45 protein-coding genes (2 of these 45 running past the window's edge) are annotated in these 57,671 nt (G+C 47.0%); 17 read left to right on the forward strand and 28 right to left on the reverse strand.

Features of this window, described 5'->3' with window-relative positions:
• The 3 genes in view from A9237_RS25035 to A9237_RS25045 are tightly spaced (at most 9 nt apart) and all read right to left on the reverse strand, a layout consistent with a single transcriptional unit that may run on beyond the window.
• Positions 1–494 carry the start of a M20 family metallopeptidase gene (locus A9237_RS25035; RefSeq protein ID WP_078610022.1) on the reverse strand. 631 nt of this gene lie to the left of the window's left edge, so only the first 494 of its 1,125 coding nucleotides appear in the window; it begins with the start codon at positions 492–494; its stop codon lies off the left edge, out of view.
• 9 nt (positions 495–503) lie between these two features.
• Complete coding sequence (locus A9237_RS25040) at positions 504–971, reverse strand: YjiG family protein (RefSeq protein ID WP_005374849.1); 468 nt, start codon at positions 969–971, stop codon at positions 504–506.
• Positions 971–1,711 carry a nucleoside recognition domain-containing protein gene (locus tag A9237_RS25045; protein WP_005437881.1) on the reverse strand — a complete coding sequence of 247 codons (741 nt, stop codon included), beginning with the start codon at positions 1,709–1,711 and terminating at the stop codon, positions 971–973. The genes A9237_RS25040 and A9237_RS25045 overlap by 1 nt, the downstream gene beginning before the upstream one ends.
• Before the next feature lie 422 nt (positions 1,712–2,133).
• Here A9237_RS25045 and A9237_RS25050 point away from each other — a divergent pair, with 422 nt between their 5' ends.
• On the forward strand, positions 2,134–2,457 hold the full coding sequence (locus tag A9237_RS25050; protein ID WP_078610023.1) for a hypothetical protein: 324 nt from the start codon (positions 2,134–2,136) through the stop codon (positions 2,455–2,457).
• Positions 2,458–2,549: 92 nt separating this feature from the next.
• Entirely contained in the window at positions 2,550–3,266 is a 717-nt protein-coding gene (locus A9237_RS25055; protein WP_020195400.1) for a DsbA family protein, read from the forward strand.
• A 113-nt stretch (positions 3,267–3,379) separates the two neighbouring features.
• Here the strand turns inward: A9237_RS25055 and A9237_RS25060 are convergent, their stop codons facing one another.
• The 5 genes from A9237_RS25060 to A9237_RS25080 all read right to left on the reverse strand — a co-directional run bounded on the left by A9237_RS25060 (position 3,380) and on the right by A9237_RS25080 (position 13,668).
• Positions 3,380–5,440 (reverse strand): alpha-amylase, encoded by a 2,061-nt coding sequence (locus A9237_RS25060; RefSeq protein WP_078610024.1) that lies wholly within the window; start codon positions 5,438–5,440, stop codon positions 3,380–3,382.
• Between the two features lie 180 nt (positions 5,441–5,620).
• Complete coding sequence (gene mtgA / locus A9237_RS25065) at positions 5,621–6,235, reverse strand: monofunctional biosynthetic peptidoglycan transglycosylase (RefSeq protein WP_237358469.1); 615 nt, start codon at positions 6,233–6,235, stop codon at positions 5,621–5,623.
• Between the two features lie 226 nt (positions 6,236–6,461).
• Complete coding sequence (gene glgB / locus A9237_RS25070) at positions 6,462–8,690, reverse strand: 1,4-alpha-glucan branching protein GlgB (RefSeq protein ID WP_078610026.1); 2,229 nt, start codon at positions 8,688–8,690, stop codon at positions 6,462–6,464.
• Between the two features lie 226 nt (positions 8,691–8,916).
• Positions 8,917–11,097, reverse strand: coding sequence for a 4-alpha-glucanotransferase (gene malQ, locus A9237_RS25075; protein WP_009706504.1), 2,181 nt, complete (start codon positions 11,095–11,097; stop codon positions 8,917–8,919).
• Between the two features lie 117 nt (positions 11,098–11,214).
• Positions 11,215–13,668, reverse strand: coding sequence for a glycogen/starch/alpha-glucan phosphorylase (locus A9237_RS25080; protein WP_009706505.1), 2,454 nt, complete (start codon positions 13,666–13,668; stop codon positions 11,215–11,217).
• Between the two features lie 568 nt (positions 13,669–14,236).
• Between A9237_RS25080 and malT the strand changes: the two genes are divergently transcribed.
• From malT to sstT, 8 genes are all read left to right on the forward strand, one after another.
• Positions 14,237–16,945: an HTH-type transcriptional regulator MalT gene (malT, locus tag A9237_RS25090; RefSeq protein WP_009706506.1), complete on the forward strand. Its 2,709-nt coding sequence runs from the start codon at positions 14,237–14,239 to the stop codon at positions 16,943–16,945.
• A 650-nt stretch (positions 16,946–17,595) separates the two neighbouring features.
• Positions 17,596–18,513, forward strand: a complete 918-nt coding sequence (locus A9237_RS25095; RefSeq protein WP_045484091.1) for a polyprenyl-phosphate transporter — start codon at positions 17,596–17,598, stop codon at positions 18,511–18,513.
• 184 nt (positions 18,514–18,697) lie between these two features.
• Positions 18,698–19,123 (forward strand): hypothetical protein, encoded by a 426-nt coding sequence (locus A9237_RS25100; RefSeq protein ID WP_005437869.1) that lies wholly within the window; start codon positions 18,698–18,700, stop codon positions 19,121–19,123.
• A gap of 9 nt (positions 19,124–19,132) precedes the next feature.
• Positions 19,133–19,744 (forward strand): SCO family protein, encoded by a 612-nt coding sequence (locus A9237_RS25105; RefSeq protein ID WP_009706507.1) that lies wholly within the window; start codon positions 19,133–19,135, stop codon positions 19,742–19,744.
• Positions 19,734–20,201 (forward strand): copper chaperone PCu(A)C, encoded by a 468-nt coding sequence (locus tag A9237_RS25110; RefSeq protein WP_005447418.1) that lies wholly within the window; start codon positions 19,734–19,736, stop codon positions 20,199–20,201. The genes A9237_RS25105 and A9237_RS25110 overlap by 11 nt, the downstream gene beginning before the upstream one ends.
• 178 nt (positions 20,202–20,379) lie before the next feature.
• Complete coding sequence (locus A9237_RS25115) at positions 20,380–20,682, forward strand: PTS sugar transporter subunit IIB (RefSeq protein ID WP_078610027.1); 303 nt, start codon at positions 20,380–20,382, stop codon at positions 20,680–20,682.
• A gap of 255 nt (positions 20,683–20,937) precedes the next feature.
• Positions 20,938–22,014: a ribosome small subunit-dependent GTPase A gene (rsgA, locus tag A9237_RS25120; RefSeq protein ID WP_078610028.1), complete on the forward strand. Its 1,077-nt coding sequence runs from the start codon at positions 20,938–20,940 to the stop codon at positions 22,012–22,014.
• Between the two features lie 363 nt (positions 22,015–22,377).
• Positions 22,378–23,595, forward strand: a complete 1,218-nt coding sequence (gene sstT / locus A9237_RS25125) for a serine/threonine transporter SstT (RefSeq protein ID WP_078610248.1) — start codon at positions 22,378–22,380, stop codon at positions 23,593–23,595.
• Positions 23,596–23,689: 94 nt separating this feature from the next.
• On the opposite strand, the gene iolG is transcribed toward sstT, so the two are convergent.
• The 9 genes from iolG to iolE form a co-directional block, all read right to left on the reverse strand.
• Positions 23,690–24,676: an inositol 2-dehydrogenase gene (iolG, locus tag A9237_RS25130; protein WP_078610029.1), complete on the reverse strand. Its 987-nt coding sequence runs from the start codon at positions 24,674–24,676 to the stop codon at positions 23,690–23,692.
• Positions 24,677–24,697: 21 nt separating this feature from the next.
• The gene (locus A9237_RS25135; RefSeq protein ID WP_005437845.1) at positions 24,698–25,525 is read right to left on the reverse strand and encodes a sugar phosphate isomerase/epimerase family protein; all 828 of its coding nucleotides are present in this window, start codon (positions 25,523–25,525) and stop codon (positions 24,698–24,700) included.
• 185 nt (positions 25,526–25,710) lie between these two features.
• Complete coding sequence (locus A9237_RS25140; RefSeq protein WP_005437844.1) at positions 25,711–26,544, reverse strand: MurR/RpiR family transcriptional regulator; 834 nt, start codon at positions 26,542–26,544, stop codon at positions 25,711–25,713.
• Positions 26,545–26,616: 72 nt separating this feature from the next.
• Complete coding sequence (locus A9237_RS25145; RefSeq protein ID WP_005437843.1) at positions 26,617–27,444, reverse strand: class II fructose-bisphosphate aldolase; 828 nt, start codon at positions 27,442–27,444, stop codon at positions 26,617–26,619.
• A 10-nt stretch (positions 27,445–27,454) separates the two neighbouring features.
• Positions 27,455–28,324, reverse strand: coding sequence for a 5-deoxy-glucuronate isomerase (locus A9237_RS25150; RefSeq protein WP_047514349.1), 870 nt, complete (start codon positions 28,322–28,324; stop codon positions 27,455–27,457).
• 180 nt (positions 28,325–28,504) lie between these two features.
• Complete coding sequence (gene iolC / locus A9237_RS25155; RefSeq protein ID WP_005437838.1) at positions 28,505–29,491, reverse strand: 5-dehydro-2-deoxygluconokinase; 987 nt, start codon at positions 29,489–29,491, stop codon at positions 28,505–28,507.
• A gap of 12 nt (positions 29,492–29,503) precedes the next feature.
• On the reverse strand, positions 29,504–30,679 hold the full coding sequence (locus A9237_RS25160; RefSeq protein ID WP_005437837.1) for a Gfo/Idh/MocA family protein: 1,176 nt from the start codon (positions 30,677–30,679) through the stop codon (positions 29,504–29,506).
• Positions 30,680–30,777: 98 nt separating this feature from the next.
• Entirely contained in the window at positions 30,778–32,649 is a 1,872-nt protein-coding gene (gene iolD / locus A9237_RS25165) for a 3D-(3,5/4)-trihydroxycyclohexane-1,2-dione acylhydrolase (decyclizing) (RefSeq protein WP_078610030.1), read from the reverse strand.
• Between the two features lie 93 nt (positions 32,650–32,742).
• Complete coding sequence (gene iolE, locus A9237_RS25170) at positions 32,743–33,636, reverse strand: myo-inosose-2 dehydratase (RefSeq protein ID WP_005437833.1); 894 nt, start codon at positions 33,634–33,636, stop codon at positions 32,743–32,745.
• A 538-nt stretch (positions 33,637–34,174) separates the two neighbouring features.
• On the opposite strand from iolE, the gene A9237_RS25175 reads away from it, so the two are divergent.
• Both A9237_RS25175 and A9237_RS25180 read left to right on the forward strand, forming a co-directional pair.
• The gene (locus A9237_RS25175; protein WP_041056231.1) at positions 34,175–35,617 is read left to right on the forward strand and encodes a sugar porter family MFS transporter; all 1,443 of its coding nucleotides are present in this window, start codon (positions 34,175–34,177) and stop codon (positions 35,615–35,617) included.
• A gap of 70 nt (positions 35,618–35,687) precedes the next feature.
• On the forward strand, positions 35,688–36,578 hold the full coding sequence (locus tag A9237_RS25180) for a LysR family transcriptional regulator (RefSeq protein WP_078610031.1): 891 nt from the start codon (positions 35,688–35,690) through the stop codon (positions 36,576–36,578).
• A 12-nt stretch (positions 36,579–36,590) separates the two neighbouring features.
• On the opposite strand, the gene A9237_RS25185 is transcribed toward A9237_RS25180, so the two are convergent.
• Both A9237_RS25185 and A9237_RS25190 read right to left on the reverse strand, forming a co-directional pair.
• On the reverse strand, positions 36,591–37,340 hold the full coding sequence (locus A9237_RS25185) for a sulfite exporter TauE/SafE family protein (RefSeq protein WP_078610032.1): 750 nt from the start codon (positions 37,338–37,340) through the stop codon (positions 36,591–36,593).
• Positions 37,341–37,371: 31 nt separating this feature from the next.
• A complete protein-coding gene (locus tag A9237_RS25190; RefSeq protein WP_078610033.1) occupies positions 37,372–38,259 on the reverse strand; it encodes a TIM barrel protein in 888 nt (295 codons plus the stop codon).
• Positions 38,260–38,439: 180 nt separating this feature from the next.
• Between A9237_RS25190 and A9237_RS25195 the strand changes: the two genes are divergently transcribed.
• The 4 genes from A9237_RS25195 (at position 38,440) to A9237_RS25210 (ending at position 41,667) form a co-directional block, all read left to right on the forward strand.
• Positions 38,440–39,645 (forward strand): acetyl-CoA C-acetyltransferase, encoded by a 1,206-nt coding sequence (locus tag A9237_RS25195; RefSeq protein ID WP_078610034.1) that lies wholly within the window; start codon positions 38,440–38,442, stop codon positions 39,643–39,645.
• A 27-nt stretch (positions 39,646–39,672) separates the two neighbouring features.
• Complete coding sequence (locus tag A9237_RS25200) at positions 39,673–40,326, forward strand: CoA transferase subunit A (protein ID WP_078610249.1); 654 nt, start codon at positions 39,673–39,675, stop codon at positions 40,324–40,326.
• Entirely contained in the window at positions 40,326–41,003 is a 678-nt protein-coding gene (locus tag A9237_RS25205; protein WP_078610035.1) for a 3-oxoacid CoA-transferase subunit B, read from the forward strand. The genes A9237_RS25200 and A9237_RS25205 overlap by 1 nt, the downstream gene beginning before the upstream one ends.
• A 169-nt stretch (positions 41,004–41,172) precedes the next feature.
• Complete coding sequence (locus A9237_RS25210; protein ID WP_033005659.1) at positions 41,173–41,667, forward strand: hypothetical protein; 495 nt, start codon at positions 41,173–41,175, stop codon at positions 41,665–41,667.
• An 83-nt stretch (positions 41,668–41,750) separates the two neighbouring features.
• Here A9237_RS25210 and pdxY read toward each other — a convergent pair whose 3' ends face one another.
• From pdxY to A9237_RS25240, 6 genes are all read right to left on the reverse strand, one after another.
• The gene (gene pdxY / locus A9237_RS25215) at positions 41,751–42,620 is read right to left on the reverse strand and encodes a pyridoxal kinase PdxY (protein ID WP_078610036.1); all 870 of its coding nucleotides are present in this window, start codon (positions 42,618–42,620) and stop codon (positions 41,751–41,753) included.
• Between the two features lie 107 nt (positions 42,621–42,727).
• Positions 42,728–42,910: an AbrB/MazE/SpoVT family DNA-binding domain-containing protein gene (locus tag A9237_RS25220; protein WP_020195607.1), complete on the reverse strand. Its 183-nt coding sequence runs from the start codon at positions 42,908–42,910 to the stop codon at positions 42,728–42,730.
• 126 nt (positions 42,911–43,036) lie between these two features.
• On the reverse strand, positions 43,037–44,347 hold the full coding sequence (gene potE, locus A9237_RS25225; RefSeq protein ID WP_005437812.1) for a putrescine-ornithine antiporter: 1,311 nt from the start codon (positions 44,345–44,347) through the stop codon (positions 43,037–43,039).
• A gap of 65 nt (positions 44,348–44,412) precedes the next feature.
• Complete coding sequence (speF, locus tag A9237_RS25230) at positions 44,413–46,593, reverse strand: ornithine decarboxylase SpeF (RefSeq protein ID WP_005429232.1); 2,181 nt, start codon at positions 46,591–46,593, stop codon at positions 44,413–44,415.
• A gap of 457 nt (positions 46,594–47,050) precedes the next feature.
• Positions 47,051–47,497, reverse strand: coding sequence for a helix-turn-helix domain-containing protein (locus A9237_RS25235; protein ID WP_078610037.1), 447 nt, complete (start codon positions 47,495–47,497; stop codon positions 47,051–47,053).
• A 473-nt stretch (positions 47,498–47,970) separates the two neighbouring features.
• Entirely contained in the window at positions 47,971–49,176 is a 1,206-nt protein-coding gene (locus tag A9237_RS25240; protein ID WP_020195606.1) for a tetratricopeptide repeat protein, read from the reverse strand.
• A gap of 516 nt (positions 49,177–49,692) precedes the next feature.
• Between A9237_RS25240 and pulA the strand changes: the two genes are divergently transcribed.
• Entirely contained in the window at positions 49,693–53,682 is a 3,990-nt protein-coding gene (gene pulA, locus A9237_RS25245) for a pullulanase-type alpha-1,6-glucosidase (RefSeq protein WP_078610038.1), read from the forward strand.
• A gap of 141 nt (positions 53,683–53,823) precedes the next feature.
• On the opposite strand, the gene A9237_RS25250 is transcribed toward pulA, so the two are convergent.
• The 3 genes from A9237_RS25250 to A9237_RS25265 all read right to left on the reverse strand — a co-directional run.
• A complete protein-coding gene (locus A9237_RS25250) occupies positions 53,824–55,443 on the reverse strand; it encodes an endonuclease (protein WP_078610039.1) in 1,620 nt (539 codons plus the stop codon).
• A 344-nt stretch (positions 55,444–55,787) separates the two neighbouring features.
• On the reverse strand, positions 55,788–57,410 hold the full coding sequence (locus A9237_RS25260) for an alpha-amylase family glycosyl hydrolase (protein WP_078610040.1): 1,623 nt from the start codon (positions 57,408–57,410) through the stop codon (positions 55,788–55,790).
• A gap of 89 nt (positions 57,411–57,499) precedes the next feature.
• Positions 57,500–57,671 carry the 3' end of a hypothetical protein gene (locus A9237_RS25265; RefSeq protein WP_020195601.1) on the reverse strand. The gene runs 335 nt beyond the window's last position, so 172 of the gene's 507 nt are visible here — the last part of the coding sequence; its start codon lies beyond the right edge, outside the window; it ends in the stop codon at positions 57,500–57,502.

Here is a 57,671-nt window from a genome sequence, read left to right on the forward strand (position 1 = left end):
GCTTCTGCAACCAGTACATTCTTAGCGTTTTTCGCAACTGATTGAATCCAATCCACAGAGTCCAGAGAACCCGTTTCTTCATCTGGGTTCATGCAGATAGCGATAGACAGCTTATCCAACACCGCTTGGTCTAGATTGCGCATCGCGTATACGATGTTCAGCAAGCCAGATTTCATGTCCGAGACGCCCGGACCGTAAGCTTTCTCTGCATCTTGAGACATTGGACGAAGCTCAGCAGTACCCACAGGGAACACGGTATCCATGTGACCAATCAGCATCACGTCGATTTGCTCAGCTTCCGGCTTATTTCGAACTTCAAGACCAACACCCGCTCTACCACAGTCGATGCGTTTTACGCTCCAACCTGACATCGCTTGGTACTTCTCTTCAAATTGAGAAGCGATGAACTCGATACCATCAGTGGTGTAAGTGCCACAATCCACATTGATTAGCGGACGTAGCTCTTCTAGATATTCATTTAGAGAGAATTGCATGACTCACTCCTAGACAAACAGATTCATCACCAGCATTGCGCCAAACGCGTTCAATACTGAGATTGCAATCATAACTGGGATGTAACGACCTTCAGTACCGATTGGACCCATGATACGACCCATGTACTGAACTTGAGAGCCCATTAGGTAGATAGCTGGCGCTAGAATCGCAATGTGCGTGCCGTTCAGGATACCTTGGTCAAACAGCGTGATAACCACACCCACTGCGCCACCCATCGACATCCAAGCGCCGATAAGAACAGCAGCCGCTTCACCCGGAAGGCCAAACACCGCCATGATTGGAGAGAACACCGTGCCCATCAGATCCAACGCGCCTGTGATTTGCAGCGCTTTGATGATAACGAACGCCATCAATACGTTAGGAACCGTAGAGGTAGTCGCAATTACCCAGCCTTTCTTAGCGCCTTCGACGAAGATATCCGTCACCATCGGTTTTTTCGCTTTAACGTCACCCATTATGCCGTCTCCTCTTTTAGGTTCTCTGATTTGTTTTGGTCTTGCTTGTCTTCTTTACCTTCCGTCATGTTTAGGTAGATACGGAATAGATTTGCACCGATGATCTTGAATGCGAACATCACCACAACCGCCAAACCAATAGAAGACGTTACCGCTAGAGAGCCGTCAGCCATCGTCAGCGTGAACAGCACAGCACCTGATGAGAAGAAGTTCACGATGGTTGCACCCGCAGTGAACTGGAACATGGTGAATACGTCCGTTTCACGCTTAGTTAGGTGACCTTCATCTTTTAGCTGACGCGTCATTGCCGCACCAGCATCGGTACTTTGTAGAGAAGCAATCAAAGCCAGACCAGAGTTACCAGGGATGCCCATTAGAGGACGTAGAAGAGGAGTAAGAAGCTTACGAGCGGCTTCAAGTGCACCGTAGTGCTCAAGTACGTTGATCATACCCAATGCGAACATAACGGTTGGAATCAAAGTAAGTGCGAAAATGAAACCGTCACGAGCACCGCTACCACCAGTACCGCGGAAAGAGGTAGTCGCAGCTTGTACCGCGCCATCCGCACCTTCCGTTACGCCGTAAGCCACTTTACCGAAAGAGCCATTAAGTGTTGTAAAGTCGAATACACCGTACCATTCGTTGGATTGCATCAGACCAGAAAAGAACACAACCGCAAACGCGAGTGCAATGTAACACCCGATCGTCACCTTACGTTCAGCATGAACAGGGCTTGTCATAAATTCACCTATGTATGTGGAACAGAACGCATAGATGATCCCTTGAACGACGTGCTAGAGAGATGATCAAAATCAATCCATTTACCGAACAATCATGCCACTCAATTATGAAGTTTTATTTTATGATTTAAATCACATTTAAAAGATAATAAATATTTATGACCAAGATAAGGTAGATTTATCTAACTATCAGCGAATCTCATCCATTAACAAAACAAACCAAAATTATGAACAAGTTTGTCATTAGCCACACCTTCGACGTGCTTCATGGTTTGTTGCTTATTTGAGATTTCTTGACCAAAAATTAACAAAAGTTCTGTGTAATTTATTTTAGGGTGGTTCGGTCATTACTTAGAGACTTACTCAGGGTTTGCCTTTTGCTTCGATCACAATCCTACATCGCTCGATGGACACTTGCCCTTGTGGCTTGGGTTATCGTGATCTGTTTAAGTAAAAATGCAGGCTTCTACCAATCTTGCCCTCTGATTGGCGCGCAAGTGACATCTGAGCACGCCACTGCGCAGCAACAAAAGAGCGAGAAAGGGCTGACTAAGCAGTGTGAACTGTCTGAAAAGCTGATTCAGGTTTCACAAAACCATCTCGACAGCTTCATTGTGCCCTTATTCCTATTTGCGTTCGTCTTGCTATCTATCACTAGCACCGAGCGTAATGCTTTCCGCCACCATACCGAGCCGATACCCGACAAATATCGGGTGCACCTCAAGCTATGTGTGTTTAGAGAATAAAACCCGATTGCTATTCATCCCCAAATCAATTGTTTTATTTTTTAATCACTTCGCGACAAAAACCGCGAAGAAAGAGAGTTTTAGGAAATATCATGAAATTCACACGCACACTATTAACTGTGGCTATCGCGCTGGTACCTCTATTTTCACACGCAGCAGAAAAAACATCAGAAGAGAAGTTGCAAGAAATTACTCAACTGCTGAAAGAAAACCCGCAGATCCTCGATTCACTGCACCAAAACCTGCAAGACTACGTCGCTTATCAAAAGACGTTTAACGCGACTTTGGATGAAGCGCGCGCCTATCTTAACGACGGCAAGCACTCTTACTTCGGTGCAGAGAACCCAGAACTGACGATCATCAACGTGACTGATTACAGCTGTCCTTTCTGTAAGCGTCTTGAAGGTGAGCTAGTGAAGGTAGAGAAAGAATACCCGCAAGTGAAAGTGCTGAACATGACGGTGTCGTTCAAAGAACAGTACGAGAAGAACGGTTACAACTCGGCAAGTTACGCATTGAACGTATGGCAGAACCAACATGACAAGTACAAAGAAGTGCACGACTTGTTGGTTAAGAAGCCGGGTCCACACGATGCAAGTTCACTACAAAAAATCGCTAAGAAGACAGGCACAGAAGCACAGCTTGTCGACGACAAAGAGACCAAAGCGTTGTTGGATAAAAACTACGAGTACTTCACTCGCTTAGGTCTACGAGGCACACCAGCGATCATCATTAATGACCAAGTCATTCCGGGTTATGTACCTTTCGAGGAGCTTGAGAAAGTTATCGACCAAGAGCTAAAGAAATAACTATCGAAATAGTTAGTTATTGAAATAGATAAGTAACCATCAAAAACAACAAAGCCCTTCCCTGAGAACTCAAGGAAGGGCTTTTTCTATCTAGGCTTAAAAAGAAACTCTAACTACTTGTCGCGCCCCACAAACGCCACAACGACTTTGTCATTGCCAAACGAACGAGAGAACACGTACGCATCTTCTTGTTCAATCACTTGATGCTCACCCGCACCAATCGCTGGGTGCGCTTTACGGAACTGACCAAGGGTTTGCCAATGTTTGAGCAGCGCTTGCTTCTCATCCGATAGCTTCCATACCATGTCAGAGCGTGTGCCTTGGTGGAAATCGTCCGCGTAAGGGCCAATGTTACGACCAACTTCATCACCATAGTAAACCTGAACAGCACCAGGGCTTAGAAGCAGTGCATTCGCGGCATTACGCTGCATGCCGTAATCTTTGAAGCGAGAGAAGAACAGCTCGGTATCGTGAGAGGACATGTAGCTCACTGGGTTGAAGTCTTTCTCATTGGCGATAGTGTCTGCGTAACTTTGGTAGGTGTCTGCCATTTGGCTGAAACACGCCGCGCCTTTGTCTAACTTCTTCTGCATGTCGAAGTTAATCAACGCATCAAAGCCGTCGTCGAAGTAAGGGCTTCGATATGCGGTATGTCCCCATACTTCACCCATCATCCAGAATGGCTGACCTGACTTGCCGTTCTCTTTACGCCACTGCTCAAGACTGCTTGATGCCTCTTCTTTCAAGCGTTTCCACACATCGCCTTCAACGTGCTTCACCGTATCAACACGGTAACCATCAATACCAAAGCGTCTCACCCAATCAGTTTGCCACTCAATCAAGTAATCCGAGACGGTGTAATTGTCACGCGCCTCAACGCGAGTGCCAGGGTTATCCAATAGCCATTGCGCTGGCTTCACGGCTTTGTCTGATTCGGTGATAAAGTCAGGCAAACCCGCCAATGACATAGTGATATCGCTGCTGCCCGGAGCTGGGTAGCCCGGTAGACCTGTTCTTACCCAATCACCGCCCCACCATTTCGACCAATTTGGACTCTGGTAATCAATATTCTGGTGGTAGCTATGCCAGTTTTCACCTTCTTTTGGTTGCCAGTCCCCCCACTTCTTAGGTAGGTCAGCGTTTGGTTTTAACACCTCAATACCGTCAAATTGCAAATCGGCTAACGTTGAGTAGCCAGTGTGGTTGATTACTGCGTCCATCAAGACTTTAAGGCCACGTTTGTGTGCCTCTTCCACCAGCTTTTTAAGATCAGCTTCGTTACCGAAGTTCTCATCAATCTTGGTAAAGTCACGCGTCCAGTAACCGTGGTAGGCGTAGAATGGGAATGAGCCGCTATCGCCGCCACCCACAAAGCCGTGTACTTGCTCAACGATTGGCGATAACCAAATCGCATCTGTACCTAGGCTCTTGATGTAATCTAGCTTTTCGATCACGCCTTTTAGGTCACCACCGTGGAAGGTACCGATCTCTTCTTTACCGTCTTTCTTGCGACCATAGCTGTTGTCATTGCTGGTATCGGCGTTGTTGAAACGGTCGACCATCACGAAGTAAATGTTGGCATTACGGTAATCAAACGGCACTGCTTCTTTGGTTTTCTTCACTGGCTCTAGTAGCACCAAACCGCCGGAGTCTTTGCTTGGCGTCAGCGATACTTGCTGATCTTTTACTTCGACCATTTGCCCAGAATAAGCATCACGCAACTTGGTGCCATCTGGGAAACTGTCACCTAACGCGATGGTGACTTCGCCACCTTGGTAAACCTCACATTGCACTTGTGGGATTGGGCGTTTGAATTCTGTCTTGGCAGCTTTCTTAGGTTCACGCTTGAAGCGCAGTGTTTTTGCTTCCGCATCAAAAGCGAAAGAGTAATCGCCAGTAAAACGGATTTTTAACGGCAATTCCGTTGGCTTTCCACAATTCAGCGCGATCGGTTTGTTGAATTTAACTTTCTGACCATCGGGCGCAACGCAATCGCCTTCAACGCCAGTGATTTTAAGCGTATAGCCGTCTTTGGTTAATGGCACAACCAAAGGCTGCTCTGCACTTAAAGGAAAGTCACGGCTGTTGGTCGTGGTAGATATGGTGATGTTTGGCTCGGCGATGGCACTTGCCGATGCAAGCAATAAGGTAGTCGTAATCAGATTCAGTTTCATCGTTCAGTCCATTGGTTGCGCATAGACGCAGTATTCGTGTTGTAGTTTTATTCACACTAATAGTAAATGGATGAAAAACTGAGCACATCATTCTATAAGGCTACGCCCTAAAGCTTGTGACGCTTCACATTTTGCTTTTATTGGGGCGTAGTTCTATTTATGAGCAGGATAAAAGGGAGTTTAAAGCTGAACGCTACCAAGGTTGCGCATTTGTCTCATCGCCCAATTGACGCGGCTGATGGTGTAAGAAGTCTGAGGGTAGACTTTGATGCGATACGGATTTGGCAGCACCACCGCAAGCCTTGCTGCTTGGCGTGTTGAAAGTTGTTTAGCTGGAATACCAAAGTAGTTTTGCGCAGCGGCTTCTGCCCCATAAATACCTGGGCCAAACTCCACCACATTCAAATACACTTCGAGAATGCGTTCTTTACTCCACATTGCTTCCATCAGCAGAGCAAAATAAAGTTCATACGCTTTGCGCGCATAAGAGTGTGAAGGAAACAGAAACACGTTCTTTGCAGTTTGCTGAGTAATCGTGCTCGCACCGCGAGAAGGGCCGTTCTCGCCAGACTCTGAGATCACTTTAAACAAGGAATCAAAATCCACTCCGTAATGGGTCGGGAACTTTTGATCTTCTGTCGCAATCACGGCCAATTGAATGTGCTTAGAAATGTCACTCAAAGGCACCCATTCATTTTGACTCTCTTCAGGGAATCCCTCTGGAGGAGAAATCATGCGGCTGATCTTCCATCCCCAAATTGGTGGATCGACGTATTTCACTATGCCAACGAGCATCACTGGTAAAAGCAAAAGCACCAATAAGATATTGAACAGAAGGGATTTAATCTTTCTCAAAGTCCGACCTAGCTTGATTTCATAAAACAATATGATGCAAGTATAGAGTATGCAGTCTGTTTATCGTTAGTGAAAACTTGGTCAAAAAAAGCCCGATTTACATTGTAAAGCGGGCTTGGTATTGATTATGTGTTTTGGCTAGTTAAGTTTGTTTTACGAACTCAACTTACTTTGCCAGTTTGTAGAATACGGTTGATAGTGGCGGTAGACGCAGCTCAAGAGACTGAGGCAGCGATTCGCTTTCTACTTCTTCTGTGTCTACGCTGGTTAGCGCTTCAAAATCGCTGCCATCGTATTTCACATCATCAGTATTCAACAGAAGCTCGTATTTACCTTCCATTGGAACACCTAAACGGAAACGCTCATGCGGCACTGGTGTGAAGTTACTGATAACTAATACGCGCTCGCCGTTTTGGCTAATACGTTCATGTGCAAGAATGCTCGAATCGGCTTCATCTTGCAGACGCCATTCAAAGCCAGCAGGCACACAATCTTGATCGTGCATCGCCGCTTCGTTGCGGTACAAGTGGTTTAAGTCACGAATCAATGCTTGCACGCCTTGGTGACGACCAAACTCCAGTAAGAACCATTGCAACTGATCGTCGTGGTTCCATTCTGCGGTCTGACCAAGTTCTGCGCCCATGAAGTTTAGCTTCTTACCCGGTTGACCGTACATGTAACCGAAGTAAGCACGTAGGTTCGCCGTTTGTTGCCACTCATCACCCGGCATCTTGTTGTGGATAGAGCCTTTGCCGTAGACCACTTCATCATGAGAAAGCGACAATACGTAGTTTTCGCTGTGTGCGTAAACAAGCGGGAACGTGATGGTATTGTGGTGGTATTTGCGGTGAATTGGGTCTTCTTGGATGTAAGAAAGACTGTCGTGCATCCAACCCATGTTCCATTTAAAGCCGAAGCCTAAACCGCCCATAAAGGTCGGCGCGGATACACCCGGGAATGCGGTCGATTCTTCTGCAATGGTCATTGCGTTCGGGAAGTGTTTGTATACTTCTTCGTTCATCCATTTCAGTGTTGCGATCGCATCGTAGTTCTCGTTGCCACCATCTGCGTTCGGGATCCACTGATCGTGGCTGCGTGAGTAATCTAGGTAAAGCATCGACGCAACAGCATCAACGCGGATACCATCAATATGGAATTGCTCGAACCAGTACAGCGCGTTAGACACTAGGAAACGACGTACATGCTCGCGACCGAGATCGTAGATGTAAGAATTCCAATCTTGGTGCCAACCACGGCGAGGATCTGGATCGTGGAACAGAGGCGTACCATCAAAATTCGCTAAGCCATGATCATCCGATGGGAAGTGCGCAGGTACCCAATCCAGTACCACGCCCAAGCCAGCTTGGTGACACGCGTCAACGAAGAACTTGAAATCATCCGGAGAGCCGTAACGACTCGTCGGTGCAAACAAGCCAACAGGTTGGTAACCCCAAGAGCCAAAGAACGGATGTTCAGAAACTGGCATCAGCTCAACGTGGGTGTAGCCCATGTCTACAAGGTAAGGTACTAATTCAGCGGCCAGTTCACGGTAGTTTAGGAAGTCGCCCTCTTCGTTGCGTTTCCAAGAGCCCGCGTGCAGTTCGTAGAAAGACAACGCTTCATCACGTTTCTGCGTCACTGGACGGTTTTGCCATTTTGCGTCTTGCCATTGGTAACGGTTGTGATCATAAGTGATCGATGCAAATGACGGGTATTGCTCAGAGTAGAAGCCCCAAGGGTCTTGTTTATGAGGAAGCCCTTCCCCATTCGGACCTTTGAGTTCAAATTTGTATTGTACGCCCTCTTCCAAACCAGGAATGAAAAGGCCCCAGATACCGTAGTCTAGGCGTTGCATTGGATGACGACGGCCATCCCACTGGTTAAAGCTACCCACTAGGCTGATAGCTGATGCATGAGGTGCGTAAACAAGGAAACGAACGCCTGAGATGTTTTCGCCACCGCGCTCGATGGTCACAAATTGTGAACCCATGTAGCGGTACATGTCTTTTGGTGTATGCAGATGTTCGTATTCTTGGTAGATGTTGTGGTATTGGTAAGGGTCGTCAATAAGCTGTTCTACACCATTCCAGTCTACTGCGAGTTGGTAATGCGTTAGATGCAAGTCGCGCTTGTCTTTTAAGATGAAGCCGCTTTCATCTTCACGCTCTAGCTCAATTCGAGGTTCGCCGCTGATAACCAATTCAACTTTGTCTGCACCCGGCATCCAAACACGTAACGATCCTTCGCCGTCAGCAATGAATGGACCAAGTGACGCAAACGGGTCTGAGTAAGCCGCCTCAGCTAGTAATTCGTAGGCGCGTTCGTATTTTTTCTTTACCTTGGTTTTCAAATCTTTCTCCCTAGCACCGATATTCTCCTTATGGTTTTTGAACATCGGATTTCCTCAGCCAAACGTTGTGAATTCACACAATTATAAAAGACCCAATCCTATTCAAACATTGAATAAAACGGCGTCAAAAAACAAAAATGCCCGCTATTGTTGCGGGCATAATAACGGTACTTCATCCTAACGGATTGTGCCGATTTAATGAGTGACCTAGGCTGTACTTTCGTACCTTGGCGCAATTAAATTCGCGAATTCCTACATCACTCATTCCACCTTATTTGCTCGCTTTCGCGCGCACTTCAGTGAGGCGCTTAGAAATACGGTTTACGTCTTCGCGGCTGAAGATTTCATCTAGGTTCATCGACAGTTTACGACGCCAGTTTGGATACTCATCTACCGTGCCAGGAATGTTGACCGGTTGGTCCATTTCTAGCCAATCTTCAAGCTGAACACTCAGTAGTGCAGAGTCACCCGCAGCAACGTGCAATTGAAGCGCCTCGCTTAGGTGGCAATCCATTGGAACGTACTGTGCATCATGGCCGATGCCTTCTGGTAGGTAACCGTGCCAACGAACGCTGTCTAGGATGCCTTGCTTACACTTCAGGCGGTCATCAAACAGACCTTCTAATTGTTGCTCGTCTGGGTACAGACCGATCTCACGACCCATCTTCAAGTCATCACAGTGCCAGAAGCCACGTAGTGTTGGCATATCGTGCGTACACAGTGCCGCCATAGACTGCTCAGCGTAGTGCTTCGGAGAAATAAAGCCGCCGTCGTCTTTTGATGTTTCGAAGAAGAACACTTTGTATGAGTGAACACCTGCGTCACGTAGGATATCTACGATTTCATCAGGCACAGTACCCAAGTCTTCACCGATTACAGAACACTGATGACGATGAGATTCTAGCGCTAGGATTGCTAGCATGTCTTCAACTGGGTAGTACAGGTAAGCACCTTCTGTCGCTTTCTCGCCTTTTGGAATCCACCATAGACGAAGTAGACCAAGAACGTGGTCAATACGCAGTGCGCCACAGTGTTTCATGTTTGCACGCAGTAGCTTGATGTACGCATCGTAACCTGTTGCTTCCAACACTTGTGGGTTTAGTGGTGGTAGACCCCAGTTTTGGCCTAGTGGACCAAGCACATCTGGTGGCGCACCGATGCTTGCATCCAATACTAGCGCACCGTCATCAGCCCAAGTCTCGCTGCCTGAATCTGCAACACCTACAGCAAGGTCGCGATACAGACCAACTGTCATGCCTTTTTCTTCAGCTAGCGCTTGCGCTTCTTTAATTTGGTCGTCTGCAATCCACTGCAGGTACATGTACAGGTGAACACGGTCTGCGTTGTCTTTGATGTACTTCTGAGTCGCTGCTGCATCGAACGTGCGGAACTTCTCAGGGAATACCGGCCAGCCCCAGACGCTTGAATCTTCAGCGTGCAATTCACCATGTAGCGCATCAAATGCCGCTTGATGAAGTAGGCTTTCCCCGCCAATTTCTACGAACTCTAGGAACGCACGAGCACGGTCTGTGTTCTTGTCTAGATGACGCGCTTTAAACTCGCTAAATAGCAGTGGAAGAATGCTCATCTTAAGCTCAGACACTTCGGTGTAGTTTACCCAGTGTGATTCACGTGCTTTCTGTAGACGTTGCTGGAATTCAGCGCTGCCAACACGTTGCTGTGCTTCTGCACTTAGTGCGAACTCAGGCACAGAGCTTACGTCGATGTACATGATGTTCAACCAACGACGAGAAGACGGGCTGTATGGGCTCGCACCTTCTGGGTTAGCTGGGAACAATGAGTGAATCGGGTTCAAACCAATGAAGTCACCGCCACGAGATGCGATGTCACTCACCAACTGCTTCAGGTCACCGAAGTCACCAATACCCCAGTTGTGCTGAGTACGCAGTGTGTAAAGCTGGATGCTTGGGCCCCATAGCTTTTTGTGTTGGTTTAGGTCTTCTTGTTTGAAACACGCTTTAGGTGTGATGATCAGCGACATTTCGTAAGGGGTCTTGCGACGCTTACGGCTGATGATCAGTTTGTGGTAACCCCATGCCAAGTTCTTTGGCAATGCAAACACTAGAGGGCCACCCTCAGCTCGTTCATCACGAACAATTTGCGACTGAAGATAGCCTTCAAGTACCTCTCCTTGTTCTGTTTCTAAACGCCAGCTAAATTCGCTCTCGCGAGCACTCGTACCTAGGTTTAGTTCCACTTCGACTGGTTCGCCGTCGCGTAAAACAAGAACAGGGGCTAGTACGTCTTTCTTATGTTTTTTCTCAGCAGAAGCCAATAGCTTCTCATCGCTGCTAGTATCGTAGCCAAGTGAAGTGAGCAAGCGGCGCAGTGTTTCTTCAGAAACTTTTGCCTCGTCTCCCCACGCGCTGACGTAGCTATCAGCTAATCGCGCCATGTCTGCGACTTTCTTTAGTGCTGTTTGTTCTTTCATCGCTTTCTCCGAAGGTAATACCAACACCTTCCATGTAGGGTTTTATTGTTATCAATAACTAATCTTTGAAAATGACCAAAGGTAGCGCTCGGCTACCTTGGTCTTAACTGGGTTCTATTAGCGTTTCACCGCTTCAAGTTTCCAGATGTTGTTCACGTAGTCGCGGATAGAGCGGTCTGATGTGAACTTACCAACTAGGGCAGTGTTAAGAATTGCTTTCTTAGCCCAGCCTGCTTGGTCTTTGTATTGTTTGCCCATTTCTTCATGCGCTTTCACATAAGATGCGAAGTCAGCAAGACATAGGTATGGGTCACCGCCATCTAGTAGGCTATCGAATGTAGCGCGTAGTAGGCCTGGTTGACCTGGCGTAAACTCTTCACCTGTTAGTAGGTCTAGAGACGCTTTCAGTAGGTGATCTGCGTTGTAGTAGTCGTAAGGGTTGTAGCCAGCTGCTTTAACCGCTTTCACACCTTCAACATCAAGACCGAAGATGTAGATGTTCTCGTCGCCCACTTCTTCACGAATCTCAACGTTAGCACCATCCATCGTACCGATAGTTAGGGCACCGTTAAGAGCCATCTTCATGTTACCTGTACCAGATGCTTCTTTACCCGCTAGCGAGATTTGTTGTGAAACGTCTGCCGCAGGGATGATGATCTCAGCCATGCTCACGCGGTAGTCAGGGATGAATACCACTTTCAGTTTGTTACCGATGCGAGGATCGTTGTTGATCTTCTCTGCAACCTTGTTCACTGCGAACATAATTTCTTTCGCTAGGTGGTAGCCCGGTGCTGCTTTTGCTGCGAAGAAACATACGCGTGGCTCACACTCGAAACCAGGTTCGTTCAGGATGCGGTGGTATAGAGATAGAATGTGTAGCAGATCTAGGTGCTGACGCTTGTACTCGTGTAGACGCTTGATTTGAACGTCGAAGATAGCGTTAGTATCTAGCTCGATACCCATGTTATCTAGAACCCAATCAGCAAGACGCTGTTTGTTTTCTTTCTTAACAGCCATGAATTCTTTTTGGAATTTCGCGTCTGTTGCGTATTTAGCGATGCCTTCTAGCTGCTCTAGTTTCGCAGGCCATTCTGGACCCACTTTCTCAGTGATTAGCTTAGATAGACCTGGGTTACAGAACTTCAACCAACGACGAGGAGTGATACCGTTCGTTACGTTGTGTAGACGAGTTGGGTACATCTCGTGGAACTCTGGGAATAGGTCTTTCTTAACCAATTCAGAGTGAAGTGCTGCTACACCGTTTACTGCGTAAGAACCGATTACACATAGGTTAGCCATGCGAACCATGCGGTTGAAACCTTCTTGGATGATAGAAAGCTTCGCTTGCTTCTCACCGTCACCAGGCCACATCTTACGAACTTCTTGTAGGAAGCGGTGGTTGATTTCAAAAATGATTTCCATGTGACGTGGAAGTAGACGCTGGATTAGCGACTCTGGCCATGTCTCTAGTGCTTCTGGAAGTAGCGTGTGGTTAGTGTACGCGAATGTCTGAGAACTGATTTCCCATGCTGCTTCCCAAGTAAGACCTTTTTCGTCCACTAGGATGCGCATTAGCTCAGGGATAGCAATTGTTGGGTGCGTATCGTTAAGCTGAATAGTCTCTTGCTTCGGTAGATCCGCTAGCGAGTAACCTGCTGCTTCGTGGCGACGTAGGATGTCACGTACAGATGCTGCTGAGTGGAAGTACTGTTGCATTAGACGCAGTGTTTTACCTTTCTCGTGGTTATCGTTCGGGTAAAGCACTTTAGTGATGTTGCCTGCGTCGATCAGCGCGTGCTGAGCTTCGAAGTAGTCACCGTTGTTAAAGCTTTCTAGTGAGAATGGTGCGATTGCCTGACATTCCCAAAGACGTAGAGGGTAAACCGTGTCTGATTCGTAACCTACGATAGGCAGATCCCAAGGCATTGCTTTTACAGACATGCCAGGAACCCATTTACGAACTTCTTTACCGTTCTCGTTTACCACTTCAACGTGACCGTAGAAGCCGATTTCTTGCGCAAGCTCAGGGCGAGCCACTTCCCAAGGGTAACCTTCAACACCACGCCATGCGTCTGGTGCTTCTTGTTGACGGCCGTCTTTGAACGACTGCTTAAATAGACCGTATTCGTAATGCAGGCCGTAACCTACAGTTGGGAATTCTTGAGCCGCACATGAATCCATGAAACATGCTGCTAGACGACCTAGACCACCGTTACCCAATGATGGGTCGCGTTCTTCTTCTAGAAGGTCTGTTAGGTTGTGACCTAGCTCAGCCATAGCTTCAGTGATCTCTTCGTAAAGACCCATGCTGATTAGGTTGTTACCAGTCAAACGACCGATAAGGAATTCTAGTGAAAGGTAGTTAACGCTTTTCGCTTCTTGGATGCGAGCGTCTGCTTCAGTAGCAAGCAAATCACAAGTCGTAAACTCAGCCAATGCACGACCCATTGCTAGGTACCATGCGCGGCTATCTGCATTTTCAACCGTGTGAGCGTAAGTCACAGATAGATGTTTCTTTACGCTTTCTTGGAACGACTTCTTGTCAAATTGTTTCTGTTGAGTAGGTTTCATTAAGAAATTCTCACGTCTTTTAGTAATTCATCTGCCATACATCGTGCATTTCCCTCTGTGAATAAACATCCTCCCATTTATCCTCCCTACAAGGAGGAGGGGGTAGGGCGTAGAGGGCGTAAGGTTGCAAACTTAGTGATCCAAATCGCAACACAGCAGCCTATAACCCTATTCTTAGTGATTCGGATCACAGCCAACTTTGAGAAAGGTTAAATTTTGTTCATGACGTTTTTTATTCGACAACTCTCATCTGATGTAAAAACTGTCTTAGTGATCACATTAAGCCTTTTAACATCGATAAGTTTTCCGTAATAGATGTGCAACTCTTTCTACATGGAATCAATACCACCGGCTTTTAAGTGACCAAAATCACAAATACAGGGCGTAGTTGGTGGCATTTGCAGCAACCCTTGAGAATTAGGAAGTGGATCAAAGTAACAACCGATTCTGTTGTCGTAACATCGCAAACGACTCACTAGCCTGTACACTTTTTACACAAACTAGAATTTAGTGGTGTGAGTCAGTTTCTAGTTTCGCTAGCTCAAAAAATTTAAGGACAGAATTAATAATGTGGATTCCATCTAAACTTACTCGCCCTGGCCGCTTGCATAATGCGATCGTCCGTCCGCGAGTGTTGGACTTACTACAACAAGCGCCTTACTACAAATTGGTATTGTTCCGCTCGCCTGCTGGTTACGGAAAAACCACCATGGCAGCACAATGGTTGTCAGATAAACCCAACGTAGGTTGGTACAGCATTGATGACAGTGATAACGACGGTTTTCGCTTCGTTAACTATTTGCTGCAAGCTCTAAATAAAGCCACCAACTACAACTGCTCTAACGCTCAGAAATTGGCTGAGAAACGTCAGTTCTCTTCTTTACGCTCTTTATTCAGCGAAGTCTTCGCTGAGATGGCGGATTTTCAGCACGAGTGTTACGTCGTATTAGATGATTATCACCTGATCACTAACGACGAAATCCATGAATCGATGCGCTTCTTCTTAAAGCACATGCCAGACAACCTAACTGTTGTTGTCACAAGCCGTGCAGCTCCGCCGCTGGGGACGGCGAACCTGCGTGTACGTGATTTGATGATCGAAATTGGCAATGAAATGTTGGCATTCGATACTGAAGAAACCACGCGCTTCTTCAATCAACGCATTGCCGACGGCATCGATGAAGACATGGCAAACAACCTACGCACCTATGTGGAAGGTTGGCCATCAGCGCTGCAGCTTATTGCGCTGCAAGCTCAGCATCAAAACCGCACATTGGCGCAGACCGTAGAATCTGTTTCTCAATTCAATCACGCTCACCTTTGGGATTACTTGGTCGAAGAAGTCTTTGATCTCTTGGATAAAGAGACACGTCACTTCTTGATGCAGGTGTCGGTACTTGACCATTTCAATGATGAGTTAGTTTTTGCACTGACCCAGCGTGAAGACGCACTGGGCATGATTGAATCACTCAACCGCTACGGCTTGTTCATCTACCCACTGGAAGGTGAGCAAAACTGGTTCCGTTTCCACAACTTGTTTGGCGAGTTCTTGTCGCATGAGCGTCAGGCGCGTATTCCTCAACAAGAAAAAGACCTTCACCGCAATGCCGCGGTTGCTTGGCTAAAGCAGAAAGCACCACATCAGGCTATCCACCACGCTCAAAAATCTAACGACACCGATTTGATCGTTGAAATTTTGAATGAGTTCGGTTGGAAGATGTTCAACCAAGGCGAGTTAACAACGCTAGAGTCTGCCATCAACCAACTTGATAAAGATCTGCTGTTCAGCCATCCGAAATTATCGATGCTACGAGCTTGGTTAGCGCAGAGCCAACACCGCTACAACCAAGTTGGTAAGCTACTAGCAGAAGCAGAAGAAGAGCATAAAAAGCGTAATATCGAACTCGATACGGGCTACCAAGGTCAAGCCAATGCCCTACTCGCTCAGGTCGCGATCAACAGCAACCAACCAGAGCATGCATTAGAACTTGCCGAGCTTGCGCTTAGCCAACTTGACCCAACCGTATACCGCAGCCGTATCGTGGCGACATCGGTCGTTGGTGAAGTTAACCACGTATTAGGTAAGCTCGATCGGGCATTGCCAATGATGCAACAAACCGAAAAGCTGGCTCGCCAGTATCAGGTTTACCACCAAGCGTTGTGGGCCATCTTGCAGCAAAGCGAAATCATGATTGCGCAAGGTTACGTTCAAGCCGCATTTGAACTGCAAGATTCAGGCTTCCGTCTGATCGAAGACCAGCAGCTTCAGCACGTACCTCTTCATGAATTTTTGCTGCGTATTCGCGCTCAAGTTTTGTGGTGCTGGAACCGTTTGGATGAAGCTGAAGAATGCGCGTACAAAGGTCTGCAGATTCTGGAAAACCACTCGCCGAGCAAGCACTTACATAGCTACTCAATGTTGGCTCGTATTGCGATTGGTCGCGGTGAACTGGATAAAGCAGGTAAATTCATCGAACACATCCAGCATTTGATGAAGCAATCGACTTACCACGTTGATTGGACAGCCAATGCGTCACTTTCTCTGATCTTGTTCTGGCAAGCACGTGGGAACACAGAAGCGATTCAAGAATGGTTGAATACCGCCGTTCGTCCTGAATCAGCATGTAACCACTTCCAGCAACTGCAATGGCGTAACATTGCTCGTGCTCATATCAATCTTGGTCAATACGACGAAGCACGCCAAGCTTTGGACTTCCTACAAAGCGAAGCGCGACGTACGAACCTAGTGACAGACACAAACCGCAACTTAGTCGTAGAAGCAGTATTTGCTGCGCGTCAGAAAGACGAAGAGCAAGCCAAAGCATTGCTAAAAGAAGCACTAGTGATGACTAACCAAACCGGTATGGTTGGTAACTTCCTTATCGATGGTGCAACCATTGGCGGGTTGTTAGAGAAGCTAAGCCTTCGTCACGAACTGGGGGATTTGGAACGTCACCGTGCTCAGCAGTTAATGAAAGACATTTCATCTAACCAACGAAGTCGTTCTATTCACTTCGATGAGGATTTTATCGAGAAGCTAGTCAATCACCCGAATGTGCCTGAGCTGGTTCGTACTAGCCCACTGACTCAACGTGAATGGCAAGTGCTTGGTCTGATCTACTCTGGCTTTAGTAACGAGCAAATCGCACAAGAGCTGGATGTGGCAGGCACAACGATCAAGACTCACATTCGTAACTTGTACCAAAAGCTCAACATTGCCAACCGTAAGGAAGCAATCGTGACAGCAGAGAACTTGTTGCAGCTGATGGGTTACTGATCAGGCTAAATAAATTAGTGCTAAATACGAGGGTTGGCGTTATGCGTCAGCCCTTTTTTATTGCTAATTAAGCGTTGAGAAGTGCAAATTGCAAAGCACGTAGGAAACGTTGTACATATATTACAAACAAAAAAATAGCCAACCGCAATTAAGGCGATTGGCTTATGTATGATGTGAACAATGTGTATTCACTAACAACGTCAGTTGGCTAGGTGACCCTCGGCTTAAGAAGGGTCGAAAAGAATTATGCATTAATCATGCCAATTTGAAAAGCATTATTTTTGGGCACAAGATCTCATATCAAATCTTGTTACAGCCTTAATTTTTGCATTATGCAAAGCCAGAATGCAAAACGCAGTTGCAAGACGCAATCTAGTCACATAAGTGATAAATAAATCATCAATTAGCTAGATTCACGAGATTTATTGTTTAATTAGGTTAATTTAGACAGTGTTGAGCGATTTATATTTCCCCATATTCACCCTGCCAAATCTCGTTTATCGCCCTGTTTTTATTTGTACAAAATCACTAAAGACCTTCTGTTTCTCTGATAAGCAATCATTTCGATATCTTCCGAAACACTATTTCATACTTTTTTGACATCAATGTTTGTATACTCACTGCCATCAACATGACTTAGTACTTGAGAAATGAACTATCTAATCACCTACTTTAAAGGAATGGCCATGGGTGCAGCCGATGTTGTCCCTGGCGTATCAGGCGGCACCATTGCATTCATTACCGGCATTTACGACACGTTGCTAGAAAGCATTCGACGTATTAACCCATCACTTTTCTCGATTTGGAAAAAAGATGGCTTCAAAGCCGCATTTAACCATATTAACGGCTTCTTCCTGATTTCACTGTTTGCGGGTATTTTCACCAGCATCGCAACGCTAGCAAAACTGATCAGTTGGCTATTAGAAACTCACCCGATTCCAATTTGGTCTTTCTTCTTCGGCCTGATTTTGGTGTCGGTCTACCACATCATTCGCCAAGTAGAGAAACGCGATGCGATTCGCTTTGTGGCCCTCTTGATTGGTATTGGCTTTGCCTACAGCATCACGGTACTCAAACCACTTCACATGGAACCAACTGCAATCAACACCATTCTTGCAGGTGCGATTGCGATTTGTGCAATGATTCTACCGGGCATCTCAGGCAGCTTTATTTTGCTATTGATCGGTATGTACGCTCCAGTGCTGGGCGCAGTGAAAGGGTTCCAAATTGATATCCTCGCCTTGTTCCTTGTTGGTTGTGTGGCTGGTCTATTGTCTTTCTCTCACCTGTTATCTTGGTTACTGCGTAAATTCCGCGATTTAACGTTGATGTTCCTAACAGGCTTGATGATCGGTACGCTACCAAAGATCTGGCCTTGGAAAGAGACGCTAACATGGCGCACGAACTCGAAAGGCGAGCAAGTACCATTACTAGAGCAAAACCTGTCACCGTTTGAGTTTGAGCACATCACGTCTCAACCATCGCAACTGGTGTTAGCTGTGATCATGATGCTAGCTGCTATCGTACTGGTACTTGGTTTAGAAAAGTTTGCGGATTCAAACAAGTAAACCTGAACCACAATTCCATCATTTAAGAAGCGGAGCCATTGGCTCCGCTTTTTTTATTTACGCTTTACAAACAATAGGTTTCAAATAGGTGGGGATAGCGCACAATTTGTTGAAGTTACGAGTTTTCGTACATTCCATCTGTGCTAGGATGCAGACAATGTTAAGTGATAAATACTGAATCTTAATGAAAGTGTTACAAATCGCAGGGATAGCCGTTGCACTGGTTGCTGGCTTTTACGCGCCTACCCTGATCAAAAACTTCTCTTCAGCGCCCGAGCCTAAGTCGCTCGATGAATACTGTTTCCTCTCTACTGAACCTTGCATCCAACATGATGTTGCGATGACGCTTAGCGTCGATACTGCTCAACCTCTGATCCCCGCTCAGCTCGAAGTCGAATGGCAAGACAGCGAAGCCGATCAGCTTGTATTAAGTTTGGTTGGTCGAGAAATGGAAATGGGCGAGCCAAAATTCATGCTGAAGAAAGTGGCGCCGGGTAAATTCGTGGGCGATGTGACATTGCCCGTTTGTACACAAGATTCGATGACGTGGGTTGGTGAGCTTTCCGACGGTAAAGACACCATCTACCCAGCCCTCAAAATGCAAAGATAAGGAATTGATATGAGCCGTAATTGGTCTCTCTTTCTCGTGGTTGCTTTTGTCCTCGGCTTTGGTACCAAAACGTATCTAGATGGACAAAAAGACGTAGAGAAAAAACAGCAAGTCGCGACCGAACAAAGCGTGTTGTTCGGCGAAGGTGATAAACCTGTCGATATCTTCGATACCAGCGATGATCGCATTCGCATTGTTTACTTTGGCTTTACGCGTTGCCCAGACGTGTGTCCGACCTCATTAGCCATGCTAGCGGGCGCACTCAATCAAATCGACGATGCCCAAAAAGCACAGTTGCGCCCGATGTTCATCTCGCTTGATCCAGAACGCGACGAAGCTGATGCATCCGCCAAATATGCGCACTACTTCCACCCGATGATTGAAGGTCTATCAGCGCCACTTGATGTGACTACCCCACTTGCTCACAAGTACGGTGTTATTTTCCGTAAAACGGAACTAGAAGGCTCAGAGCTGAAATACACACTCGACCACAGCTCTTACTTTTACTTCTTGAAGCCTGACGGCACACTCATCACTAAAGTGCCACATACCTTAACGCCTGCGCCAATTGTCGAGGCGATAACCAAACTGACTGCAGAAGGAAAAACCAATGAAAGCTAAGCATGCAATCAAAACGTTAGCCCTCTCCGCCCTACTTCTAAGCCCTTTGGCACAAGCAAACCTCAATGTAATGCCACATGAGCCGTATGCACGAGCCATGGCGCCAGGTGCTGTGACAAGCGCTGTGTTTGTAACCTTTGCTAACCGAAGCCAAGAAGACATCAATATCGTTGCAGCAGAAACCCCTGCGGCAGGTAAAGTCGAGCTGCACGATGTGATTAAAGAAGGCGATGTGATGAAGATGCGTCAGGTAGACCACATCACACTAGCTGCAAAAGAGACTACCGAGCTAAAACCGGGCAGCCTGCATATCATGCTATTCGACCTTAAAAAGCCGCTTAATGAAGGCGACGAAATCGAAGTGACAGTGACTTACGACAACGGCCAAAAGCAAAGCTTTACCGCACCGGTCAAAAAAGTCATGGCAGGAATGAAAAAGCACGAACATCATCACTAGTGCTTCTTCACTTCATCGATTCAAAGCTCCTCCAACGTGAGGAGCTTTTTTATTCCTCTCTCCTTTCTCTAAGCAGTATTCACCAAGCTATCAATGCATGATTTTGTGTCCTAAATCAGAGCGAAGCAGCCGCAGCTGAGATATAAACAAGGCTTTGTTGCCAAACGAGTCTCTCGCGATGTTAAAAGCCCTTTCTCGCATCTTCAAAATGCTGACGCACGTAAATCCAAACCTGGAACAAGATGTCGACACCATCATTGACGCGATCGGTGGCATGGATAATCTGGTGGAAACCGGAGCTTGCGCGACAAGACTCCGACTCACACTAAAAGACACTGCAATCGTGAACCAAAAAGCATTAAAAGAACATGGAGCGCATGGTGTGGTGCTCATCGATGAGCGACATATACAAATCATCTACGGCGTAAAAGCCAATACCTATTCACAAGAGATGGAAGAACGTCGAATAAAACACATATAAAGCGCAAAGGAGTTGTAAGAATCGAATCACAGCCGCTATACTCCGGCCGTTAACTCACCAACTAAGAGGAAATATGATGATTGTAATGAATAACACTAACTGGGCAGTGAAAGGGTAAACGTCCAACTTTTTTCTCGTGGCTAAGCCACAACTCCTCCCTTCCTTGCCCGGTTTTCACCGGGGTCAGCTCTATGCGAATTAGACCCTAATGCGATTTGTATTAAGGCGCTTTGTTGCGTCTGGGATAATTCAACAATGAATAAAACATATTCTTTTTGTGAAACACTACTAACTCAACCTAACCCATTAAAGCTATTAGGTTGGAAACCGTTTTTTCAACAACAACTGACGTTAGACGATTACGAGAACACGCTTTTCGCGCGAGTGATTGCTCACCATCGTAGTGGTTACGTTGTGGTTAGCGAACAAGGTGAAACTCACTTACCTATCCATACCTCGTTACCCAGCATGACCGTTGGTGACTGGGTGATACTCAGCCACCAGCAGCAGTTTTCTCGTTTACTTGAGCGCCGCAGCTTATTCAGCCGTAAAGCCGCTGGCAGCAAGGTCGCTGAGCAACTTATTGCCGCCAACGTAGATACGGTCTTTATCGTTTGTTCACTCAATCACGACTTTAATCTCAGCCGCATTGAGCGCTACTTGGCACTCATCAATGAAGCCGATGTAGAACCTGTGATTGTGCTGACAAAAGCCGACTTATGTGACGACGCTGACGAGCTCAAAGCTCAGGTACAAAAGCTCGATCCACTGCTTATGGTAGAAAGCGTTAACGGCTTGGACGAGTCAGACGTTGCCAAGTTGATGGGTTGGTGTGGTGAAGGTCAAACCGTCGCCTTCATCGGCTCTTCTGGGGTAGGAAAATCGACTTTAGTCAATACCCTACTTGGCGAGCAAGAACAAGCGACTGGCGGAATTCGTGAAGATGACAGCAAGGGTCGACATACGACGACCTCGCGCTCAATCCATCTATTGCCTTCCGGTGGGATCTTAATGGACACGCCGGGAATGCGAGAGATCCAATTGGCAGATTGCGAAGCAGGCGTGAGCGAAACGTTCGCAGATGTTGAAGCGTTAGCAGAAAACTGTCGATTCAGCGATTGTCAGCATCAAACGGAACCGGGTTGCGCGGTTCAAGCCGCAATTGAAGATGGCACATTAGAGATGCGCCGCTTTACTAACTACCAAAAGTTACTGCGAGAACAAGCACACAACGGCGCGACTCTCGCAGAGCAACGAGCTCAGAGTAAACAGTTCGGAAAAATGGTACGCAGTATCGTTGGCGAAAAGCGCAAACACCAACGAGGTTATTAACTTGTTGCATTTGCGTAATCAATAGAACAAAGGAGGCTAACGCCTCCTTTTTTAATAACTTAGTGAAAAACCATCATTCATACTTGGCGACACAAATCAACATAAAAGACCAATAACAGCAACATTGTGCAAACATTTAAACTAAGAACAAACTAAAACTAGACACAAAATATTACCAAGCTAAGATATGTGATATTCAGCAAGAAAATAGCTGGATTTATAAAAACAGGATAATTGATAATCAGGACGTCTTAGCAACACAACAACAAGGTTCAGCCCCTTCATTCGAGGGAACATTACGCCGTGTAATGACTGAAACTTACGCTGCTGCTGAGGCAAAAATTGCAGGAATGATGTATGCAAATGCAACACAACAGTCTCGTTGCCCGATACGCTCGCGGTAACCTCGTTCTCCAGATCCTCGTCGGTATTGTTTTGGGTATTCTGCTTGCGACTATCTCACCAAGCCACGCTGAAAGCGTTGGTATGCTGGGTAGTCTGTTTGTCGGTGCTCTTAAAGCGATTGCTCCTATCTTGGTATTCATTTTGGTGGCGGCTTCTATCGCCAACCAAAAGAAAAACCAACACACTTACATGCGTCCAATCGTAGTTCTTTACCTAGCGGGTACCTTCTTTGCGGCGCTAACCGCAGTAGTACTAAGTTTCCTTTTCCCGACCAATTTAACGCTAGTAACGGGCGCTGAAGGTGCAACGCCACCACAAGGCATTGCAGAAGTTATCCAAACCTTGCTGTTCAAGCTGGTTGATAACCCAGTAAACGCACTAGTAGAAGCAAACTACATCGGTATTCTTGCTTGGGGTGTGGGTCTTGGTCTTGCACTACACCACGCATCAGCAACGACGAAAGCGGTATTCGAAGATCTAAGCCACAGTGTTTCTCACATTGTTCGCTTCATCATTCGTCTTGCGCCTTTCGGTATCTTCGGTTTGGTTGCATCTACATTTGCAACAACTGGTTTTGGTGCACTAGCGAGCTACGCTCACCTTCTAGCGGTACTACTGGGTTCAATGTTTATCATTGCACTAGTGGTTAACCCTGCGATCGTGTACTTCAAAACAAAAGAAAATCCATACCCATTGGTGTTCCAATGTCTACGTGAAAGTGGCGTAACGGCATTCTTTACGCGTTCAAGTGCTGCGAACATTCCAGTGAACATGAACCTATGTAAGAAGCTAGACCTAGACGAAGATACTTACTCAGTGTCTATCCCACTAGGTGCAACCATCAACATGGCAGGTGCAGCAATCACTATCACTACCCTAACGCTCGCAGCGGTACACACTATGGGTATCGACGTTGACCTAATGACAGCGGTACTACTAAGTATTGTTGCTGCAGTATCAGCGTGTGGCGCATCAGGTGTTGCAGGTGGTTCTCTACTACTTATCCCACTAGCGTGTGGTCTGTTTGGTATCTCAAACGACGTAGCAATGCAGGTTGTAGCGGTTGGTTTCATCATTGGTGTGATTCAAGACTCGGCTGAAACAGCGCTAAACAGCTCAACAGACGTTATCTTCACTGCGGCTGTTTGCAAATCAGAACAGAAGAAAGCTCAGTAAGGCTTTAACATCTGTAAGATATACGTATCTTTGATGTAAGAAATAGAAAGGGGAGCCAACGTGGCTCCCCTTTTTGTTTCCTGTTAAGGATGACCTACAAACGAACCGTTTTACCAGTTCGCATGGATTCTAACGCAGCGTCCGCTAACGTCAGAGCAATCTCACCATCTATACCCGAGCAGCATGGTGCTTCGCCTTTCAGCACTTCAACAAAGTGTTGCCACTCTGCTACGTAAGCACGCTCATAACGCTCTAAGAAGAAGTACTTCGGTGTTGCGCCTGCTTGGCCTGTTTCTGTACTACGGCTGACTAGATTTTCAGTTAGATTCGCCGCTTGCAGCATACCTTTCTCGCCATGCACTTCGAGGCGTTGATCGTATCCGTAGCCAGAGCGACGACTGTTATGAATCGTCGCTATAGCACCAGAAGGGAATGTAAGCGTTACCACACTGGTATCGATATCTCCCGCTTCACCGATGGCAGGATCTACCTTGCAACTGCCATGTGCAGTAACTGCGATTGGATTTTCCCCTAAGATAAACCGCGCCATATCGAGGTCGTGAATCGTCATATCACGGAACATGCCACCCGACGACTTGCTGTATTGTGCTGGCGGTGGCGCAGGATCACGAGAGGTGATAATTACGCTTGCTGGTTCGCCAATTTGACCGTCATCCAACGCTTTCTTAAGACTTAGGAAATGCGGGTCAAAGCGGCGATTGAAGCCTAATAAGAAAGGCACTTTATGCTGGTTTACTACGCCTAAGCAATCACGTACTCGCCCCAAATCAAGGTCGATTGGCTTCTCACAAAAGATAGCTTTACCTACTTTTGCTGCTCGCTCAATCAAATCCGCATGAGTATCGGTTGAAGAGCAAATGCACACCGCATGAACGTTGTCATCGGCCATCGCCTCTTTTACGGTTTGGCGCTTTGTCTGCGGATACTGTGCACAAAACTGATCCGCATAGACCTCATAAGGTTCGATTAGCGAATAAATCGTGGTTTCTGGTGAACGTTCGATATTGACCGCATGAACTTGACCAATTCGACCCGCTCCAAATAAAGCAATATTAAACATAGGAAATCCCTTCTGTGTCGATTAGTCGAATTGACGCTTCATGCCCGCCAACATATCTGCGGCGATGTCGTAGTAATCCCCTTCCCACAGTTGGTCATTGAGGAACTCACCAGAATAGAAGCCGTCGTAACCTGTTTGGCGAATCGCATCGACCCATTCTTTTAATGGCACTTCACCTTGGCCTAACAAATATCCACGTAGAGCGCGCTCATCTGGCCAAGCCTCGCCCGGAGCAGGACGCTTGCCGTCAGACAAGTGCACGTTGTAAATCAGCTCAGCATCGATATTTGCCACTTGCTCCAGCGTTGCCCCGCGACATGCCCATAAGTGCCATGTATCCAGAACAAAACCAAAGTTGTCGCGACCAACGGCGTCGTACAGACGGAAGTAATCTTCCAGTTTGGCGATTGGAGTCCAAGCCGCGCCTTCATATTGGAAACGGATGCCATAACTCTTACCAATGTCAGCAATCTGGCGAATGTTCTGTGCCGTTAGCTCGATGTTTTGCTCTTTGGTTAAGCCATTTAATGCCTCAAAAGCATTGAGCTGGATGGTAGGTGCACCCACGGCTTGCGCAAAACGGCACAGCGTCTCTGAATCTTGGAACAGTTGGCGTTGGCTGGCTTTATCTGTCACTTCAACCGCGCCAATGATGTCGATCGCCGTTGGGACAATGCCGAACTCATCCATGCGCTGTTTGAGCTGCTCAGCGGTGAAGCCAGCCTGAATATAACGCCAGAGTTTTTCGGTGTGGATTTCGAGCCCTTGATAGCCAGTTTCTTTGGCGAGTCGGACATCAGATAGGATATTGCTGTGCAGAGAGCACATGCCATGTAGAGCAAAACGCATCAGATTTACCTCTTCTCACTGCCCTGTACATTGCAGGACATAAGCCGAATTCAGCTCGAGCAAACCCGCAGCACAACCGCTAAGTTGCACCTAATCAGTGGACAAAGGTATGGAAAAATCTGCGCGCTTTACTGCTTATTCGCTCGCAGGATCGCGTCCCTATTCGAGATTACTGAGCAATGAAATTACTTCACTTCTCGACAAATCAGACTCACCGCAATCGCCTGCGCCAAATACATGGAGCTGCTGAGCGAACGGAAGCCCATCAATTCGCCTTCTTGCACTTCAAAACAGACATCCATTTTGCTGCCATGAGGCGTCATTTGGTTATCGGTAATGCAGACAATCGGCACGTTCTTTTTGCAAGCATCATCAATCAGCTGGCTGGTTTCTTCCGCGTATGGATTGAAGGTGATAGCAAACAGAACGTCTTTATCGTTCATTCGTCGAGTTAACGGAGACAACATGCCACCGTGATCATCCAAGAGCACGACACTCTTGTCAGATTTCATGAGGGCGTACCAAAGATAGAAAGCCACTGGGTAAGCTCGGCGAGTACCCTGAATGTAGATGGTTTCTGCACCATCCATCAGAGCCACTGCACGTTCCAGCTTTTGGGGAGAGACCGACATTTGAAGCTGTTCTAGTGCTTCAATGTTTGCGTGTCCGAAATCTTGGAAGATGGCTTGAGGCGAGTCATGCGGGACGTCCTCCATCTCACGAGCTTTACGAACGCGCTCTTTGTAATCTCTCGGGCGATTCAAATATTGATCGCGAAACAGTACTTGCATAGAAGTGAAGCCATCAAAGCCCATCGCATTAGAGAATCGACTTAAGGTCGACAGGGGTACGTTGGCTTGCTTGGCAATGGTCGCCATGGTTTCTACTGCCACCAGCATCGGCTGGTCGGTTACGAAATCCGCGACTTGCTGCAAACGCCCGCTCAAACTGTCGTAACGCTTTGCGATTAACTCTTTTAGTGTGTCTAAATCTGCAGGTGCTTTCACTTCAACATCCATAGTTATACTGCTCTCCTATCAATGAACGCTTGGAGATAGAGGCCCCTTATAGTAACAAAAGGGGCCGCTATTTTAAGATAATAATTCAAAGTTTCGTACCGCTTCTTCTTTCACATAAGGCATCGCCTTTTGCATGAAGTAAATACGGTCAAACTTTTGTGGTTCCTGATTCATGTAATCGCGAAGATTATGACCCAGAGCCTGACGCAAGCAGGTGCCAATATTGAACTTGGACACGCGGCTTTGCTTGAGCTTGAGCATGTCTTCATCGCGGATACCACTCGAACCATGAATCACCAACGGCACAGCCACAGCATTTGCGATACGGTCTAAGCGACCAAAATCGATAGTACAAGTTGGCTCGGTTAAGCGGTGAACGTTGCCGACAGAAATTGCGACACAATCAACGCCACTTTCTTCTGCAAAGCGCGCCGCGTCTTCCGGTTCTGTGTAGATAGATTTTATGTGGTCGCGACCTTCTTCGTAAGGCACCGAACCAATTTCACCCTCTACCGATGCTCCTAACGCATGCGCCACTTCCACGACTTTCTTGGTGCGAGCAATGTTCTCGTCCAACGTCAGTTGCGAGCCGTCAAACATCACGGAACTAAACCCAGCTTTAAGCGCGCGAAAGACGATGTCTTCTTCGTAAGTGTGGTCAAGGTGAAGCACAACAGGCACTGTGCTCTTATGCGCCAGATTTAGGAACATCGCCGCAGCGGTTTCGACGCCATAAAAATCCACCACGTCTTTGTTACAGGCCAGAATTACCGGTTTGTTAACTTGCTCTGCCGCTTCAACAACAGCACGTGCATCTTCAAAGCCGAACACATTAAAGCAAGGGACAGCGTAGTTAGATGCCGCAGCCTCTGGCAATAGGTCATTCAAATTTACCAACATGATGATTCCCCTACTTAAATTTCGCGATCATGTCTTTGATGCCAGGGATCGTTTCCACTTGGTATTCGTGGTGTGGATCAAAGTGCTGAATCAAAGATTTCTCTGTTTTGCCAACGATGATGGTGAAGTAATACATTTCGTAGCCCGGTGCCGCCACGCTTGGGTGATAGCCTTTATCGATGGCAATCACAGAGCCAGTACGCACGTGGTAAACCGGACCAAAGTCGTCTTCGTGCTCGTATAGGAACTGCGCACCAAAGCCGAAATCTGGGTTGAAGCGGAATTGATACACTTCTTCGTAAAGGGTTTCTTTGCTGCCATCAGGCTTAACACGATCTTCATCGTGCTTGTGTGGTGGAAAGCCAGACCAACCACCTGCACCAACGGTGAAGAGTTCACTCACCAATAAGCGACCACGTTTGTCTGCGTTGGATTGACCCAGCACGTGTTTGATCTTGCGGTGAGTTTTAGTCTCATCTGAACCGTACTGAACCATGTCTACGTTCTCTTCGCGAACACAGAAAGGCTCCAGTGACGCTTCAAACTTACCACCCGCAATCATAACGTCAGCCTTGTCGCTCACACATTGGATGGTCGCGCGGTAGCCAAGTGGTACGTAAACCGCTTCTGGGTTGCCGTCCCAAACTGATTTACGTTTACCAATGTTGTCGAACGTTTCACTTTCACCGTCTTTCGTCACGGTGATGCTGCAAGTACCGCCAGCCAATACGATGACAGACTCATACCCTTCAATAACATGGTCAAAAGTTTCGTTCTGATTCAAGAACACTTGGTTGAAGTAACATAGCGGTGTTACTTCGTCGTTCGCACCAATAATTGGTTCATTCTTGTTATCAAATGGTGGAATGTGTTTTCCCATTTTTCTTTTCTCCTCACAGTTCGTTTGATAACGAGACTGTCCTATCCTTCTGAAAGTGGCTTAACAAAAAAGCCGGGCCACGATGGTGTGTACGCGCACTGTTTGGTTACCCTCAAGTGACATACCGGCCCGGGAGACCAAACGCGCAGCAATGTGGTGCCCGAAAGCACCAAACCGTGCTTAACTTCGCGTCTCAATAAAATCGAATAGTTGTTCCTTAGTTGGCATGGCTTCTGTGCAGCTGTGACCGCTGACATTAATCGCCGCTGCAGCCGTGCCGTTGCGTACGCCCTCTTCTAACGAACCGCCAGTAACTAGCGTCCAAATCAGGCCGCCGGCGAATGAGTCACCAGAACCAAATGGTTTGTTGGCTTCGACTCGGAAAATGCCTTGCTCGAATTTGTGACCATTGCGGTCGTACACTTTCGAGCCATGCTCACCGGCTTTCACCACCACCACTTGAGTGTTCTCTGTTAAGAAACGAGCCGCCGTTTGGTCATCATCGGTGTTACCCGGTGCAATGACGGTTTCCATCATGTCGAACTCTTCACGGTTACCGATCACGATGTCTGAAAGACCCGCGGCAATGCCGTAGTAAATCGAAGCATCGGTATCCGTACGCCAAGAGTAAGGACGATAATCGACATCCAGCACCACTAAGGTATTGCTACGGCGCGCATGCTGCATCGCAATCAAAGTAGCTTCACGGCTTGGGCTTTCCGACAAGGCCGTACCCGTGACTACCAAGACTTTTGAGCTAGCGATGTAAGCTGGGTCGATCTCTTCTGGTTTGATGGTCAAATCCGATGCGTTGTTACGGTAGATAAGCACGGTGCAATCTTTTGGCTTCATCTCTGTGAATGCCACCGAAGTGCGCGAACCAGAATCATCGGTTCTCATGCCGTCAAGGTTGATGCCTTGCTCCGTCATGTAACCTTTAACGTAACCACCGAATGCATCGTCAGCCACGCAGCCAATAAAGCCGACCTTACCGCCTAACTTGGCAATGCCCACCGCAATGTTTGCTGCTGAGCCACCAACGAACTTGTTGAAGCCAGAGATGTCTGCCATGTCGGTTTTAGCTTCGCGAGCGTAGAGATCTACGCCCGCACGTCCTAAAACGATGGCATCCAATGGTCGATTTGTTTCAAGTGCAATGTTTGTCATCGTCTGTTCCTATTATTTGTATTCAACCCAAGCGGCGTTCTGGTCTGCAGATTCCACACACTTCTCGCATAGGCGTACGCCTTCGATGCCTGCGTCGATACCTGGGAACCAAATTTCAGATAGCGCTTGTTGGTCATCACGGTCAGCCGCATCGAATGCCAACGCGAAACGGTGGTATAGGTTCGCCCATGATTCGAAGTAACCTTCGGCATGACCACCACCAACACGGTTAGAAGCCACACCCGGAGCGTCTTGGTACAGGTAACCCATGCCACGCTCTAGAATTCGTGGTGCTTCACCCTGCACTTCAAAACGAAGTTGGTTTGGTTGCTCATCCCACCATTCGATGGACGCTTTCGAACCGACGATGCGGATTTTTTGTTGGTGCATCGAACCTGCATTCACTGCCGATGCCCAAAGCGTACCGACTGCGCCATCTTTGAATTGCATCATGATGTGAGCGTTATCTTCGAGCGGAGCACGTGACTTGATGAAGCTTTGACGCATGCAAGACAAACGGTCGATTTCAAGACCCGTCATCACTTCACACAGGTAGAAAGCGTGCGTACCCACATCGCCTAGAACATAAGTTGGACCTGATACTTCTGGGCTGACGCGCCATTTCAAACCTGGATCGTTTTTCTCGTACTCTTCGTTGTGGAAGCCGTGAGCAAACTGCATGTTTACAACACGAATCTCACCAAGGTCACCGCGCTTCACCATTTCACGTGCTTGCTGAACCATTGGGAAACCGCTGTAACCGTACATCACGCCAATCACGCGATTACGCTCTGCTGCGATCTGTTTGAGCTCTTCTGCTTCTTCCGTCGTGAAGGTGATTGGTTTTTCACACACCACGTGCAAGTTAGCTTCCAGTGCTGCTTTACAAATTTCGTAGTGGGTTGAGTTTGGTGTTGCGACCGATACAGCTTGAATGCCATCTTCGCGTTGCGCTTCTTTCTCAAACATCTCTTTGTAATTTGCGTAGCAACGGTCGCCATCTAGACCTAAGTTCTCACCGAAATCACGGCAACGATCCGCATCCAAATCGAATGCACCAGCGACCAATTTGAACAAACCATCGCGCTGCGCCGCATTACGGTGCGAGTAACCGATCTGACTGCCACGACCACCGCCGACCATTGCCCAACGGATTGGTTGCTCAAAATGACGTTCTTCATTAAACATGTTTGACTCCTTGATAGGCTCTTGTTTAAGAGCCTATAAATCGAATTGTTGAAATCTGTTTTAAAGCTGGATGTTTTGATACATAAATCGGTTTGGGCTTAAACGCCGGCACGTTGCGCTGCTCTGCCTTCTTCCCATGCCGCCACTTTCTCTGCGGTGTCGTCATTGCGTGTCACTTGAGGAAGTCCCACTTCCCACCAGCAATCACACTTAGACCAAGCCATTGGCGATACTGGGTCGATGTCGACCACAATCACGTAAGTACGGTCGGCTTCTTTTGCGCGTTGGAATGCGTCATCAAACTGGTCGATTGAGGTCAACTTCTCGCTGATTGCGCCTTGCGCTTCGGCATGCTTAGCAAAGTCCACGCGAGCTACCTCGCCATCAGGACGGCGACAGTCTTCCAATAGGTTATTGAACGACTCGTTACCCGTATTGTTTTGCAGCTTGTTGATCACCGCGAAGCCACCGTTATCGCATACCACGACAATCATCTTGTGACCTGTCAGAACTGACGAGTAGATGTCTGAGTTTTGAATCAGGTAAGAGCCATCGCCGACGAGCACAACCACATCGTTATCTGGATTCGCGACTTTCGCACCCCAGCCACCTGCGATTTCATAACCCATGCAAGAGAAGCCGAATTCAATGTCGAACTTACCAATTTGGTAGTTCTGCCAGTTCATCGCGAGCTCTGCTGGTAAGCCACCCGCTGCCGTAAGTACGGTGTCGCCCGGCTGCATAGATTTGTTGAGCTTGCCAATCACTTCTGCATAAGAAGACGTACCGTCGAGTAGATCGCCTGGTTGAGGGTGAGTACGACGATGCACCACGGCTTTCCATTCATCCGCTTGCGCTTTCGCCGTTGCCGACCATTCGTCACTGCTACGGAAATCACCCAGTAGGTTGGACAGCTCAACTAAGCCACGTTTTGCGTCTGCTTTAACTGGAATAGCACGATGTTTAATGGCATCAAAACGTGCGGTATTGATGGTAACCAGCTTCATATCTGGGTTCTTGAACACCGACCAAGAGCCTGTCGTGAAATCTTGTAAGCGAGTACCCACAGCCAACACCACATCCGCATGCGCTGCCATGTAGTTTGCAGAGTCTGAACCCGTCACGCCGATTGGGCCTGCGTTCAGAGGATTGTCTTGCAGCATCGTGGCGCGACCAGCAATGGTCTCAACCACAGGGATGTTGTGTTTTTTCGCAAAGGCAGCCAACTCGTCCGTTGCTAGTGAGTAATGCACGCCACCGCCAGAGATAACCAAAGGTTGTTTCGCGCTAAGCAGCGCCGCTTTTGCATCTTCTAGATCTGCCACTTCTGGCTCTGGACGACGAATGCGGTGTACTTTTTCTTGGAAGAAGACTTCAGGGAAATCATAGGCCACGCCCTGAATATCTTGTGGTAAGCCGATAAATGCTGGACCACAGGTTTCTGGGTCAAGCATGGTGTCAATTGCCTGAGGCAATGAGTGCATCAATTGCGTTGGCGAGATAATGCGATCCCAGTAACGTGTTAGCGGTTTGAACGCATCGTTACAAGTGATCGAAGGATCGTAGAAATTCTCTGGCTGTTGAAGCACAGGATCTGGCAGACGACTGATGTAAGCATCACCAGAAATCAAAAGCACTGGTAAACGGTTTGTGTGCGCGATACCTGCTGCGGTAACCATATTGGTTGCACCCGGACCAATTGAACTGGTCGCGATGCCGATGCGACGACGTAAGTTCGCTTTGGCATACGCGATTGCCGCTGTCGCCATCGACTGCTCATTTTGACCACGCCAAGTCGGAATTTTGTCTTCGATATTTTTTAGCTGTTGGCCAAAACACGTCACGTTACCGTGACCAAAGATGGCAAACGCCGCACCAAACAGCTGTTCTTTTTTACCATCAATTTCAATCATTTGTGCGGCTAGGTACTGAGCTAGCGCTTCTGCAACAGTTAGGCGTACAGTTTTCATTGTCTTCCCCGGTAGTATCAATCATTTTTGTAGCCACGTTGTCTCCGCGGCTTGATACAGGGGAGACGAATCTCCCCTTCCTTGCTTGTGCTCTTATAGGCCGTATTTCTTCGCGTAGCCTGTTATGTTCTCGTAAGCGGTTTTCGCGTACGTCAATGGGTGTGCTTTCGCTGGGTCTTGCTCTGCTTCAACCAGCAACCAGCCTTGGTAGTTGCGCTCTTTCAGTGCTGCGAATACGTCGTCGTAATCCACGTCACCTGTACCAGGAACAGTGAATACGCCATCAAGCACTGCGTTTAGGAATGATTTGTCTGCATCACGCGCAGCTTTCATTACTTCTAGGCGAAGGTCTTTAAAGTGCATGTGACCAATACGGTGACCCCAACGTTTGATCATGGTCACTGGGTTACCACCACCGTAAGTGATGTGACCCGTATCTAGGGTTAGGTAAACCGCTTCGCCAGTGAATTCCATCATGATGTTGATGTCATCTTCGGTTTCACAGATGGTGCCGACGTGATGGTGGAAAGACAGTTTGATGTCGTGCTCGTTTAGAAGGTATTCCGCAACTTGAGTTAACTTCGCGCAGTAGGTTTTCCACTCGTCCATCGTGAGGATCACGCGTTGAGACAGTGGCGTGTTGATGTCGCCGTGAACTGTGTTGCTCACTTCACCGAACACCATTGCTTTACAGCCAGCAGCCTTAAGCAGTTTGATATGCTCTTGCATCGCTGCGATTTCTTCTTCCGCAGTCAGCTTCATTAGATTGCCGCTGTACCAGCCAGAAGCGAGCACTAAGCCATGTTTTTCTAGTAGAGGGATTAGAACTTCTGGCTCACGTGGGTACTTAGTACCTAGCTCTGTACCAGTGAAACCAGCTTCTGCCATTTCACTTAGACACGTTTCCAATGGGATATCGCCGCCTAATTCAGGCATGTCATCGTTGGTCCAAGTCAGTGGGCTAATTCCATATTGCACGTTGCTCATTTTTATTCTCCGACAATGTTTGCGTTATTTAATAAATGTCGTGAAGTAAAAGCGTGGTTTTTATAGATGCTTTTCTTTCACCGATTTCGTTTCACTGGAAATTACATTAGCGAAAAAAAATTTAAATGAAAAATATTTTTCACCAGATAAAATCGATGTCATCAAATTGTTAAATCATGAAAAATCTCAGCAACCACGTGCCTTTCAAGCAAGTTTGAGCTAGATCTCATTTTATTTTTATATTTTATTTTCAATAACTTAAATACAAAAACCAAAATGAAAAATGTTTTTCATTTTTTGATTTGGGTAACACTTTAGGATAAAAAACGAACAGACAGCTAGTCGAATGACAAAAGACTAAATATGATAAATGCAACCGACAAATGAAAAATAATTTTCATACATCTAATAAACATTAAAAGTCGGCAATATAGATACCCAATACTCGTACCCTACAAAACAGAGTATTGGCCGCTACCCAACTTGATCTTATTCGATGGTTAAAGGAAAGCTTGGGGATCTAATAAAGGAAAAAACAATGGAAGCTACATCCAAGGCCGAAGCTCGAAAGCACAATCTTGCCTACATCGTTAGGATTTGTTGTATCGCTGCGCTCGGAGGTATCTTATTAGGTTACGACACTGCTGTTATCTCTGGCGCAATTGGTCCAATCCGCGAATACTTTGGATTGTCACCGGCTCAAACTGGCTGGGCTGTATCCAGCGTAGTATTAGGTAGTATCATCGGTGCGGTCAGCGCAGGCTGGGCAGCCCTTAAATACGGCCGACGCAACACCCTCTTTATCGCCGCCATCCTCTTCATTATTTCCGCTATAGGCTCCGCCCTCGCAACCGACTTCACCTTCTACACTGTTCTACGCATCGTTGGCGGGGTCGCTGTTGGCCTTGCTTGTGTGGTATCGCCAATGTACATGTCAGAAGTGGCGCCAAAAGATTATCGAGGTCGCGCAGTGAGCATGTTCCAACAATCGGCAGTTATCGGCCAGACTGGTGTGTTCTACGTTAACTACCTCATCGCAAAAGGCATGTCAGAAGCTTGGCTAGTAGACATGGGCTGGCGTTGGATGCTCGGCTCAGAAGTGATTCCTGCCGCGCTTTTCGCAATGTTGTTGTTCCTCATCCCAGAATCCCCACGTTGGCTGGTCTTAAAAGGCAAAGTAGACGATGCCAAAAAGACGTTATCTCGTATCTCAAACCCGAAACACGCGGATCGTTTGATCAAAGAGATCCAAGAATCGTTAGTGGAAAGTCGTGGTGCGAAGAAGAACAAGGTCAGCCTACGTTCGCCATTGCTGTTCGCAATCTTGGTTATCGGTACGTTTGTCGCGGCAGCTCAGCAGCTAACGGGCATCAACGTGATCATGTACTACACTCCGGAGATCTTAAAACCAATCACAGGCTCTACTGAAAACGCGCTATTCCAAACGACGTTCGTGGGTATCGTATTTATCGGTGGTAACGCCTTGGGTATGTACCTGATCGATAAAGTCGGCCGCTTGCCACTGATGAAATACGGCACCATTGGCTGTGCATTCGGTATGTTCATCGTTGGTTACGTGCTTTACCAGCAAACGGAAGGTTACGCGGCACTATTCGCACTGTGTCTGTACGTGGTGTCTTACGCGACATCTTGGGGCTGTGCATGTTGGACGATGATTTCAGAAATCTTCCCGAACAGTATCCGCTCTCGTGCCATGGCTATCGCGGTCGGTGCGCAATGGTTTACTGGCTTTATCGTGACGCAGTCTTTCCCAATGCTCAATGAAAACGCCTACCTACAAGAGAACTTCAACGGTGCCTTTGCCTTCTGGCTATTCGGTGTGTTGTCGCTGATTTGTATGTTCGTGGTCGTCAAGTATGTGCCTGAAACCAAAGGCGTCAGCTTGGAGAAAATGGAAGAAGCAATGGCGAAGAAACTGGGTAAAAAAGTATCTGGAACTGCGACTGAAGCACGTGCATAAGATAACTTAATGTTTTACAAAGGGAACAGGTGTTAGCACTTGTTCCCTTTTGCTTTTGGAGGCAAACCTCATGCTCGATAAAATGGCGTTCTTTGTCTACGTGATCCGCTCTGGGTCTATCTCCTCCGCCGCGCGTAAATTCAATATTTCGGTCTCCGCCGGAAGCCGCTGGCTGCAAGAGTTGGAACAACACTTCGGTACTACCCTATGCCGCCGCTCGAACCGATTATTGGAGGCCACTCAAGCAGGCCAAACCTTATATGAAGAGTTCTCTCCTCTTGTTGACAGTGCCGAGCGTATCAGCCGCAAATTAGAAGACTTCCAAGACAGCGAAAAAGGTCATATCAATATTGCGTGCACGCCCGTGTATGCCAATCACTACCTGATGGACAAAATCGCCGAGTATTCCAAGCTCAATCCAAAGGTGACCTTCAACATCAACGTCACACCTTGGGCATTGGATCATGCCAGTACCTGTGACCTGATGATCAGTGCCAATGCCAGCTTCCAAGGCTACCGTGAAAAAGATTTACTACTGGTGAAACGCGAGCTGATGCAATGCCCGTTTATCGTTGTGGCTTCCCCGCAATACTTAGAAAAGCATGGCTTGCCCACGCATCCAGAAGCACTACGAGACCACGCTTGCTTGATTGCAACCACACTGACGGGCAGCAATGATTGGATCTTCCGTCAAGGAATGGAAAACATGGTGCTGAAAGTGCCAAAAACTATTGAAGTGAATGACAGTGACCTGTTGCTCAGTGGCACTTTAAAGGGGACAGGTGTCGCATACTTACCGCAATTTGTCACCACAGAAGTGGTAGAAAGAGGCGAGTTAGTACCGCTATTGGAAGAGTATGAGACCAGTATTTGGAGTTTGAATCTGTATTACCATTCACCCAAAACTGCATCTCCAGTGGCGATAAAATTCAAAGAGTTCTTATTAGAAAAGCCTTGTTAGGGCGGGTTGGATTTAAAGCAATAAAGTGCTGATGCCATCGAAAGTCAGCTTGGCACCTGAAAGAAACAAGAACAGATAACAAAGCTGATAGATTCTTTCCTGACTGACGCGATGCAAAAGATACACACCCATCTTAACGCCAACAGGCGCGAGTGGAATCAACACTAGCGCTGTCATCAAGTTAGTCGAATCAAATTCACCAAGCCAAATGTAAGGCACGAGTTTCGCTACATTCACTATGCCGAACAGCACCGCCATGGTCGCTATCAGGGTAATTTTGGGTAGTTTCAATGGGAGTAAATAAATACTCGCGGCCCCCCCCCCTGCATGAATTGCAGTACTGGAAAAACCGCTCAGAGTACTCCAAATCCAAGCCCCTAACTTCCCTGATTGAGAGGGGGTTTCACCACTTAGCCAATACTGAAAACAGAACAGCAAAGACAGCACGCCAACGGTGATCTTCAACCCTGATTCTGGCGTGATACTCAGAAATAAGCCCGCTAATACCACGCCAAGCAAAGCCCCAGGCAACATGGTTTTAAGCACTCGAACATCGACCTTTCGATAATGATGACGCACCGCAAAGGCATCCATTACCAACAGAATGGGCAATAAAATCGCTGCCGCTTGTGTTGGCGGCACCACCAGCGCCATCATAGGAACGGCCAAAATGCCCAGCGCCCCACCGAGCCCACCTTTACCAATGCCATAGATTAACACCGCAGGAATCGCCAAAAGATAGAACCAAGGATCACTGAGCATCATCGTCACCTTTTTAGAATCGAATATCGAACTACGCCACAATTTGAGCGAGATAATCGCGGCTGCGTTTTAAATCGCGCGAAACCTGACTCACGTCTGCGGTGCCGTGTTCATGCTCGACCACGATCCAACCTTGATAGTCGGCCGCCTTAAGTGCACTCATCACTTGTTGAAGCTTGATATCGCCATCCCCAAGTGGCGTAATCAGTCCTTTGCTGTATGCATCGACCCACTCCAACTTATCGCGGATAGCTAACCTCAATTTGTCCGTCGAGACATCTTTGACATGAATGTGCTCGATGCGCGTTCCGTACTGACGGATAAGCCCTAGCGGATCCATCCCATCTAAAAATGCATGCCCGATATCAATGCAAAGTCCGAGCTTGTTCGCTGGAATCTGGCTCATGACAAAATCGATCTCGTCTTTATAACTGATATAACCGCCGATGCCCGGATGAAGTAAACAGCGCAAACCATATTGGCTAGCTACGCTAATGATGCGTTCAAAGTTGCCAATCATGGTTCGTTTACTTTCCATTTTCAAACGCGGCGCAGTGACGCTTTGTCCGATATAGCCATAACGCTCTGCATGAATGCCTTCCATCAGCAGCAAGTTCTTTACACCCAATGCATCCAAACGCTGACAAACGGTGTCGACTTCTTCCAAAATGGCTGGCATGTTTGCAGAATCGCAAAATGGCACTTGTACCTTGCCTGCGCACACCTGCAATCCACGTACGCGAAACGCACTTTTCAGCAGTTCAGGATCTTCAGGGAAGAAGCCATCCGGCCCCAATTCGATACCACGAAAGCCACTGTCACTCGCATCCATTAACACCTTTCCCCAGCTTGGGTTGGTCGCATGAGATGCCTCTTCCACTCCCCAGCAGCATGGGGCGCAAGCAATACGATCAAGCATGTGTTTTTCTCCTAAGTTGATTTCCTTTCACCTTAAGGTTGGTAGGGGTAAAAGTTCGTGATTTGCGCCTCGTTTGTGCTTTGCATTTTCGCAAAGCGGCTTTGAATTCCTGGCTATATCGCAAGCACATCGCACTCCCTACACTGGTTGTGACAGAACGATTACGGAGTAAACAGCGGTATGGAACGAATCTTTATTGTGGCGGCAAAGCGCACCCCAATTGGCAGCTTTAATGGCTCGTTAGCGTCATTGTCCGGTGTGGAATTAGGCGCTCATGCCATCAAGGCAGCCTTGGAGCAAGTGGACATTGCCCCAGAACAAATCGATGAAGTGATTGTGGGCAACGTACTGACTGGAGGCGCAGGTATGGGCCCGGGTCGCCAAGCCGCAATGAAGGCTGGCATTCCAGAATCCGTTCCCGCTTACACCCTCAATATGATTTGCGGCAGTGGCATGAAAGTCATCATGGACGGTGCAAGCCACATCCGAGCGGGCGATGCTGAGTTAGTGCTTACTTGCGGCATGGAGAGCATGTCCAACGCACCTTATGTCTCTTCTGGCCAGATTCGTCGCGGCTACCGCATGGGTCATCAACTCCAAGAAGACAGCATAATCAAAGATGGTCTGACGGATGCCTTCCACAACTACCACATGGGTGTTACGGCAGAAAACATCGCCAAGCAATTCCAAATCAGCCGAGAAGACCAGGATGCCTTTGCCTTACAGAGCCAACGTAAAGCCGTCAGCGCGATAGAAAGTGGCCATTTTGAAGCGGAAATTGCGCCAATTACCATTGTGGATCGCAAACGCCAATTCGAAGTGAAAAAAGACGAATATCCGAAAGCCGACAGCACCTTTGAAGGTCTACAAGCGCTGCGCCCTGCATTCGATAAAGAAGGCAGCGTAACCGCAGGCAATGCATCCGGTATTAATGATGGTGCATCCGCAATTTTGCTCGCTTCAGAAAGTGCAGTAAAACGCCATAACCTCAAGCCACTGGCAGAACTCGTCGAATACGGACAAGGTGCTATCGCCCCAGAGGTGATGGGCTTAGGTCCGGTGTCTGCGATTGCCAATACCTTAGCCAAAGCCGAAATGGCGATTGAAGATATCGACGTTTTTGAGCTTAACGAAGCCTTTGCAGCGCAAGCGCTTGGCGTGGTTCGCTCCCTTACTGAGCAACACAATATCGATGAAGCGTGGCTACTAGAACGCAGTAACTTAAGTGGTGGTGCCATTGCACTTGGTCACCCAATCGGTGCATCCGGTAACCGCATTGTGACCACCTTGGTTTATCAACTGCAACGCACTCGCCGTGATTACGGTTTGGCATCATTGTGCATCGGCGGTGGTATGGGTACGGCGTTGATTTTAAAACGTTGCTAGAAGGAGTCTCTCATGGACACGAAAAACATGAAAAAAGCAGCCACTACAGCGCAAATTGAAGACCTACTACACGACGGCATGACCATCATGATTGGTGGCTTTATGGCGACGGGAGCCCCAGAGCGCTTGATTGACTTGCTGATCAAAAAGGACATCAAAGACATTACCTTAATCAGTACCGACACAGGCTCACCGGGTCGTGGCTCTAGTCGACTTATTGCAGAAAAACGCGTGAAGAAACTGTATGCCTCACACATCGGTACCAACCCCGAGACTGGCAAGCAGATGAACGAAGGCACACTTGAAGTGGAGCTGGTTCCTCAAGGTACATTGGCAGAGCGCATTCGCAGTGCGGGCGCGGGTTTGGGTGGCGTACTAACACCCACCGGGCTTGGCACCATAGTCGCAGAGAACAAACGCGTGATTGAAGTCGATGGCAAACAATATCTCTTGGAAGTGCCACTGAAGGCCGACTTAGCGCTGATTCGTGGCTCTAAAGTTGACCGTCGAGGCAACGTTTTCTACAGCAAAACCACCCAGAACTTTAACCCTTTAATGGCAACTGCGGCAGAAACCGTAGTAGTGGAACCAGAGCAGATTGTGGAACTGGGCGACATTGAACCTGAAGCCGTGCATACCCCAAGTTTGTACGTCGATTACATCTTAGTGGAGGACAACTAATGACTGCACAATTAGATAAAGAAGTCGTTCGCCGCCGCATTGCATGGCGCGTTGCTCAAGAGATGCAAGATGGCGACATCGTTAACCTAGGGATTGGCCTACCAACGCTGGTTGCCAATGAAGTAGACAAAGACGTCGAGCTATTACTGCAAGCGGAAAATGGCTTAATTGGCATTGATAAACTCGCATCTGAGGCAGAAATCGACCCTGATCTGGTCAATGCAGGCGGACAGAGCATCACAGCAATCGCGGGGGCATGTTATTTCAACAGCGCCGACTCTTTTGCCATCATTCGTGGTGGTCACGTGGATTCAACCGTACTTGGTGCGCTGCAAGTCGATGAACGTGGCAATCTTGCCAACTGGATCATTCCGGGGAAAATGGTCCCGGGAATGGGCGGTGCAATGGATCTTGTGGTCGGCGCAAAGAAAGTGATTGTCGCCATGGAACACACAGTGAAAGGCAACCCTAAACTGCTCAAGCATTGCACTTTACCGCTGACCGCCGTGGGTCAGGTGGATTTGATTGTTACCGAGATGGGCGTATTCGAAATCACCGATAAGGGTATGATGTTAACCGAACTCGCGCCGGAGTTTTCCGTTGAAGAGGTACAAGCGGCGACGGAAGCTCAACTGATTGTATCGCCTAACCTTATTTCAATGCCGACACCAAATTAACTCTAAATGCAAGAGGAGCAATATGCTCCTCTCTTCATAATTTGATCGTTCTTCAAGTTTGTGTCAGGTTTTTCTGAAACACGCAGTTTGCCCTTAAAATTCCCTCAAACCATGCGTAGAATCCCGCCCTGTTATGCGCATGGTTGAGTTGTATTTAGGGTAAAAACCAATGAGATTGTTGTCTGGATTCTCGTCGAAAGAGTGGCTGCTAACGGCTGTCGTGCTCGGAGGCTTAACCGCGTATGCCGTTTATCACTCCAACCAACGAACTTCTGATGCCCGCACAGCCGCCATCCAAGTGATCTTTGCCGACATGCAGTATCACGTTTCTATTCTCAATCAGAATGCGAAAGCCTTTAAGCAAGACCAAGGGGCCGACCAGTGCGTCTTAACTGCTGCTGGGTATCAAGAGTTTTACAATGGCTACCCAGAAACCCAAAGTGAGTGCGGTGAGCAGGTCAGCTTCTTCGATAACCTAACCATTACCGATGAGATGAAACAGACAGATTTAGTCTTCATCGAGAACAACCAATACTCCATGGTTGGGTATGGCAATGACGAATCACCAGAAGCGCTCATGGCTGGCAAGTGCTACGCCTACTACCGAATGGATGGCAAAGGCGCGGATGGACACAGCTTTAAGGTTGATACCTCTCGCTGTTAGGGCAGACTTAACGCTGTGTAGAACAGGCTATAGAAATCAAAAAGGGAGCGAAGTGCTCCCTTTTTCCTGCTTACAGCCTGAATTTACGCTTGGCTGAGTGTCACTTCTTCCAATGGGAAGTGCGCGCTAGGCTCAACGAACTCTTGTTGTGCAGCGATGGTTTGCAGTTCCCATTCGCCCGCTTGGTAAGTTGCGTTAAGTACGCCGTAGCAAGCATCGTGACAGTGTTTGAACGCTTGTTTTGGCGTCCAACCTTTCAATAGACCAGCGGTGAAAATCGCCGAAATCAAATCGCCAGCGCCTACGGGTGCTTTAGCAAATTCAAAATGTGGACGCTTCGCTAGGTAAGTGCCTTCTGACGTTGCAAGTAGCATGTTGAAGCTATCATCTGACAGGCAGTAAAGGTGTTTCACCAACACCACTTTAGGGCCTTTTGCTAGCGCACGCTGACAAGCATTGATTGCGTCATCCAACGTGTGAATTTCCATCTCAGCAAATTGGCTTAGTTCGAACTGGTTAGGTACGATCACATCCGCCATTGGCATTAGACGATTCAACAAGTTTTCTGCGATACCCGGCGCCACAATACAGCCTTTGTCTGGCGCGCCCATCACTGGGTCACACACGTAAAGCGCTTCGGGATTCGCTTGTTTAACTTTAGTGACGGTATCTTCTACTGCCAGACATTGCTCAGCACTGCCTTGGTAGCCGGTCAGAACGGCTTGGCACTTCTCTAGCGCGCCAATATTGCCAAGACCACGAACTAATTCGCTGATGTCATCAGCCGAAAACGCACGACCCGTCCAGCCTTCTTGATACTGGGTGTGGTTAGAAAATTGAACCGTGTGAATAGGCCACACTTCGAAACCCATGCGTTGCATTGGGAAAACGGCACTGCTGTTACCAGCGTGACCAAAAGAAACATGAGATTGTATAGAGAGGATACCTTGCATAGTACCAGACCTCTTCTTGTTGTTATCAATAGTTCAAAGACAGCGGCGAGCGCCAGATTTGCGAAACCAGTAGTGTATCCGACAAACCAAGATTCTCTAACTCAATTCTAGCCTTCTTCGCTGGAATCGTTTGGAGAGCTGGTTTTCAGTACCATTTTCTTAATTTCCATTTTGTCTTTATTGAGCGCAATTTCGAGGGTGTCCCCTTCCCTTATCCCGAGCTCGCTCAGGATCACGCTTGGAATGACTACGACGGTATCGTCACCGATCTTAACAGGTTGGCTAATCATCTTTCGTCCCCCAATTGTCGAAAATGAGTTTTCACGTTGTGAGTGGTGTTGTTTCCTTAACTTACTGAATGGATAAAAAGCAAAAGAGCCTTCCACACCGCGTATGGGAAGGCTCGATTGAAAAAACTAGTTCACGAGAGGTTCATGCTTAGAAGCAATCAGACCGTACGCACTCCAACCTAGGAAAGTAACAATTGAACCCCACATCATGGCTTCGTAGCCAGAGCCGTACAACGCATAGAAGCTGTAAAGAGAACCGACTAGCGCAATGATATTCGTTGTCTTCATTTCGCGCTCAGGCACGTGCGCCACTTGCTGCATGATGAAGATTGCACCCATACATAGGATGTAAGGAATAACGTTCGTCACTACGGCTAGGTTAACCAGCGCTTCAAATTGCTCATTCAATGTTGGCGATATAGTCATTAAAGAAAGCACAGATTGGATAACCGTGATGGCCACCATACCTTTGATTGGTGTGCCGCGTTTATCAACTTGTGAGAACAGTTTCGGGAAGAAACCTGCATCTGAAGATGATTTGAATACGGACGCGATAGTGAACTGCCAACCCAGTAATGAACCTGCACAAGCAAGAACGGCCATGCCCGCAACCACTTTACCCGCCGTAGAACCTAGCATCACTGTCCATACTGTTGAGAATGGCGCGGTAGAAGCAGCAAGTTCAGAGTTCGCCACGATACCAGAACAGATGTTGGTTGAAACGATGTAAACCACTGCTGCAATCAGCGTACCGCCCAATACTGCGATTGGTACGTTCTTCTCTGGGTTTTCTACCGCTTCTGAGTTCGCACAAGCTGACTCAAGACCTAGGAACGCCCAAAGTGTCATTGCGATCGACGCGCTAACCGCTTCACCAAATGGTAGGTGGTGTGGGTTCCATGCTTCTACGTACATGGTTGGGCTAAAGTAGAACCAACCAACAATACCCAAAGAACACACAGGAAGGATAACACCCCAGACTGTAAACGAGCCGATTTGACCGGTGATCTTCGCACCACCAAAGTTAGCGAAGGTACAAATCCAAAGGATAGCGATGGTGTACAGACAGGTTTCGACTGGCGACAAGGTCACTTCAAAAAACGCAGATCCGTAGCCAACACAGGTAATCGCAATCGCGATGTTGGCAATCAACAATGACAAGCCATAGGTCCAACCCGCCATAAACGCACCCGATTTACCAAACGCGTACGACGCATAACCGTTCATACCACCGTCACGTTTACTAAAGCGACCACACTTCGCAAATACATAGGCAAGAGCCAATGAACCCGCCGCAGTAATCAGCCAAGATAGAATCGAAATCGTGCCCACTTGCGCCAACTTACTTGGCAGCATAATGATGCCCGAGCCAGCCATGTTAATGAATGTCAGAATGGTTAGCTGCACCACCGACATTTTTTTGGTTTCAGTACTCATAAATTATTCTCCACGAATAAACGGTTCGCACCGCGACAACCAAGTCACGATGCGAACGGGGTAGATTAATCTTTAAGGGCGTAGCAATGGGCGGTGGTGCGGCCATTGACGTCTTCTAGGTACACACCTTGAATCTCTGGTGCGAAGCCTGGGAATCGGTTGATGCCTTCTTCTAGAGATAAGAAGTAATCGACCACTTGTTGAGTCCAGATTTCGCCCGTGATCACGCAGATAATGCCTGGAGGGTAAGGAAGCGCACCTTCTGCAGCGACACGACCTACCGCTTCTTTCAGAGGCAAGTAATCACACTCGCCGCGGAAGTATTTGCGTGTTGCCACATCTGGTTTGTGCACCATAGTTGGGAAGTATTCGCTACGGAACATCGCTTTTTGTAGCTGTTTCACGTTCAGCTCTTTGTACATGTCATGCATTTCCTGACATAGCTGGCGGATGGTGTAGCCGCGGTAGCGTTCTTTGTTCGCTTCGTAAACGCGAGGAAGCACGATGTTTAGCGGCGCATCATCACGAATGAATTTTTCGAAGCGGTTAATTTGCGCTACAAGATGACGGATCTTACCCATATCCTCTGCTGGAGTTAGCAAGAACAAGATAGAGTTCAAGTCACACTTCTCAGGGATGATGCCGTTCTCACGTAGGAAGTTCGCCAATAACGTTGCAGGAATACCAAAGTCTGCGTAGCTACCATCTTCAGCAATACCTGCTGTGGTGAGTAGCAATTTACATGGGTCAACGAAGTACTGACCTTCGCCGTAGCCTTCAAATTTATGCCAGCTTGCGTCTGGCTCGAACATGAAGAACTTCTTGTTAGTTGCGATAAGATCGGTGTCGTAACTGCCCCATGGTTGACCATCCACTTGGTCAGGAATGAACGGACGAATCAGCTCACAGCTTTTCAGGATTTCTTTACGTGCTTCGATACCAGTCTTAACCGCATCACGCCATAGTCGTAGACCCGCTTCACCATCGTGGATCTTCGCGTTCACATCCAATGCTGAGAACAGCGCATAGAATGGTGAAGTAGACGCGTGCATCATAAACGCGTTGTTGAAGCGTTTGTGGTTACAGTAGCGAGCCTGACCTTTGATGTGGTGGTCTTTTTTGTGGATTTGCGAGGTTTGAGAGAAGCCAGCTTGTTGCTTGTGAACAGATTGAGTCACAATCACACCCGCATCTTCTGGTTTCAGATCCAGTAGCAGTGGAGAACAGTCTTTCATCATAGGAATGAACTGCTCGTAGCCTACCCATGCCGAGTCAAATAGGATGTAGTCACATAGATGACCAATCTTATCCATCACGTAACGTGCGTTGTAGATAGTACCGTCGTAAGTACCCAATTGGATGATCGCAAGACGGAATGGACGCTCATCACGTGCACGCTCTGGTGACACTTTCGCGATTTGAGCACGGATGTATTCTTCATCAAAACAGTGCTCATCCATACCACCAATAAAGCCCCAAGGGTTACGTGCCGTTTCTAGGTAAACTGGCATACCGCCCGCTTGGATCAATGCGCCGTGGTGGTTGGATTTGTGGTTGTTACGGTCAAACATCACCAAGTCACCCTCGGTCACTAACGCGTTACAAACCACTTTGTTTGAAGCCGAAGTACCGTTAAGTACGAAGTAGGTTTTGTCTGAGTTGAACACTTTTGCTGCGTGTGCTTGAGCTTGGTGAGCAGAACCTTCGTGGATCAGCAAGTCACCTAAATCAACGTCCGCGTTACACAAGTCACTACGGAATAGGTTTTCACCGAAGAAATCGTAGAACTGTTTACCCGCTGGGTGTTTTTTGAAGAACTGACCGCCTTGGTGTCCTGGACAGTCGAATGCAGAGTTGCCCATTTCCACGTAGTGAGTCAATTGTTTGAAGAAAGGTGGAAGTAGACGACATTCGTACTTGGTGACAGCCTCATTGATTTGGCGACCGTAGTATTCAATTGACTGTCTTTCCAAATCGATAACGCCGGTTAACCATACGTAATCTTCTGCTGAAACTGGGTTTTCATCTGTGACTAAGAAAACCGGAATACCATAACCCGTTTCAGAAATAATTTTGTGTAGACCAGCCTTAATATCTGCAGAAGTAATAATTGCAGCGCCAACGTCGGTTAATTCGACGTGCTCAAGTGGTTTTAAAGTTCGGTTAAATTGCTCATCCAAAGATTCAGATAATAAACTGAAATCTTCTGGCATGTAATTACTAACACCGATAATTAAACGTTTCATTTGAAATATCTCTTATTTGTTCTGTAAAGACGACAAGCACAGATATTACAAACGAAATTAATATTTAAAATTCAAAAAACAAATTTCGTGATTATTATTTCATAATTAAAACTCTTATTTTCTCGAAATAAAATTTCGCGATCTTTATCACTTTCCTTTCGATAAGCCAATGATATTAGATTCTGGCTTAAATTGAATTTAGGTGAAGAATTATGTGACCTCACCAGTTATTATTAAAAAAGGAATCAAAAGAAAATAAAATTTTGCGATTTTCATCACTCTATATTTTACTAGATTGATTTAATAGCAAGAATAAACACAATAAATATGCTTATATTTAACAATTTATAAACTATAACAAAAAGCCATCAACATTTCTGCTGATGGCTTTTTACTTTATTGTTTTACTTTATTGTTTTACTTTGGTGGTTTTACTTTGATAGCAGCGAGAGCCAGTTTAATCAAACAAATGGCTATCGAGCCTCACGCCATTATTCGACCACAATTGATACCGTTTCACCGCGATTCCAGACGAGTACATGGTGTGCTTACAGTCCATACATTCCACAAAGTACAGACCACTCATGCCAGCCATAACATGTAACCTTCGACTGTCACAGCGCTTACACGACAAGCGTTGCACCTTACTGTTTACATCGACACGGCGAGCAAAGTTAAGCGTTTCATGTGAACACAAGGCATCCATCGCACTGTCTTTAAACGGGTGCTCACTGAGCAAGTGATTGATGGCGTAATCGTACACCGGGGGAATCGATGTTTTGCCGTTCTCTATATTGGTTATCTTAGCAACGGAAACCCCCAACAAAGATGCAAATTCCACTTTGCTGTATTCCAAGATAAACCTTGAAGAGATGAACTTATCTGCACTAATGATTCTCAACATACACAAATCTCTAATGGACATAAAAAGAGCATGACGTTGCCCCTTTATGTTGAAAAGGATAATAACAGGTTGCTTCTTACTGTATTTATACGCAGAGTGTGCGCTATTTTTATTTTTGGGTATATTGCGCTTAATTTAGTTAAAGATCAACAGACACTAATTGAAACCAAAAATAGAAATTAAGATTTAGTAATATAAAACTTAATACCAAATATTAGTTAAAGTAATGAGTGTCATTAGAAAAACAAAATTTAAGCTAACAAATTATTTTCATAGCTATAGTACGAGCTAATCAATAATAACGGATTGGAGCTTAATTCATGTATTTGCAGCAAGGGGGGATTTCCCTCTATTTATCGATTTATATAGGAATAGATTGGTGGCAAGTAAAATTCTGTTGAAGCTTTGCATAAAGATCACTCAACAATTATGCAAACGATAGAATAAAGAAGGATTTGAGTGATAAAAAAGCCTCACGAATGAGGCTTGTTGAGATTCTGTGGCTGTAAAAAGTTTTGCGTAAAATCGAGCACTTCTTTGGAAGGTTGCTTTGGTGGAGGAGCAAACTCTTGTTGAACAGGCATCTCCGTTTCAAAATTCAACTCTGGTGTGTCACCGAGGAGGCTTGCTTCATCATGATGTTCCTCATTGAGCAGCTCGTTTAGCTCCTCTTCACCAGGGAAATAAACTTCACGTTTGTAGACCTTGTTCAATGCACGAATGATGGAATGCTTCTTCACAACACCAGACGCTAACTTTCTTTGTAGCGGCTTAGCGATTGATTGCAAGCCAACCACCACATCGACACCGATGTTGCTGGCAACCTCATCGCGCACAACTCTCGCGGGCTCATACCCCATATTCGCAGACAGGAACAACCAAACGTAAGCAATCGCGTTACCTGTTTTGCCCGTGTCTTTCCAAGCTTCACCGGCATGATACATGGCCTCTGCACTGCCACATTCTGCTGCTCGTTCTAACCAGTAGCAGCCTTTTACCATGCTCTTTTCAGTACCAATGCCATTGAGGTAACAAAGGCCGACTTGGATTTTACCATCCGCACTGTCTTGTTCTGCGGCTTTCATAAACCAAAATAAGGCGTCTGCTCGCTGACCTGATGTATTTTCTGGTGATAACTGCCACTCACCCATATACAGCATGGCTGGAATACAGCCTTCATCAGCAGCTTCTTCGATTAATTGGTGACCTTTGGGAATGTTTTTCTCTGTACCACGCCCAAATACGAGCGCTTTACCAGTGGCAAACTTTGCCTCAACATCCCCTTCTAAGCCCGCAATCGCCGTGCGCCAAAAGTTGGCTTGCTCTCTTAAGATCACGTCTTCACGCATGCGCTCTGCCAAACGAACGACACCGTACATGCCGGTAACGTTATCCAGTTTGGCGGCTTTGTCGTACCAATACAGAGCTTGCTTGATGTTTTCTCGTTCCGCTTCTTTTGCTAAATAAAGAATGGTCGGCACATGACCCGTTTCCGCCTTAAACGCACGTTCTTTACGTTCTTGCTCTCGCGCTTTTTGCATCGCCTTGCGATACGCCGCCTCGCGCGCTTTCCTCTCTGCCTCGAGACGTTGCTTTCGCATCGACAACGAGATCATCCAAACAAATATCAGGATGAGTGAAAGGCCAGTTGCTGCAATAGCAATGCCCATACTACTCATAAACCGCCTCTTTTAAATCGGGCCCATAAGGATTTCCCCTTCGATAGGAAAATCTTGTAAATTCGAATTTGGGTGTCAATACGCTCACGCAATGAAGCGCACACCGTCTCCATTATATAACGACCGTGTAAGTAAAATCTGAAGTTTACATGTCATGAATGACGTCTTTTTATTCAATATCAACCAAACTTATTTTTAGTCGATAAATATCCCCCTTATTTTTATAGAAATAAGTCACAGTTTTGGGGCTTAGACATTCTCATCCCCTATCATCCCCCCTTTCTCCTCCTATAAAAATTTACATCATTAGGCTGTGCTCGATATCTCACTATGCGACCGATTTATTATTTAATTTGTGAACAAAATCTACTGTGATAGAAAATTTTCACTTGTAAAAAACTTAACGGCCTGCTCTCACATTTTGCTGATAGTTCAGTGTATTAGCATCTAGTTGAACATTTCCTTTTCGGCATTTTGCCAATCTATTATCAATTCAATAACAATGGATTTGTAAACGTGGACAATAAAACATTTAAATTATCAGCGATCGCCAAAACCGTTCTGCCTTTGATTTCCGTAGCGGTTATCAGCGGTTGTGGCAGTGATAGCTCTAGCGATGACACAACGAACCCGGGCTCTGGCCTACACCCTGCGGGAGAGAACGAAGTTGTCATCTATTACAAACGTGACGTATCATCAGCTTCAACAGCAAGCGACTACGAAGGTTGGGGTCTGCACCTTTGGAATGGTGAAGGCTGTACCAGTACTGACCTAGAAGCAATGGGTATTGCTGACGGTGGTACAGACTGGGCATCACCACTTCCATTCGATGGCATCAGCGACACTTACGGTGCGTACTACGTGCTTAAAGTCGATCCAGATGCGTCTGACCCGCACAACTGTATGAACTTCATCCTGCACAAAGGCGATGAAAAAGCCTTCGGCAGCGCAAACTCTAAAGTGGAGCTGACCAAGCTAGGTGAATCACAAGGTCTATTCGGCTTCCACGGCAGCAGCGAGCTTTACTACGAGCCAATCGAAGAACGTCCTGTAGACATCGATGGCCAAAAAGCCCATTGGTTAGACGCTGAAACCATCGCTTGGGAAGCGGCAGGTAGTGCTGACTCAATGAAGCTTTACTACAGCTTGACCAATGACATCAAGATGGATGAAGACAAGCAAATCACTGGCGGTACAGCGGTTGAGCTGACAAAAGCTGGCGACTTGTCTGATGAACTAAAAGAACGTTTCCGTCACCTTGCTAGCCTGCAAGCGGCGGGTATCGACGTGAATGCAGAGACACTACGTACGATTTTGAAATCACAAATCGTAATGGTCGCTTACAATGCCGATGGCGATGTGACTTCAGCTACTGAAGTACAAAAACCAGGCGTGCTTGATGCCGTATTTGCAGATGAAGATGCAGGTAATGCAATCAGTGAAGAGTTGGGCGCAATTGTTGAAGGTAGCGCGGCAACATTCAAACTTTGGGCACCAACAGCACAAGACGTTGACCTAATCATCTACGATGCGAACTTTGCGGAAGAAGCGACAGTTGCAATGACTGAGAACCCAGAAACAGGTATCTGGGAATCGGAAGCGCAAGGCAATGTACTGAACAAGTTCTACCGTTACCAAGTGAAGGTTTACCACCCGACGACTGGTGTTGTTGAAACTCGCCTAGTGACTGACCCTTACTCGCTAAGTTTGTCGCAAAACTCAATGTACTCACAAGTTGTCGATTTAGACAGCGCTGCGTTGAAACCAGCAGAGTGGGATAACTACGACCGCCCAACGGTTGCAAAAGATGAAGACCACGTTCTTTACGAATCACATCTTCGTGACTTCAGCTTTAGCGATACGAAAGGTACGCAATCTCTAAATGGTAAGTACCTTGCACTGACAGAGCCTGAGCGTGAGTCGGTTACTCACCTGCAAGCACTGAAAGACGCAGGTCTAACGACACTTCACATTCTGCCAGCGTTCGATATTGCAACGGTTGACGAAAACGCAGAAAACCGCGTTGATATCACAGATACTGTAGGCAAGCTATGTGGCATCAAACCAGCGGCTTCAATCTGTGAAACAGAAGACGATGCTAAAATCATTGAAGATGTACTAAACAGCTACGATCCAGCAACGGGTGCAGCACAAGCACTGATGAACGATCTGCGCATGCTAGACAGCTTCAACTGGGGTTACGACCCATTCCACTACACTGTGCCAGAAGGCAGCTACGCGACAGATCCAAACGGTTCTAAACGTATCCTTGAATTCCGTGAAATGGTTCAAGCGACACACAAAATGGATCTGAAGCTGGTTATGGACGTGGTGTACAACCACACTAACGCATCGGGCGTAAACGAAAAATCTGTCCTAGATAAGATCGTCCCAGGATACTACCACCGTCTGAATGTGAACACGGGTGGCGTTGAGAACTCAACTTGTTGTGACAACACAGCAACTGAGAACTTGATGATGGGTAAACTGATGGTTGACTCATTGCTTGTGTGGGCGGACGACTACAAAGTTGACGGCTTCCGTTTTGACTTGATGGCACACCAACCAAAAGACTTGATGGAATACGCTCTGAAGCGCGTTAAAGAAGTCGATGAAAACACGCTATTCTACGGTGAAGGTTGGGACTTCGGTGAAGTAGCAAACAACGCTCGCTTCGACCAAGCTACACAAATCAACATGGCTGGCACTGGCATCGGTACCTTCTCTGACCGCCTACGTGACGCGGTTCGTGGTGGTAGCCCATTCGATGGCGGTGTGGACTCTGAAGGTAAGCACCCACTTCGCTTTAACCAAGGTTTTGGTAACGCAGGTTACCCGAACGAAGAAACGAAGACAGATGCAGAAGCGGTAAACGGTCGTCTACACAACCAAGACTTAGTACGTCTGGGTATGGCAGGTAACCTAGCAGAATTCGTTCTTCTAGACTTCGAAGGTGAAACTAAACTTGGTAAGAACGTAGACTACAACGGTGCACCAGCGGGTTACACTAAGATCCCTTCTGAGAACATCTCTTACGTATCTAAGCACGATAACCAAACGCTATGGGACAACAACGCGTACAAGATCGCGACTGGCACTTCATCTGCTGACCGCGCACGTATGCAAACTGTATCTCTATCTACGGTAATGCTTGGTCAAGGTATCCCGTTCATCCACATGGGTTCTGAGCTACTGCGTTCGAAATCGATGCAGCGTGACTCTTACGACTCAGGTGACTGGTTCAACCGCGTTTACTTCGACGGTAGCGACAACAACTGGAACGTCGGTCTACCTCGTGAAGACAAAGACGGCGCAAACTGGGAGTTGATCAAAACTATCGTTGCTGACAGCACTGCGATGCCAAACACTGACGATATCGAGCTAACTAAGCAACAATTCCTAGAACTACTGACTATCCGTAGCTCAAGCGAACTGTTCCGTTTAGATACCGCTCAAGAAGTCATGAACCGCGTTGACTTCCGCAACGTAGGCAAAGACCAAGTGGAAGGCTTGATCGTCATGTCTATTGATGACGGTGTATCAGCAGGTAAAGATCTCGACGCGAACTACGATGCAATCGTGGCTGTAGTGAACTCAACATCAGAAACGAAATCGTTCAAAGTTGAAGGTGCAACTGGCTTCGAACTGCATGAAGTTCAAAAAGACTCTGCAGATAGCCGTGTGAAAGGCGCAAGCTTCTCTGGCGAAACCTTTACGGTTCCAGCACTAACGACAGCTGTATTTGTTCAACCACAAAACGGCGCTCAAGGTGCAGGTCTACCTGTAAATACTGACAATAAAGACGTATCGAGCATTCCTCCTTACGGTGAAACCAAAGTTTATGTTCGTGGTGACATGAACGGTTGGAATCCATCAGAAGAATGGGAAATGTCATTCCTTGGCAACGGTATGTACTCGGTAACTGGTGTACTTGAAGCTGGTGATTACGGCTTTAAGTTTGCTGATGATAGCTGGGGTACACCAAACTTTGGCTGTGATTACGCAGAACAAGCTTCTGGATCTCTAGACTTGGGTACTGAGGGTAACTGTGCATTGTCCGTTACTGAAACAGGCAAATACACTTTCGTTCTAAATGCAATTCATGAGCAAAGCGATTCAGCTGACAAACCAGTTGTTTCTGTAACGAAAGCAGCAGACGCGCCAACGTTCGGTGAAACTTCACTGTTCCTACGCGGCACAATCACGACTTGGGATACTCCAGCTGAGACCTCAAGTGCGAAATTCACTTACGTTGCAGCAGATGTTTACTCGCTAGATATCGACCTAGCAGCAGGCAGCTACGAAATGAAGATCGCTAGTGCAGATTGGGCTGATGCAACCAACTTTGGTGGCGAAGGCAGTGTTGAGCTAGACACCGCCGTTACTATGGATGCAGGCGGTTCAAGTGCAAACCTTAAAATCACGATTGCAGAAGCAGGAAACTACAACTTCCACTTCAACGCAGCAGATAAAGCAGCGCCAATCGTGACAGTGACTAAGAACTAAAAACAGTAGGCGCAATCATGTGCTAGCTTGGGGAGGGTAAAACCTCCCCTTTTTTGTGCCTGTAAAACGGCATTAAAAAAGCCGCCCGAGCAGTGACGATGGCGGCTTTGTTGTTTCTAACAATTTGCTTTAGCTATGGGGTTAGTTTCCCCAAATGATCTCTACAAACTCAGGGTGATCCACAAACGGGTTGCGGTTACCTTGGAATTCAAACACCGCTTGGTTACGGCTGATCTCTTTCGCGCTGACAGGATCGTTTTTGTGCCAACGTTTCAACATGTTCAGCATCCATGGTTCAAAGACGGTCGTTTTCGTGCCGTTCAATACCGCGTCAGAGTTACTAGAGTTGCTTTCCCAGTTGCCAATGACGTTTTCATAGCGCGTCGCCATGTAGAAATACGCACGAGCAAAATCGCCTTTGAACTCATCAATAGGCTCAAATACCGTTCCTGAATAGCCCAAAGTAGAGCTTGCTGAACCGACTTTTGAGCCATTGCTAGATACGTAAGTGCTGTTACCCACTTCACCAAATGGCCAGTTGCTGCGCTTCGCATTCACATAACCATCGGTTGCAAACAAGTGGTGACCATCCGAGTTCATCGGTTCAACCTTGCCACCAAACCAACTCTTAGGGAATGAGTGTTCACGGTTGTAGCAATCGCCTTCCGTTTTGTATTGGCCACATTGGTCAGTGACTTTGGTAAAACTCACCGTATCGCTGCCAGATGGTTTTTCAGAATACATATCGAGAATTGAGCCATCTTTCTCGTAGTAGTTGTCTATGTCCGCGTCTTTCACTAAGGTCCAAATCGCTGAGTAACCGCGTCCTGTGTGATCCTTGATGATGTTAAACAGCGCTGTTTTCAACTCAAAACCTGTTTTGCCTTCTGCGGCTTTATAGTATTCCCCCACAACAGGCGGAGGCGTCGTTGAACCACCAAGAGTAAAGCTTGTGGTTTGAGATTTCGTGAATTCACCACCAGACGCTAATGTGGTTTGGCCAAACATTAAGGCGTATGAGCCACTACCGTTCCCGCAACAAATGCCATCACCATAACTATCACTGATCGTAAACTGGTAATCGCCGTTCGCTAGACACATGGTTTTTTCGTAAGTTTTCGACGATTCGAAACCTTGGCCAGAAAACAACACTTGTGACTGGCTATCCTTCAGTTCCCAGCTGGTTTCTGAGCCATAACTGTCAGTGTTCAATGTCAGTAACACTTCGTTGTCATTACAGCTTTCTACTGGCGGCTGAGTACCACCATTTTGGTTTGGCTGAAAGTTATCGACATAAACGACTTCAGAACCGTCAAAACCCGACTCATCATAAAAACGTAACCCGACATTGATCGTTTTGTTTGATGCCGCAGTGTAACTGTGCGTAAGTAGTTGCCACTGATTGGTTTGCTGAGGGTTAGAGTAGCTATGGTATCCATCAACCACTAAACGCGCTTTAACATTACCTTCTGTATGATAAACCGCGACAGAAAATGGGTAGGTTTTCCCTTGCTCCACATTAATGGTTTGCAAAAAGTCGGTGTTGCTTTGGGTACCTGTATTTACGATAACTTGAGCCGCAAGACCACCAGATTGGTGCGGGTCACTGGTCGGTGAAACAGCAATGCCGGGATCAATCACAGACCACTGCGTTGGTGCATTGCCATTCCACTGTTCAAAGTCTCCATTCAAGACCTCAGCATAGGCGATCGGAGAGCAAATAAGAGGCAAGAGACAGAGGGGTTTCGTTATGGATTTCATTATAATTTTCCATTAGTTATATAAATCACCAAAAAGATAAACATAACAATTACACATGAGTAAGTCATAAATCACAGTTTGACGTTGCATGAATGTGAATATTCTCATTATCGTGCAGCACATCTCACAAACTGCGTACTGTTTCTTCCACTTGTTCAACGGCGGTTGTGCGATAAAAAACAAAGAGATGCAAAGAAACAAGGCGGGAGCTCAAAGTGGAATATCGCTACCGATGACTAAAATGAGCGGCATCTTAGACAAAGCGATAAAAAAAGCCAAGTGCGTTTCTATGGGGGTAGAGAACAACACTTGGCTTGGTATGGATTATCTTGATTGAGAATGACTTATTGAGTGTTTGCCGTCACTTTGAAGAAGCGTCCTTGTAATGATGACATCGGGATCTGGTATTGCCCGTTACTTGGTGTGATTTGTTGGTTAGTGATTAAATCCACCAGCGCTTGATTGCTGCCGACTTGCGCTTCTGTCAGCACAATATTGCGGGCACTCTCAAAGGTATTCAAAGCAAATAAGACTTGGTCATCGCCAGATACTTTCAAATCCACATAACTGCCATTGCTTGCTACCAAGTTAGTGCGACTGCCTTGATACAAAGCAGGATGTTCAGCACGCATCGTCATCAATGACTTAACGTAGTTTTTCAGATCAACTTGGTTAGCATCTAGGGTTGCCGTTACGCCTTCGATCTTGGCACTGCTGCGAGCGACATGGTCATCACACACGCCACGAACCGCACACGTATTGTTGTCTTCTTTTGCGTCAAAACCATCAACTTGGTCACCGATTTCATCTCCATAATAGAGAGTGATTGGTCCGGTGTAAGCCGCTTGGAATGCAAACGCGGCCTTGTGACGTTGCCAGTATTCAGCATCGTTCACATCCGCTAATCCGCCTCGTTGCAACAAGTCACCAAAGCGAACCAAATCGTGATTGCCAATCATCAAGTTTGGCTGAGCATGAGACGGATATTGGTTGTGTGTTTGGTAGCCATTGTCGAGCCAATCCACACTACGACCGCCGACACCGCTCTCATTGACAGCCAGTGTTTCCACCACGCGATAGCGCATTGGGAAATCAAATGCCGAGCACAGCGCAGGTTCGTCAGCCGCGCCGTATGCGTCACTCGCGATTTCTGACTCGCCTTTCCAGATCTCAGCAACCATGTAACCCAGGGGATTCACTTGCTCACCATCCGCGTTGGTGTAAGACACACTCTGTGAGGCTTCATCCACCGCTTTACGGATTTGTGTCCATGCGTCGGTAGGAACTTGGTACGCTTGGTCTAAACGCCAACCATCAATTTTTAGCTCTTTGACCCAGTAAGTCGCGACTTCTTTATAGAAATCCAAGCTTGCTGGGTAGTCCACCGGATTGCTCGAACCAGAAGGTAATAAACCCGATGGAGACGGCTTAATCAACCCTTCTTTGTGATGACCAAACACGCCATCAAAGAAAACATACAAGCCGCGTTTGTGTGCTTCATCAACTAAGGTTCTCGCCGTTTCTAAATCACCAAAGCGAGGATCAATCTTAAAATAATCCGTGGCGAAGTAGCCCGTTGCATCCAAACGATCAGCCCAATGATCTTGTCCATCAATGGCTTCCGATTCAAAAACTGGCGTCAACCAAATCGCATTCATGCCCAAGTCTTGGATGTAATCGAGCGAATCGATAATCCCTTGAAGATCACCGTTATGATGGCTAGTGCCGTAACCTGTGCCATGACCGATAGTCGAATCGCCATCAACAAAGCTCTCAACCATGATTTGATAGGTGCGAAGTTGGTTGCTTTGCTCCATTACATTCGCTTGGCAAGCATAACTTGCATCAGGAAGTGGCGTGCTGCCATTATCGCTTCCACCAGAGGAATTACACGCGGATAAAACACCAACCACACTCAAGGCTAAAAGCGATTGGCCAAATAGTTTTTTATATCGTACGTTGCGCATTAAACTCTCCCAAATAAAATTAACCCCAACATGTTTCCCATGCAGGGGTTAATAAATTAAAAATAAATTTTAAATAACTAAATGGAATATTATTGGCACTTATTAACCATTACGTGAAGTGGTTTGCCTTTTCCTTCAAATTGAAGGCTCCAAACGTATTTTCCATCTTCTTTAATATCAACCGCAGTATCTGTGCCGTAACCACCAAATGTTAATGGTGTTAATTCACCGACATTCATTCGATTACCTTTCGCGGTAAAT

Source organism: Vibrio owensii, from assembly GCF_002021755.1.
GTDB lineage: Bacteria > Pseudomonadota > Gammaproteobacteria > Enterobacterales > Vibrionaceae > Vibrio > Vibrio owensii.

Coding starts and splice junctions, on each gene's coding strand:
- A9237_RS25040 (WP_005374849.1), bottom strand. CDS start 971: ATGGGTGACGTTAAAGCGAAAAAACCGATGGTGACGGATATCTTCGTC.
- A9237_RS25045 (WP_005437881.1), bottom strand. CDS start 1,711: ATGACAAGCCCTGTTCATGCTGAACGTAAGGTGACGATCGGGTGTTAC.
- A9237_RS25055 (WP_020195400.1), top strand. CDS start 2,550: ATGAAATTCACACGCACACTATTAACTGTGGCTATCGCGCTGGTACCT.
- A9237_RS25060 (WP_078610024.1), bottom strand. CDS start 5,440: ATGAAACTGAATCTGATTACGACTACCTTATTGCTTGCATCGGCAAGT.
- mtgA (WP_237358469.1), bottom strand. CDS start 6,235: ATGCTCGTTGGCATAGTGAAATACGTCGATCCACCAATTTGGGGATGG.
- glgB (WP_078610026.1), bottom strand. CDS start 8,690: ATGTTCAAAAACCATAAGGAGAATATCGGTGCTAGGGAGAAAGATTTG.
- malQ (WP_009706504.1), bottom strand. CDS start 11,097: ATGAAAGAACAAACAGCACTAAAGAAAGTCGCAGACATGGCGCGATTA.
- A9237_RS25080 (WP_009706505.1), bottom strand. CDS start 13,668: ATGAAACCTACTCAACAGAAACAATTTGACAAGAAGTCGTTCCAAGAA.
- malT (WP_009706506.1), top strand. CDS start 14,237: ATGTGGATTCCATCTAAACTTACTCGCCCTGGCCGCTTGCATAATGCG.
- A9237_RS25095 (WP_045484091.1), top strand. CDS start 17,596: ATGAACTATCTAATCACCTACTTTAAAGGAATGGCCATGGGTGCAGCC.
- A9237_RS25100 (WP_005437869.1), top strand. CDS start 18,698: ATGAAAGTGTTACAAATCGCAGGGATAGCCGTTGCACTGGTTGCTGGC.
- A9237_RS25105 (WP_009706507.1), top strand. CDS start 19,133: ATGAGCCGTAATTGGTCTCTCTTTCTCGTGGTTGCTTTTGTCCTCGGC.
- A9237_RS25110 (WP_005447418.1), top strand. CDS start 19,734: ATGAAAGCTAAGCATGCAATCAAAACGTTAGCCCTCTCCGCCCTACTT.
- A9237_RS25115 (WP_078610027.1), top strand. CDS start 20,380: ATGTTAAAAGCCCTTTCTCGCATCTTCAAAATGCTGACGCACGTAAAT.
- rsgA (WP_078610028.1), top strand. CDS start 20,938: ATGAATAAAACATATTCTTTTTGTGAAACACTACTAACTCAACCTAAC.
- sstT (WP_078610248.1), top strand. CDS start 22,378: ATGCAACACAACAGTCTCGTTGCCCGATACGCTCGCGGTAACCTCGTT.
- iolG (WP_078610029.1), bottom strand. CDS start 24,676: ATGTTTAATATTGCTTTATTTGGAGCGGGTCGAATTGGTCAAGTTCAT.
- A9237_RS25135 (WP_005437845.1), bottom strand. CDS start 25,525: ATGCGTTTTGCTCTACATGGCATGTGCTCTCTGCACAGCAATATCCTA.
- A9237_RS25140 (WP_005437844.1), bottom strand. CDS start 26,544: ATGGATGTTGAAGTGAAAGCACCTGCAGATTTAGACACACTAAAAGAG.
- A9237_RS25145 (WP_005437843.1), bottom strand. CDS start 27,444: ATGTTGGTAAATTTGAATGACCTATTGCCAGAGGCTGCGGCATCTAAC.
- A9237_RS25150 (WP_047514349.1), bottom strand. CDS start 28,324: ATGGGAAAACACATTCCACCATTTGATAACAAGAATGAACCAATTATT.
- iolC (WP_005437838.1), bottom strand. CDS start 29,491: ATGACAAACATTGCACTTGAAACAAATCGACCATTGGATGCCATCGTT.
- A9237_RS25160 (WP_005437837.1), bottom strand. CDS start 30,679: ATGTTTAATGAAGAACGTCATTTTGAGCAACCAATCCGTTGGGCAATG.
- iolD (WP_078610030.1), bottom strand. CDS start 32,649: ATGAAAACTGTACGCCTAACTGTTGCAGAAGCGCTAGCTCAGTACCTA.
- iolE (WP_005437833.1), bottom strand. CDS start 33,636: ATGAGCAACGTGCAATATGGAATTAGCCCACTGACTTGGACCAACGAT.
- A9237_RS25175 (WP_041056231.1), top strand. CDS start 34,175: ATGGAAGCTACATCCAAGGCCGAAGCTCGAAAGCACAATCTTGCCTAC.
- A9237_RS25180 (WP_078610031.1), top strand. CDS start 35,688: ATGCTCGATAAAATGGCGTTCTTTGTCTACGTGATCCGCTCTGGGTCT.
- A9237_RS25185 (WP_078610032.1), bottom strand. CDS start 37,340: ATGCTCAGTGATCCTTGGTTCTATCTTTTGGCGATTCCTGCGGTGTTA.
- A9237_RS25190 (WP_078610033.1), bottom strand. CDS start 38,259: ATGCTTGATCGTATTGCTTGCGCCCCATGCTGCTGGGGAGTGGAAGAG.
- A9237_RS25195 (WP_078610034.1), top strand. CDS start 38,440: ATGGAACGAATCTTTATTGTGGCGGCAAAGCGCACCCCAATTGGCAGC.
- A9237_RS25200 (WP_078610249.1), top strand. CDS start 39,673: ATGAAAAAAGCAGCCACTACAGCGCAAATTGAAGACCTACTACACGAC.
- A9237_RS25205 (WP_078610035.1), top strand. CDS start 40,326: ATGACTGCACAATTAGATAAAGAAGTCGTTCGCCGCCGCATTGCATGG.
- A9237_RS25210 (WP_033005659.1), top strand. CDS start 41,173: ATGAGATTGTTGTCTGGATTCTCGTCGAAAGAGTGGCTGCTAACGGCT.
- pdxY (WP_078610036.1), bottom strand. CDS start 42,620: ATGCAAGGTATCCTCTCTATACAATCTCATGTTTCTTTTGGTCACGCT.
- A9237_RS25220 (WP_020195607.1), bottom strand. CDS start 42,910: ATGATTAGCCAACCTGTTAAGATCGGTGACGATACCGTCGTAGTCATT.
- potE (WP_005437812.1), bottom strand. CDS start 44,347: ATGAGTACTGAAACCAAAAAAATGTCGGTGGTGCAGCTAACCATTCTG.
- speF (WP_005429232.1), bottom strand. CDS start 46,593: ATGAAACGTTTAATTATCGGTGTTAGTAATTACATGCCAGAAGATTTC.
- A9237_RS25235 (WP_078610037.1), bottom strand. CDS start 47,497: ATGTTGAGAATCATTAGTGCAGATAAGTTCATCTCTTCAAGGTTTATC.
- A9237_RS25240 (WP_020195606.1), bottom strand. CDS start 49,176: ATGAGTAGTATGGGCATTGCTATTGCAGCAACTGGCCTTTCACTCATC.
- A9237_RS25250 (WP_078610039.1), bottom strand. CDS start 55,443: ATGAAATCCATAACGAAACCCCTCTGTCTCTTGCCTCTTATTTGCTCT.
- A9237_RS25260 (WP_078610040.1), bottom strand. CDS start 57,410: ATGCGCAACGTACGATATAAAAAACTATTTGGCCAATCGCTTTTAGCC.